General features: G+C 68.3%; 52 protein-coding genes and 2 pseudogenes (1 of these 54 cut by a window edge). 20 read left to right on the plus strand and 34 right to left on the minus strand.

Features of this window, described 5'->3' with window-relative positions:
- Positions 1-51: 51 nt before the first annotated feature.
- From P2T65_RS08295 to P2T65_RS08320, 6 genes are all read right to left on the minus strand, one after another.
- A complete protein-coding gene (locus tag P2T65_RS08295) occupies positions 52-711 on the minus strand; it encodes an OsmC family protein (RefSeq protein WP_276199574.1) in 660 nt (219 codons plus the stop codon).
- Between the two features lie 192 nt (positions 712-903).
- Positions 904-2,400 (minus strand): cysteine synthase A, encoded by a 1,497-nt coding sequence (gene cysK / locus P2T65_RS08300; RefSeq protein WP_276199575.1) that lies wholly within the window; start codon positions 2,398-2,400, stop codon positions 904-906.
- Positions 2,401-2,441: 41 nt separating this feature from the next.
- Complete coding sequence (locus P2T65_RS08305; RefSeq protein WP_063186382.1) at positions 2,442-3,710, minus strand: MFS transporter; 1,269 nt, start codon at positions 3,708-3,710, stop codon at positions 2,442-2,444.
- 306 nt (positions 3,711-4,016) lie between these two features.
- Positions 4,017-4,730: a class I SAM-dependent methyltransferase gene (locus P2T65_RS08310; RefSeq protein ID WP_276199636.1), complete on the minus strand. Its 714-nt coding sequence runs from the start codon at positions 4,728-4,730 to the stop codon at positions 4,017-4,019.
- A gap of 35 nt (positions 4,731-4,765) precedes the next feature.
- A complete protein-coding gene (locus P2T65_RS08315; RefSeq protein ID WP_055458492.1) occupies positions 4,766-5,362 on the minus strand; it encodes an HD domain-containing protein in 597 nt (198 codons plus the stop codon).
- Positions 5,363-5,522: 160 nt separating this feature from the next.
- Positions 5,523-6,071 carry a hypothetical protein gene (locus P2T65_RS08320; RefSeq protein WP_245280474.1) on the minus strand — a complete coding sequence of 183 codons (549 nt, stop codon included), beginning with the start codon at positions 6,069-6,071 and terminating at the stop codon, positions 5,523-5,525.
- 431 nt (positions 6,072-6,502) lie between these two features.
- Here P2T65_RS08320 and P2T65_RS08325 point away from each other — a divergent pair, with 431 nt between their 5' ends.
- The 7 genes from P2T65_RS08325 to P2T65_RS08355 all read left to right on the plus strand — a co-directional run bounded on the left by P2T65_RS08325 (position 6,503) and on the right by P2T65_RS08355 (position 13,791).
- Complete coding sequence (locus P2T65_RS08325; protein WP_063186387.1) at positions 6,503-7,738, plus strand: ABC transporter substrate-binding protein; 1,236 nt, start codon at positions 6,503-6,505, stop codon at positions 7,736-7,738.
- Between the two features lie 114 nt (positions 7,739-7,852).
- Positions 7,853-8,785, plus strand: a complete 933-nt coding sequence (locus P2T65_RS08330) for a sugar ABC transporter permease (protein ID WP_055458264.1) — start codon at positions 7,853-7,855, stop codon at positions 8,783-8,785.
- The gene (locus P2T65_RS08335; protein WP_063186389.1) at positions 8,785-9,669 is read left to right on the plus strand and encodes a carbohydrate ABC transporter permease; all 885 of its coding nucleotides are present in this window, start codon (positions 8,785-8,787) and stop codon (positions 9,667-9,669) included. Before P2T65_RS08330 ends, P2T65_RS08335 begins: the two co-directional genes overlap by 1 nt.
- A 3-nt stretch (positions 9,670-9,672) precedes the next feature.
- Positions 9,673-10,752, plus strand: coding sequence for an ABC transporter ATP-binding protein (locus tag P2T65_RS08340; protein WP_063186391.1), 1,080 nt, complete (start codon positions 9,673-9,675; stop codon positions 10,750-10,752).
- 60 nt (positions 10,753-10,812) lie between these two features.
- Positions 10,813-11,580 carry a sugar phosphate isomerase/epimerase gene (locus tag P2T65_RS08345; protein WP_071923792.1) on the plus strand — a complete coding sequence of 256 codons (768 nt, stop codon included), beginning with the start codon at positions 10,813-10,815 and terminating at the stop codon, positions 11,578-11,580.
- Between the two features lie 5 nt (positions 11,581-11,585).
- Positions 11,586-12,761, plus strand: coding sequence for a Gfo/Idh/MocA family oxidoreductase (locus tag P2T65_RS08350; RefSeq protein ID WP_063186525.1), 1,176 nt, complete (start codon positions 11,586-11,588; stop codon positions 12,759-12,761).
- Positions 12,762-12,792: 31 nt separating this feature from the next.
- Positions 12,793-13,791, plus strand: coding sequence for a Gfo/Idh/MocA family oxidoreductase (locus P2T65_RS08355; RefSeq protein ID WP_063186395.1), 999 nt, complete (start codon positions 12,793-12,795; stop codon positions 13,789-13,791).
- A 12-nt stretch (positions 13,792-13,803) separates the two neighbouring features.
- Here the strand turns inward: P2T65_RS08355 and P2T65_RS08360 are convergent, their stop codons facing one another.
- Positions 13,804-14,724 (minus strand): alpha/beta fold hydrolase, encoded by a 921-nt coding sequence (locus P2T65_RS08360; protein WP_063186397.1) that lies wholly within the window; start codon positions 14,722-14,724, stop codon positions 13,804-13,806.
- 60 nt (positions 14,725-14,784) lie between these two features.
- On the opposite strand from P2T65_RS08360, the gene P2T65_RS08365 reads away from it, so the two are divergent.
- Positions 14,785-15,453, plus strand: a complete 669-nt coding sequence (locus P2T65_RS08365; RefSeq protein WP_063186399.1) for a TetR/AcrR family transcriptional regulator — start codon at positions 14,785-14,787, stop codon at positions 15,451-15,453.
- Positions 15,454-15,637: 184 nt separating this feature from the next.
- Positions 15,638-16,090: a pyridoxamine 5'-phosphate oxidase family protein gene (locus P2T65_RS08370; RefSeq protein ID WP_019404355.1), complete on the plus strand. Its 453-nt coding sequence runs from the start codon at positions 15,638-15,640 to the stop codon at positions 16,088-16,090.
- A 23-nt stretch (positions 16,091-16,113) separates the two neighbouring features.
- Here P2T65_RS08370 and P2T65_RS08375 read toward each other — a convergent pair whose 3' ends face one another.
- The 11 genes from P2T65_RS08375 to P2T65_RS08425 form a co-directional block, all read right to left on the minus strand.
- A complete protein-coding gene (locus P2T65_RS08375) occupies positions 16,114-16,410 on the minus strand; it encodes a hypothetical protein (protein ID WP_055458256.1) in 297 nt (98 codons plus the stop codon).
- A 128-nt stretch (positions 16,411-16,538) separates the two neighbouring features.
- On the minus strand, positions 16,539-17,321 hold the full coding sequence (gene soxA, locus P2T65_RS08380; RefSeq protein WP_276199576.1) for a sulfur oxidation c-type cytochrome SoxA: 783 nt from the start codon (positions 17,319-17,321) through the stop codon (positions 16,539-16,541).
- Positions 17,318-17,638: a thiosulfate oxidation carrier complex protein SoxZ gene (gene soxZ / locus P2T65_RS08385; RefSeq protein ID WP_063186403.1), complete on the minus strand. Its 321-nt coding sequence runs from the start codon at positions 17,636-17,638 to the stop codon at positions 17,318-17,320. Before soxZ ends, soxA begins: the two co-directional genes overlap by 4 nt.
- Positions 17,635-18,108 (minus strand): SoxY-related AACIE arm protein, encoded by a 474-nt coding sequence (locus P2T65_RS08390; protein ID WP_276199577.1) that lies wholly within the window; start codon positions 18,106-18,108, stop codon positions 17,635-17,637. The genes soxZ and P2T65_RS08390 overlap by 4 nt, the downstream gene beginning before the upstream one ends.
- A gap of 3 nt (positions 18,109-18,111) precedes the next feature.
- The gene (gene soxX, locus P2T65_RS08395) at positions 18,112-18,552 is read right to left on the minus strand and encodes a sulfur oxidation c-type cytochrome SoxX (protein WP_276199578.1); all 441 of its coding nucleotides are present in this window, start codon (positions 18,550-18,552) and stop codon (positions 18,112-18,114) included.
- Complete coding sequence (locus P2T65_RS08400) at positions 18,549-19,790, minus strand: NAD(P)/FAD-dependent oxidoreductase (protein WP_276199579.1); 1,242 nt, start codon at positions 19,788-19,790, stop codon at positions 18,549-18,551. The genes soxX and P2T65_RS08400 overlap by 4 nt, the downstream gene beginning before the upstream one ends.
- Before the next feature lie 22 nt (positions 19,791-19,812).
- A complete protein-coding gene (locus P2T65_RS08405) occupies positions 19,813-20,103 on the minus strand; it encodes a c-type cytochrome (RefSeq protein ID WP_055458491.1) in 291 nt (96 codons plus the stop codon).
- Between the two features lie 39 nt (positions 20,104-20,142).
- Positions 20,143-22,308: a molybdopterin cofactor-binding domain-containing protein gene (locus P2T65_RS08410; RefSeq protein ID WP_276199580.1), complete on the minus strand. Its 2,166-nt coding sequence runs from the start codon at positions 22,306-22,308 to the stop codon at positions 20,143-20,145.
- An 11-nt stretch (positions 22,309-22,319) separates the two neighbouring features.
- Positions 22,320-22,787 carry a (2Fe-2S)-binding protein gene (locus P2T65_RS08415; protein ID WP_055458249.1) on the minus strand — a complete coding sequence of 156 codons (468 nt, stop codon included), beginning with the start codon at positions 22,785-22,787 and terminating at the stop codon, positions 22,320-22,322.
- A gap of 80 nt (positions 22,788-22,867) precedes the next feature.
- On the minus strand, positions 22,868-23,032 hold the full coding sequence (locus tag P2T65_RS08420) for a hypothetical protein (protein ID WP_019404345.1): 165 nt from the start codon (positions 23,030-23,032) through the stop codon (positions 22,868-22,870).
- Positions 23,033-23,172: 140 nt separating this feature from the next.
- A complete protein-coding gene (locus P2T65_RS08425) occupies positions 23,173-23,556 on the minus strand; it encodes a c-type cytochrome (RefSeq protein ID WP_055458248.1) in 384 nt (127 codons plus the stop codon).
- Positions 23,557-23,888: 332 nt separating this feature from the next.
- Here P2T65_RS08425 and P2T65_RS08430 point away from each other — a divergent pair, with 332 nt between their 5' ends.
- Together P2T65_RS08430 and P2T65_RS08435 are read left to right on the plus strand one after the other, a co-directional pair.
- A complete protein-coding gene (locus P2T65_RS08430) occupies positions 23,889-24,611 on the plus strand; it encodes a response regulator (RefSeq protein ID WP_055458247.1) in 723 nt (240 codons plus the stop codon).
- Entirely contained in the window at positions 24,608-26,029 is a 1,422-nt protein-coding gene (locus P2T65_RS08435; RefSeq protein WP_055458246.1) for an ATP-binding protein, read from the plus strand. The genes P2T65_RS08430 and P2T65_RS08435 overlap by 4 nt, the downstream gene beginning before the upstream one ends.
- An 11-nt stretch (positions 26,030-26,040) precedes the next feature.
- Here the strand turns inward: P2T65_RS08435 and P2T65_RS08440 are convergent, their stop codons facing one another.
- Together P2T65_RS08440 and P2T65_RS08445 are read right to left on the minus strand one after the other, a co-directional pair.
- Entirely contained in the window at positions 26,041-26,535 is a 495-nt protein-coding gene (locus P2T65_RS08440) for an isoprenylcysteine carboxylmethyltransferase family protein (protein ID WP_063186413.1), read from the minus strand.
- A complete protein-coding gene (locus P2T65_RS08445) occupies positions 26,532-27,578 on the minus strand; it encodes a 3-oxoacyl-[acyl-carrier-protein] synthase III C-terminal domain-containing protein (RefSeq protein WP_063186414.1) in 1,047 nt (348 codons plus the stop codon). Before P2T65_RS08445 ends, P2T65_RS08440 begins: the two co-directional genes overlap by 4 nt.
- Before the next feature lie 339 nt (positions 27,579-27,917).
- On the opposite strand from P2T65_RS08445, the pseudogene P2T65_RS08450 reads away from it, so the two are divergent.
- Positions 27,918-28,136: pseudogene (locus P2T65_RS08450) on the plus strand (hypothetical protein); the annotation flags it as partial.
- A gap of 151 nt (positions 28,137-28,287) precedes the next feature.
- Entirely contained in the window at positions 28,288-28,626 is a 339-nt protein-coding gene (locus tag P2T65_RS08455) for a hypothetical protein (RefSeq protein WP_055458242.1), read from the plus strand.
- On the opposite strand, the gene P2T65_RS08460 is transcribed toward P2T65_RS08455, so the two are convergent.
- From P2T65_RS08460 to P2T65_RS08500, 9 genes are all read right to left on the minus strand, one after another.
- Positions 28,620-30,428 (minus strand): calcium-binding protein, encoded by a 1,809-nt coding sequence (locus P2T65_RS08460; protein WP_276199581.1) that lies wholly within the window; start codon positions 30,426-30,428, stop codon positions 28,620-28,622. The genes P2T65_RS08455 and P2T65_RS08460 overlap by 7 nt on opposite strands.
- Positions 30,429-30,838: 410 nt before the next feature.
- Complete coding sequence (locus tag P2T65_RS08465; RefSeq protein ID WP_055458240.1) at positions 30,839-31,135, minus strand: copper-binding protein; 297 nt, start codon at positions 31,133-31,135, stop codon at positions 30,839-30,841.
- A gap of 26 nt (positions 31,136-31,161) precedes the next feature.
- The gene (locus tag P2T65_RS08470; RefSeq protein ID WP_071923804.1) at positions 31,162-31,632 is read right to left on the minus strand and encodes a cupredoxin family protein; all 471 of its coding nucleotides are present in this window, start codon (positions 31,630-31,632) and stop codon (positions 31,162-31,164) included.
- A 26-nt stretch (positions 31,633-31,658) separates the two neighbouring features.
- Positions 31,659-33,044, minus strand: coding sequence for a multicopper oxidase domain-containing protein (locus tag P2T65_RS08475; protein WP_276199582.1), 1,386 nt, complete (start codon positions 33,042-33,044; stop codon positions 31,659-31,661).
- A gap of 14 nt (positions 33,045-33,058) precedes the next feature.
- Positions 33,059-34,510 carry a TolC family protein gene (locus tag P2T65_RS08480; protein WP_276199583.1) on the minus strand — a complete coding sequence of 484 codons (1,452 nt, stop codon included), beginning with the start codon at positions 34,508-34,510 and terminating at the stop codon, positions 33,059-33,061.
- The gene (locus P2T65_RS08485; protein WP_082831555.1) at positions 34,507-34,725 is read right to left on the minus strand and encodes a hypothetical protein; all 219 of its coding nucleotides are present in this window, start codon (positions 34,723-34,725) and stop codon (positions 34,507-34,509) included. The genes P2T65_RS08480 and P2T65_RS08485 overlap by 4 nt, the downstream gene beginning before the upstream one ends.
- A 160-nt stretch (positions 34,726-34,885) precedes the next feature.
- On the minus strand, positions 34,886-35,350 hold the full coding sequence (locus tag P2T65_RS08490; protein ID WP_276199584.1) for a hypothetical protein: 465 nt from the start codon (positions 35,348-35,350) through the stop codon (positions 34,886-34,888).
- Positions 35,351-35,466: 116 nt separating this feature from the next.
- Entirely contained in the window at positions 35,467-35,751 is a 285-nt protein-coding gene (locus tag P2T65_RS08495) for a heavy-metal-associated domain-containing protein (protein WP_245280472.1), read from the minus strand.
- Positions 35,752-36,150: 399 nt separating this feature from the next.
- The gene (locus P2T65_RS08500; RefSeq protein ID WP_276199637.1) at positions 36,151-39,900 is read right to left on the minus strand and encodes a vitamin B12-dependent ribonucleotide reductase; all 3,750 of its coding nucleotides are present in this window, start codon (positions 39,898-39,900) and stop codon (positions 36,151-36,153) included.
- An 830-nt stretch (positions 39,901-40,730) separates the two neighbouring features.
- Here P2T65_RS08500 and P2T65_RS08505 point away from each other — a divergent pair.
- Together P2T65_RS08505 and P2T65_RS08510 are read left to right on the plus strand one after the other, a co-directional pair.
- Positions 40,731-41,141 (plus strand): NADH:ubiquinone oxidoreductase subunit NDUFA12, encoded by a 411-nt coding sequence (locus P2T65_RS08505; RefSeq protein ID WP_055458234.1) that lies wholly within the window; start codon positions 40,731-40,733, stop codon positions 41,139-41,141.
- Between the two features lie 305 nt (positions 41,142-41,446).
- Positions 41,447-41,839: pseudogene (locus tag P2T65_RS08510) on the plus strand (DUF2155 domain-containing protein); the annotation flags it as partial.
- 135 nt (positions 41,840-41,974) lie between these two features.
- Here P2T65_RS08510 and aat read toward each other — a convergent pair.
- Genes aat through P2T65_RS08525 form a run of 3 tightly spaced genes read right to left on the minus strand, consistent with a single transcriptional unit; the run spans position 41,975 to position 46,424 of the window.
- Complete coding sequence (gene aat / locus P2T65_RS08515) at positions 41,975-42,640, minus strand: leucyl/phenylalanyl-tRNA--protein transferase (protein WP_071923807.1); 666 nt, start codon at positions 42,638-42,640, stop codon at positions 41,975-41,977.
- 14 nt (positions 42,641-42,654) lie between these two features.
- Positions 42,655-44,808, minus strand: a complete 2,154-nt coding sequence (gene mdoH, locus P2T65_RS08520; protein WP_096335335.1) for a glucans biosynthesis glucosyltransferase MdoH — start codon at positions 44,806-44,808, stop codon at positions 42,655-42,657.
- 23 nt (positions 44,809-44,831) lie between these two features.
- Positions 44,832-46,424, minus strand: coding sequence for a glucan biosynthesis protein (locus tag P2T65_RS08525; RefSeq protein WP_063186432.1), 1,593 nt, complete (start codon positions 46,422-46,424; stop codon positions 44,832-44,834).
- A gap of 239 nt (positions 46,425-46,663) precedes the next feature.
- Between P2T65_RS08525 and glmU the strand changes: the two genes are divergently transcribed.
- Positions 46,664-48,043, plus strand: a complete 1,380-nt coding sequence (gene glmU / locus P2T65_RS08530) for a bifunctional UDP-N-acetylglucosamine diphosphorylase/glucosamine-1-phosphate N-acetyltransferase GlmU (protein ID WP_055458230.1) — start codon at positions 46,664-46,666, stop codon at positions 48,041-48,043.
- Positions 48,044-48,181: 138 nt separating this feature from the next.
- Positions 48,182-50,008 carry a glutamine--fructose-6-phosphate transaminase (isomerizing) gene (gene glmS, locus P2T65_RS08535; protein WP_276199585.1) on the plus strand — a complete coding sequence of 609 codons (1,827 nt, stop codon included), beginning with the start codon at positions 48,182-48,184 and terminating at the stop codon, positions 50,006-50,008.
- A gap of 25 nt (positions 50,009-50,033) precedes the next feature.
- Here the strand turns inward: glmS and P2T65_RS08540 are convergent, their stop codons facing one another.
- On the minus strand, positions 50,034-50,480 hold the full coding sequence (locus tag P2T65_RS08540; protein ID WP_245282567.1) for a YbaN family protein: 447 nt from the start codon (positions 50,478-50,480) through the stop codon (positions 50,034-50,036).
- A gap of 153 nt (positions 50,481-50,633) precedes the next feature.
- Between P2T65_RS08540 and P2T65_RS08545 the strand changes: the two genes are divergently transcribed.
- Complete coding sequence (locus tag P2T65_RS08545; protein WP_063186436.1) at positions 50,634-51,413, plus strand: DUF502 domain-containing protein; 780 nt, start codon at positions 50,634-50,636, stop codon at positions 51,411-51,413.
- Between the two features lie 2 nt (positions 51,414-51,415).
- Here the strand turns inward: P2T65_RS08545 and recG are convergent, their stop codons facing one another.
- Positions 51,416-53,521, minus strand: a complete 2,106-nt coding sequence (recG, locus tag P2T65_RS08550; protein ID WP_276199586.1) for an ATP-dependent DNA helicase RecG — start codon at positions 53,519-53,521, stop codon at positions 51,416-51,418.
- A gap of 162 nt (positions 53,522-53,683) precedes the next feature.
- Between recG and P2T65_RS08555 the strand changes: the two genes are divergently transcribed.
- Both P2T65_RS08555 and mfd read left to right on the plus strand, forming a co-directional pair.
- On the plus strand, positions 53,684-53,944 hold the full coding sequence (locus P2T65_RS08555) for a succinate dehydrogenase assembly factor 2 (protein WP_055458486.1): 261 nt from the start codon (positions 53,684-53,686) through the stop codon (positions 53,942-53,944).
- Positions 53,945-54,012: 68 nt separating this feature from the next.
- Positions 54,013-56,145: the 5' portion of a transcription-repair coupling factor gene (gene mfd / locus P2T65_RS08560; protein ID WP_276199587.1), read on the plus strand. It continues 1,389 nt past the right edge of the window; the window shows 2,133 of its 3,522 coding nt (coding positions 1-2,133); it begins with the start codon at positions 54,013-54,015; the stop codon falls past the right edge of the window.

Here is a 56,145-nt window from a genome sequence, read left to right on the forward strand (position 1 = left end):
GCCCCATGGCAATAGCGCCGGCGAGGGGGGAGGGTGCTTGTCGCGAATGCGTCAGGCGCTGATGCCGACGGTGACCGGCACGCCGTTGGTCAGCACGTCGAACACGGCCGAGCGGGCACGCGCCTGCGCCACGATCTCCTCGAGCTTTTCCTTCGGCGCGTCACCGGCGACGGTGAGCTGCGCGCGGATGCCCTCGTAGCCGTTGCGGACCTCCTTCGATAGGCCGAGGATGCCGCGCAGGTCGATGTCGCCCTCGACGGTCGCTTCCACCTTGTGCAGCGTGACGCCGCGGGCGGCTGCGATATTGGCGATGCCCGAGGTGAGGCAGGCGGCAAGCGCGCTCAGGAGGTACTCGACCGGTGTCGGGCCCTGGTCCGCCCCGCACAGGACGGCCGGATGGTCGCCATGGGCCTCGTGGGCGGTGGCGTGGGACTGCTCGGCGCCGGCGCCGAAGAAGTCCTTCATCGTGCTGACGCTGTGCGTGCCCGATACCCAGCGGCTGCGGGCGCGGAAGCGGAACCGCGCCAGTTCCGCCTGCCCGGCCACGGCATTGATGGTGGCGAACAGCGTCGGCGTGTCGACGCCGTTGCGCGGCGGCGGCGGCTCCTTCCGGGCCGGCTTGTCCATCGTCATGGCGGTGGTGTGCGTCGTGGTGTGCATGTCGCGCTCCGGGGTGGGGAGGAACTGGCGGCCGGGTCTCGCCGCGGCCATCGTCATGTCTCGGCCATCGCCGTGTGACGCGCCGTGTGAACAAGGGTGGAAAATGCGACGTCACGCCGGCCTCGGGAGGCGGAAACGTTGGAATCCAGGTCGCGGCGCGCAAAGCGTGAAAAAGGGGAGCGGCGAAGGCCGCTCCCCTTTTCCTGGTTCGCCGGAGGGGACGCTAAGCCCCCGGGCGCCGCCTCAGGCCTTTGCGCGCGCCCATAGCGGCAGGAGGCTGTCGGGATCGGGACAGGCACCGGGATCGTGGCCGATGCCCGCCGCTGCAAGGCGCGCGCTGAGCGAGCCGTCCTTCCAGGCGGCGAGCGTATCCGTGCAGCCGCCCACGTGCCGGCCGCCGACGAAGACCTGCGGGATGGTCGGCGAGCCGATGCGCGCCCGGAGCGCCTTGCGGATCTCCCCGTCCATGGCGTTTCTCTGCCGTTCGGGCGCATCGATGTCGATGGACCGGTAGGCGATGCCGGCGCGGTCGAACAGCTTCCGGATGCTCCAGCAGAACTCGCACCAAATCAGGGCGAACATGACGACCGGATGGTCGGGATCGCCGATGGCCTCGTCGACGAAGGCATGGGCCGCCGGGTCGATGCTGACCTCGCCGGGAGTCGCCGGAGAGGCCGCGAAGGACGGTGGCCGGTCGAAGCGGTAGCCGGGCGTCGAATGGGAGATCTCCTCCTCCTCCGGCGACATGTCCTCCGCGATGTGGTCGAACAGGATGGTGCTCAGATAGCGCTCGCCCGTGTCGGGCAGCATGCACAGGACGTTCCGGCCCGGCCCGGCCCGGCGCGCCACCTCGATGGCGCCGGCGAGCGTCGCCCCGCCGGAGATGCCGGCGAGGATGCCTTCGTCCGCGGCGAGCCGGCGGGCGGCTGCGAGGGCACTGTCACCGGAGACGGGCACGATCTCGTCGACGAGGCCCTCGGCCATCGCCTTGCCGACGATTTGCGGGATGAAATCCGGGCTCCAGCCCTGCATCGGATGGGGGCGGAAGCGCGTGTGCGCCCGGGTCGGCATGCCGCGTTCGTCGAAGTTCTGTGTGATGCCGCTCGACAGGAGCGTGGAATTGTCCGGCTCGCAGACGACGATGCGCGTCTGTGGCCGCTCGCGCCGGAGCACGCTCGCCACGCCCGCGAGCGTGCCGCCGGTTCCCGTGCCCGTGACCCAGTAGTCGAGCGGACGGTCGCGGAAGGCCTCGAGGATCTCGCGCGCCGTCGTGCGGGCATGGATGGCGGCATTGACCGGCGTCTCGAACTGCCGGCACAGGAACCAGCCGTGCGTCTCGGCCAGCTCGATCGCCTTGGCGAGCATGCCGCTGCCGCGCTCGACGGCTGGCGTCAGCACCACCCGCGCGCCGAAGAAGCGCATCAGCTTGCGCCGCTCGAGGCTCGCGTTCTCCGGCATCACGATGACGAGCGGGTAGCCCTTGCGGGCACAGACCATGGCGAGGCCGATGCCCGTGTTGCCGCTTGTCGCTTCCACCACCGTCTGGCCCGGCTGCAGCGCGCCGGTCCGCTCGGCCTCGGCGATGACCGCCGAGGCCAGCCGGTCCTTGACCGAGCCGCCCGGATTGAGCGCCTCGAGCTTGGCGAAGAGCGCGCCGCCGCCCTCGTGAATGCGGGTGAGGCGAACGACGGGCGTGTTGCCGATCGTGTCGAGGATGCTCTCGTAAGGCGCTGATGTCATTGCCATCATCCTTGTCTGGGGAGTCGATGTCGAAGGGGGGCTCAACGGCTCGGCGACGGGGCCGGCGCGAGGCCGCTCGGGGCGGCCTTGCCGCGTGTCGTCGCGCCCGCGGCCAGCATGGCGATGGTGGCGAGATTGGCGACGCCGGCCGCGAAGGCGATGAGGAAGGCGGGCGTGTAGCTGGCGAAGCCGTCGTAGACGAGTCCGCCGAGATAGCCGCCGACCCCCATCCCGGCCCAGGCCACCATCATCACCGTGCCGAGGGCCTGGCCGAAGCGTCCAGCCGGTACCAATTCGCGCACGCACAGGATGAGGCAGGTCATGTTGCCGGCGAAGCCGAAGCCGAACACCGCCGAGAGCGCGAGAAGGCTGATCTGGTTGTCGAGGAGGGGATAGATCGCGACGCATGCCGTCTGCATGAACGAGGCCGTCGCATAGGCGGGCAGGTTGCCGATCCGATCGGCGAGGAGGCCGAAGGCGACGCGCCCGACGGTGCCGAACAGCATCGCCACGAGCAGGCTCGTCGATCCGAGATCGGACGAGCCGCAAACCGCGGTGACGAAGCTGGCGAGGTGCACGAGCGGAAAGCCCATGCAGGCGCAGCACAGGAAGGCCGCGGCCGCAAGCAGCAGGACGGGCGAGGGGCGGCCATCGCCGCTTGATCCCGTTCCGGCAGCCGGTGCCGGCGGAGCCATGGCGACCGGCGGGCGGCGGACGGACGGCATGAGGAGGCCAAGCGCCACCAGGGTCGCTGCGGCGAGGATCGCATAGGCCGGCCGCCAGCCGACGCTGTCGATGAGCAGGTTGGCCGTGTAGGGCATCACGCCCTGGCCGAGCGCGCCGCCCGCGGTGACGATGCCCATGGCGAGGCCGCGGCGACGCTCGAACCAAAGGGCAGTGACCGACAGCACCGGTGCATAGAGGCAGGCGAAGCCGAGCCCGCCGAGCACGAGGCTCGCGGCATGGAGATGCCAGAGCGACTGAGCGAAGGCGAAGGCGCCGAGCGCGGCGACCATCGCGGCCGAGCCGAAGGCGAGGAGAATGCGGGCGTCGAGCCGGTCGGACAGGCGCCCCCAGAAGAGCCCGCCCAGCGCCATGCCGACCGTGGACAGCGTATAGGCGAGGCTGAGGTCCGCCCGCGACCAGCCGAACTCGGCCTCGAGCGGCCGGATGAAGACCGACGGCAGCGCGAGGGCACCGAAGCCGAAGGCCATGGCTGTCGTTGCACCGGCCGCGGCGAGGAGTGCGCGCAGCGGCACCGGGGCGGCGCTGCCGCTGGTGGTGCCGGGCACGGATTGCTGCATCTGCATGAGGTCCTGCTCCCGAGGAGTGGTCCCCCTTCAATCGGGGCTCCACATGGGAGCCGGCGTTTGAGCGAACGTGGAAAGGCGTCCTGCGACCGTGGGAATGCGGGGCGTTAAGGCGCTTTCGGGGGCGCCACAGCTCGCTTCGCACGCGCGGGTAACGGCGAGCGCCGAGGAGGAGCGCTGGCGGCCTTGTTCACGGCCAACAGCTGCGGCGCCTGCAATTCGATCGTCGGGCCCGCCTCACCAGCACGCATTGGACTTGCCACCGTTGCCGGTTCGCGCGGTTGGTGGCGAAACGAGTCGCCTCCGTCAGGCCGTCGGCTTTTCCCATTCCATGATATGGAAATAGGGCACCCGCCTGTAGCGATCGGCCGTCTCCGTCGGGCCGCCGTGTGGTGCCGGTTCAGCGAAATGTTTCAGGGTCAACCCGTTCTCAATCAACAGGCCCATATAGGTGCTGAGGGGGCGATGCCAGTTGCGGATGCGGATGCCGCGCCAGCTGACCCAGATGGCGCGCTCTTCCAGATAATTGTCGATCGCATAGCGGAGTTGTCCGCTCGCATCAGGTTGCCAGCTGTCCGGCAGGCCGGCCGTACTGAAGCTGTTGAGATTGGCGATCAGCAGCGTCCCTCCGGGCCGAAGCACCCGCGCCATTTCAGCGATGGCGGCCGCGGCGTCGGGGATGTCGATCAGTGTCAGATAGCTCACCACGAGGTCGAAAGCGGCGTCTGGAAACGCGAGTTGCTCCGCCCGCCCCGACCTGTAATCCCCGCCCGGGTCACGGCGCCGCGCCTCTTCGAGGAGCGCCCGCGTCGGGTCGATGCCAACCGCGCGGATGCCAAGCTCCGCCAGCATGCGGCAGAAGCGGCCTTCGCCGCAGCCGACATCAAGCGCGCGTGCGAAGCCTCGCCCGCGAACACGCTCCAGCATGGGCCCGTCGAGCACGAATACCCGGCCGAAGTCGCCACGCTCGCCAAGGCTGGCGGCCCACGCCTCGGCTGATTCCGGCCATCCTTCGGTCATCGGCACTCCCTCTTGCATGTCGCCCGTCAGCTCGATCAGCGTGCGATGTCGCCGGACACGCGCATGCGCGCTCGGGTCGCCGCATCCACCAGAGCGCGTATCTCCGCCAGAAGCGGGTGGCGGGCGGTATGCTGCACGCCATAGTCCAGATTGAAGGCGTAGTCGAAGCCGGGCGGATTGCGGCCGACGTTGTGCTGGAGCATCGTTTCCAGCTTGTCGAAGCCCTTGGCCAGTATGGCTTCCGGCGTCGCGGCAGCATTGTATTCATCCCACAGGGCGAGGATGTCGCGATTAAGGTCCGCGGGCAGGGGCGCGCAGAGCTGCATCAGGTCCGCTCGCTCCCGGCTGGCCCTGCCGTCGTCGGCGCGCTGGGCGATCGCCGGGATGTCGCCCGCGATCGCCTCGCCGAGATCGTGCACGATGCACAGCTTGAGCAGGCGATGCAGATCGCAGCCGGCCAGTTCCTTCTCGAACATGATCACCAGCAGGCACAGGCGCCAGCTGTGCTCGGCGGTGCTTTCGGCACGGCCGTTCGACGTCCGGCCGCTGCGCAGCGTGTCCTTCAGCCGCTCGGCCGCCTGGATGAAGTCTATAATGCCGGTGAGCCTTTCGCTGTCGATCACGGGTTGCATGCCGCTGTCCTTCGCGCCGTCGTTCTGCACCGGCACCGGGCGGTTTCGGTCTCACGGGGTGCCGAATCTCTCGATAGCCGATCGTTCCGACGCATTCTCGACACCGTCGGGGTCGTGTGGAATCCCCGGGAGCGTTCCTGCGATAGGTTGCGCCTGCAGGTCAACCGGTTCGCCGCCGTGCGTCCTGGCTAGAAAGACCCTGCACCCTCCACTCGCTGAGCGGCAGGATGTCGGGCGCTCCCCCCATCGGGGCGTACCAGGAATCGACCGCCCAGTCGGTGCCGCCCGTATCGCGGATGACGGCGGTGGAATGAAAATACCGGCCGTCGATGAGGAAGCCGCGCGAGGCAACGGATCGGACCGTGTGATGGCGCAGGAGATCGTGCTCCGCGAGATAGAGGAGGAGGGCGCGCGTGTTGGTCGATTCGTCGATGCAGTCCATCTGACCCGGCTCGCCCGAGGCGCCGAAGCGCGAGCGCGGCTCATCGCGGATGCCGATCACGTCGAAGGCGCGGCGCTCGAAATGGCGCACGGCGTCCGAAATCGCGGCGCGCTCGGCGGCCGGGGATCGACGTCCCCTCGCGAGGATGGCAGCGAAGCGCCGGGTATCGGCGGCATCGAGGACAAGGCTGGCCCTGAACCAGCAGCCATAGCCATGGCAGACGTGGATCACGTTTTGCGCAACGGCCGGGCGGCTGGCGCTGTCCATGGCAGACAGCGCGCAAAGGAGCAGGAGGAGCGATCGCAGGCGACCGCGCCTTGTGCTGATGCCCGGCAGTGAGACGATCATTCCGAGCCTTTCGAACGCAGAGGCCGTGATCGGGAGCAAACCTGCCGGCGCCCCCGCCGCGGAGAACTATAGCGCTCGTTGCACCTTGCACCAGCATCTGCCGCCGGCATGGCCGCCCTGGACACCAGCCGCCCAACCCGCGCACGGGTTTCATCCGGGCCAACAAACGCCTGTGCGAGCCGGCGGTTTTCGCCACGAGCCCCGATGAGCGTCGCCGGGACCGAGGACAGGGCCGGGCGAGCCGACCCGGAGCATCGATTCACGCTTGACACCAGCCGGCTTCCGTCCCAACCTGCTGAAAAAATGTAATCGATTACAAACATCGATCGCAACGCTTCTGGGAGGAAGCCATGGGTTCGTTCTCACGCCTTTCAGCGTGCACGTTTGCTTTCACTCTGCTCTGCAGCACGCCCGTCCTCGCACAGGAGAAGGCGGAGGTGATGCACTGGTGGACTTCGGCCGGTGAATCCGCCGCGGTCAAGGTCTTCGCCGACGCCTATACGAAGGCCGGCGGCACTTGGGTGGACAACGCCATCGCCGGCGGCGTCAACGCCCGCGCGGCAACGGTCAACCGCATGGTGGGCGGCAATCCGCCGACCATGGCGCAGTTCAACACTGGCAAGCAGTTCGACGAACTCATCGAGAACGGCCTCCTCGTCGACGTCGAGGCAATCGCCCAGGCCGGCAAATGGCGCGAGCTGATGCCGAAGCCGATCATCGAGGCGACCGTCCGCGACGGCAAGTTCTACGCCGTGCCCGTCAACATCCACGGCCAGAACTGGATGTTCTACAACACCAAGATCTTCGCGGACGCCGGGCTCGAACCGCCGAAGACCTTTCCCGAACTCATCGAGACGGGCGAGAAGCTGAAGGCCAAGGGCGTCATTCCCATTGCGCTCGGCGGCCAGCCCACTTGGGAGCGCAACCTGTTCAGCGCGCTCCTCGTCGGCCATGGCGGTGCGGACCTCTTCCGCAAGATCTACGGTGCCCGCGACGTCGAGGCCGCCAAGAGCGACAAGTTCAAGGAAGTGGCCGAGCTCTACGGCAAGATGCGCGGCCTTGTCGATCCCGGCAGCCCGGGGCGCAACTGGAACGATGCCGCCTCACTCGTCATCACCGGCAAGGCGGCCATGCACTTCAACGGCGACTGGGCGAAGGGCGAGTTCATCGCCGCCGGCCAGACGGCCGGCAAGGAATATGGCTGCACCATCGTCGGCGAGGGCAAACTCGTCATCGGTGGCGACGTCTTCGTCTTCCCGGTGACCAAGGACGCCGGTGCCCAGGCGGCCCAACAGAAACTGGCGGCGGTACTGCTCGACCCTGAGACCCAGCTCGCCTTCAACAAGAAGAAGGGCTCCATCCCCGTGCGTCTCGATGTCGACGTGTCGAGCATGGACGCCTGCGCCCAGAAGTCCCACGCCGTGCTCAAGGATCCCGCCAACCAGGTCGAAGCGACGGAGATCATCAGCACGCCGAACTTCACCGGCGCCATGCAGGACGCCATCACCCAGTACTGGAACACGTCCTCCATGTCGGCGGACGCCTTCGTCGAGAAGGTCGTCACGGCGATGCGCAGCGCGAGCTGACCGGCGGCGCCGGTCCGGCCATTGCCCGGATCGGCCTCGCGCCTGTTCCAACCTCTGCCAACGCAAGCCGCCGCGCGCTCCTGCGGGAGGCGGGCGGAACCGGGAGGAGGTCCCATGGCTACCGTCACCGTCCGTGCCGCTGCCACCGGCGCTGCGGCGCCAGCGGCACGCCCGCGCATCGGACGAGGCCTTCCCGCCGCGCTCGCCCTCGTGCCGACGGCGCTCATCGTGCTCGTCGTCTATGTCGGCTGCATGCTGTGGACCGTGCGGCTGTCCTTCACGAGCTCGACGCTGCTGCCGAAGTTCGACTTCGTGGGCCTTGCGCAATACGAGAGGCTGATCCTCAACGACCGTTTCGTCGTCTCGGCGCAGAACACCGTCATCTTCGGCGTCCTGTTCATCGCCGGCTGCCTCGTGCTCGGCTTTCTGCTCGCGGTCTTCATCGACCAACGGGTGAAGGGCGAGGGTGCTTTCCGCACCGTCTTCCTCTTTCCCTATTCAATGTCCTTCGTGGTGACGGGCGTGGCCTGGCAGTGGTTCCTCAACCCGGGCCTCGGGCTCGAGAAGCTCGTCCGCGACATGGGCTTCTCCGATTTCACCTTCGACTGGCTCGTCAACCAGGAGATGGCGATCTACACCCTCGTCATCGCCGGCATCTGGCACGGGGCGGGGCTCACCATGGCGATCCTCCTCGCCGGCCTGCGCGGCGTCGACGAGGACCTGTGGAAGGCCGCGCGCGTCGATGGCGTGCCGCCCTGGCGCTACTACCTCTCCATCGTCCTGCCCCTGCTGCGGCCGATGGTAGTGACCGCCACAGTGCTCCTCGCCATCAGCGTGGTGAAGCTCTACGACCTCGTCGTCGCCATGACCGGGGGCGGGCCCGGCATCGCCACCGAAGTGCCGGCCAAGTTCGTCATGGACCACCTCTTCGAGCGCAACAACATCGCGCTCGGCACCGCCGCCGCGACGCTGATGCTGGTGACCGTCGTCATCATCATCGCGCCGTGGATCTACGCCCGCTACGTCCGCAGCAAGGGGAGGCGCTGATGAGCGCGTCGCTGCCCAGCGGCCCGCGGCCGCGCCGCCTCACGCCCGGCCGCATCGGCCTCTATGCCTTCCTCCTCACGGCGGCGGTCTTCTTCCTCCTGCCGCTGTGGATCATGCTCATCACCTCCTTGAAGCCGATGGAGGAGATCCGGCTCGGCAACATCCTCGCGCTGCCCATGGCGCCGACGCTCGAAGCGTGGGGCAAGGCCTGGTCGTCCGCTTGCACGGGGCTCGACTGCAACGGCATCAGCGTCGGTTTCTGGAACTCGGTGCGCATCCTCGTGCCGTCGGTGATCCTGTCCATCGCGCTTGGCGCGGTGAACGGCTACGCCCTGTCGTTCTGGCGGGTGAAAGGGGCCAACGTCCTCTTCGGCGTGCTGCTCGTCGGCGCCTTCATCCCCTATCAGGTGTTTCTCTATCCGCTGGTGCGCATCTTCTCGCAGATGGGCATCTACAATTCGCTCACCTGCATCGTGCTGGTGCATGTCATCTTCGGCCTGCCGACGATGACGCTGCTCTTCCGCAACTACTATGCGGGCATCCCGATCGAACTGTTCAAGGCGGCGCGCATCGACGGCGGCGGTTTCTGGACCATTTTTCTCCGCGTCATGCTGCCGATGTCGGTGCCGATGCTCGTCGTCGCTACCATCCTGCAGGTCACCGGCATCTGGAACGACTTCATCTTCGGGCTCACCTTCGCCGGCCGCGAGAACCTGCCGATGACGGTGCAGCTCAACAACATCGTCCACTCCACCCAGGGCGAGCGCGCCTACAACGTCGACATGGCCGCCACCATGCTCGCGGCGCTGGTGCCTCTCGTCGTCTACTTCGTCTCCGGGCGCTGGTTCGTCCGCGGCATCGCCGCCGGCGCAGTGAAAGGATGATCCATGTCGGCTGTCTCCATCCGTGACGTCTCCGTCGCCTTCGAGGCGGTGCGCGTCTTCGACGGGCTTTCGCTCGACATCGAGGAGGGCGAGTTCGTCGTCCTCCTTGGCCCCTCCGGCTGCGGCAAGTCCACGCTGCTCAATGCCGTCGCCGGTCTCATCGACGTCGCCGACGGCCAGATCTTCATCGGCGGCCGCAATGTGACCTGGGAGGAGCCGAAGGACCGCGGCATCGCCATGGTCTTCCAGTCCTACGCGCTCTACCCGCGCATGAGCGTGCGCGAGAATATGTCCTTCGGCCTCCGAATGGCGAAGACGCCGAAGGCGGAGATCGGGCGCCGGGTGGCGCAGGCGGCGGAACTCCTGCAAATCGGCCACCTGCTCGACCGGCGGCCGGACCAGCTTTCGGGCGGTCAACGCCAGCGCGTCGCCATCGGCCGGGCGCTCGTGCGCGATGCCGCCGTCTTCCTCTTCGACGAGCCCCTGTCGAACCTCGACGCCATGCTGCGCAACGAGTTGCGCGTCGAGATCAAGCGTCTGCACGCACGCCTCGGCAAGGCGACGATGATCTACGTCACCCATGACCAGATCGAGGCGATGACGCTCGCTGACCGCATCGTCGTCATGCGCGACCAGAAGGTGCAGCAGATCGGCTCGCCCGCCGAGATCTACGGCCGGCCGGCCAATCTCTTCGTCGCCGGCTTCATTGGCGCGCCGCAGATGAATTTCCTCAACGGCCGGCTCGAGGCCGAGGGCGGCGGGCTGTCCTTCGTCGCCGACACCTTGCGCCTGCCGCTCGCCGGCTATGCCTTCAACGGCGCGCCGCCCGTCGGCGAGGAGGTCGTGCTCGGCGTGCGGCCGGAGCATCTGGCGCTCGCCGAGGCGGGCCTCTGGCAGGGCTTCGGCGTCGACATTGTCGAGCCGATGGGCGCCGACACGGTGCTGTGGTGCTCCGATGGCACCCATACCCTGCAGGTGCGCACGACCGGGACGAGCCGGATCACGCGCGGCGAGCGCGTCGGCCTGGGCCTCGATCCCGAGCAGGTTTCCCTCTTCGCCGCCGATACCGGCGAGCGCCTGTGAACCCTCCCTCGGCCGGCAAGGGCGTTCCGCGCCGGCCTTTCCGCCACGCATGAGGCTCTCATGTCCGTCACCGATTGCTTGTCGATCCAGCTCTACACCCTGCGCTCGCTCGAAGACCTCGACCGTATCCTCGATGTGGCGGCCGAGGCCGGCTACCGCCGGGTGGAGACCGTCGGCTCCCAGCTCGACGACGCCGCGCGCGTCAAGGCCAAGCTCGACGCGCGTGGGCTCGCCGCCTCGTCGAGCCATGTCAGCCTCGCGGCCCTGCGCGAGCGGCCGGAGGCCGTCGTCGAGGCCTGCCGCACCCTCGGCATCACCGATCTCTACATGCCGGCGGTGCCGCCGGAAGACCGGGACATGGCAGCCGACGGCTGGCGTGCCGTAGGCCGCGAGCTCGGGCAGATGGCCGAGCGCTTCGCGAAGGAGGGCATCCGCCTCGGTTATCACAACCACCATTGGGAGCTGCAGCCGAAGGCGGGGCCGACGACGGCCCTCGAACTTCTCTTCGAGGGCGCCGGCGCGAGCCCGCTGACGTGGGAGGTGGACGTCGCCTGGCTGGTGCGCGGCCATGTCGACCCGAAGCCCTGGATCGAGCGCTACCGCAACCGGATCACCGCCGCCCATGTCAAGGATATCGCGCCGGCCGGACAGAACGAGGATCAGGACGGCTGGGCCGATGTCGGCGCAGGCGTTCTCGACTGGCGCGACCTGTGGCGCGTCTGCCGGGCGGCGGGCGCAAGATGGATGGTGGTGGAGCACGACAAGCCGGCCGATCCCGCCCGCACGGCCCGGGCGAGCCTCGCCTTCCTCAACGGCATCGAAGGGTGATCGCCATGGCCAGTCTCAACGTCGGCATCGTCGGCTGCGGCGTCATCTCCGGCATCTATCTGAAGAACATCCTCGCCTATCGCGGCCTCACCCTGCGCGCCTGCGCCGACATGCGGCCGGAGGTGGCGCAGGCGAAGGCCGCCTCTGCCGGCATCGAGGCGATGAGCGTGGACCAACTCCTCGCCAGCGAGGATATCGACCTCGTCGTCAACCTCACCGTTCCCGCCGCGCATTTCGGCGTCTCGCTCGCGGCGCTCCAGGCCGGCAAGCACGTCTTCTCGGAGAAACCGCTCGCGGTCGATTTCGAGCAGGGGCGCAAGCTCGTCGACGAAGCCGAGGCCCGCGGGCTTTTACTCGGCTGCGCGCCGGACACTTTTCTCGGCGCGGGCGGGCGGCTCGCCCGCAAGCTGGTGGATGAAGGCGCGGTGGGACGGATCCTGTCCGGCACCGCCTTCCTGATGTCGCACGGCATGGAGCACTGGCATCCGGATCCGGAGTTCTTCTTCAAGCCGGGCGGCGGGCCGATCCTCGACATGGCGCCCTATTACCTGTCCGCGCTCATCAATCTCGTGGGGCCTGTGGCCCGGGTCTTCGCCATGGCGAGCATCGGCTTTCCCGAGCGGGTCGTGACGGCTGAATCGCCGCGCAAGGGCGAGCGCATCACCGTCGAGACGCCGACGAGCGTCATGGCGCTGATCGAATTCGTCTCCGGCGCCCAGGTGACCTTCACCATGAGCTGGGATGTGTGGAAGCACGGCCATCCCGCCATCGAGCTCTACGGCACCGAAGGCTCCATGCGCGTGCCGGACCCGAACTTCTTCGGGGGCGTGGTCGAGACCACCGAGCGTGGCGGTGAGTGGCGGAGCCACGATGCCGGCGCCCTGGCGCTCGGGGCACCCAACTGGCGTGCGCCCAACTGGCCGCCGGAGATGCCTGACCGCGCCAACTATCGGGCACTCGGCCTTGCCGATCTCGCCAGCGCCGCGCTCGCCGGCACACCCCACCGCTCGACGGGACGGCTCGCACTGCACGTGCTCGAGGTGATGCACCGCATCCTCGAATCCGCCGCGACCGGGCAGGCGATCGCCATCGCCACGGCGCTGGACCGTCCGCCGGTCCTCGAGGAAGATGCCGCCGGCGCGCTGTGGAAGGGGCTGCCGGAGACGGCGAGCGCAGCCTGACGCGCGGGTGGCCAGTAAGGGAGATGGGTCTGTGGAGCCTGTTCGCTGGGGCATCCTGAGCACGGCCAGGATCGGCCGGGAGAAGGTCGTGCCCGCCATGATGAAGAGCCCGTCATGCAAGGTGGTCGCGGTCGCTTCGCGCGATCTCGAGGCGGCCCGCGCCATGGCCTCGGCGCTCGGCATCGAGCGAGCCTACGGCTCCTACGAGGAGCTTCTGGCCGATCCGGAGATCGAGGCCGTCTACAACCCGCTGCCCAACCATCTGCACGTGCCGCTGACGCTCGCCGCGGCGGCGGCGGGCAAGCATGTGCTGTGCGAGAAGCCCATCGCGCTCGACGCCGCGGAGGCACGGCAGCTCGAGGCGGTGGCGGACAAGGTCCTCGTCGCCGAGGCCTTCATGATCCGCCATCACCCGCAGTGGCTCGCCGTGCACGACATGGTCCGCGCCGGCGAGATCGGCGAGCTACGCCTCGTCAACGTGCTCTTTTCCTATTTCAATGCCGACCCGGCCAATATCCGCAACATGCCGGAGATCGGCGGCGGCGCGCTCTACGACATCGGTTGCTATGCCGTTGTCAGCGGGCGCTTCCTGTTCGAGGCGGAGCCGCAGCGCGTCGTCAGCCTTCTCGAGCGCGACCCGACCTTCTGCACCGACCGTCTGTCGAGCGGCCTCGCCGATTTCGGCGGCGGACGCCAGCTCGTCTTCTCGGTCTCGACCCAGCTCGTGCCCTTCCAGCGCGTCGAGGTGCTCGGCACTAAGGGGCGCATCGAGATCCGCATTCCTTTCAATGCACCGCAGGGGGAGGGCACGCGCATCCTCGTCGACAGCGGCGCTGCGCATGACGATGCAGCGGCGCGTTTCGTGGCGATCGCGCCGTGCGACCAGTACACACTGCAGGGCGAAGCCTTCTCCCGGGCCGTGCGGGGCGTCGCGCCGCTCGCGGCCGGCATCGAGGATGCCGTCACCAACATGCGCATCCTCGATGCGCTCTACCGGTCGGCGAAAAGCGGGGCCTGGGAAGGCGTCTGACGCAGCGCCGGTTCAGACCGCAATGACACGTCCGGGCCAGGGATTGCGGCCTTCGCGCAGCCACAGGAGCGTGTCGAGCCACAAGCCCGAGGCGTGGCTGTCGTGGAACAGGCCGAAATGGCCGATGGCCTCGCGGCCGTAATCGGCGGGGGCGAGACGCACGGCGGTTCGTGCGGCGCCGGCATAATAGCCGAGCGCGCGGCGAATCGCCGGCACGGTGCCGAATTCGTCGTCCGCCATGGTGACGGCGAGGATCGGCGCCGTCACCGCCGCCATGCGGGCGAGGACGTCGGGCCGCTCGGACCGCGGATGGCTCAGCTCGAAACGCGGGCGGCGGAAGCTCCACTCGGTGGCAACGCCGGCCGGCAGGTCCTCCAGCCAGCCGAGGCGGCGGCCGGGGAAATAGCCGCAGGCGGCCGTCAGGGCCGGCATGGCGATATGCCATTTGAGGAACAGGGCGAGGCGCCGCTCCGGCGCATAATCGCCGCACCAGGCATATTGGGCGCCGACGGTCAGCATCCGGTCGATGAGCGGGGCGCTGCGCGCAAGGCCGGGCACGAAGCCGCCGATGCTGTGGCCGACCACCATCAGCGGTCCCGTCCGCCGGCGGGCGTGCATCAGGCGGATGGCGGCATCCATATCGCGCTCGCCCCAGTCGCGCCAGCGGTAGCCGCAGCCCTTCAGCTTCTGGGGCCGCGATGCGCCGATGCCGCGGTAGTCGTAGGTCAGCACCTCGAAGCCCTGCCCGGCGAGGAAGCGGGCATAGCGGTGGTAATAGCGCGCGAGGACACCCGTGGCCGGATTGATGATGACGCTTCCGGCGCTGTCCGCGCGCGCCGGCCAGAGGCGCGCGCCGAGCCGCACGCCGTCCGTGCAGACGATCTCGCAGGCCTCGCCGTCCTCGACAGAAGGAAAATGGGCTCGCTCGTTCATGCCGGGAGGATAGGGGGCGGGGCGCGTTGTGTATATTCACTGGCCGGTATACATTGGGCTATGGGCGAAAGGTCGGTGACGACGCGCGAGCGCATCATCAAGGCGGCGGTGAAGCTCTTCCACGGCGAAGGGATCCGCGCCGTCAGCGTCGATGCCGTCGCAGCGAAGGCCGGCGTCACCAAGCGCACGCTCTACTATCACTTCCGCAGCAAGGACGATCTGATCGCGGCCTATCTGGAGACCCGCGACCAGCCCAATCTCGTCGTGTTCAGGCAATGGTTCGACGAGGCCAAGGGCGATGTGGCCGACCGAGTGGAGGCGATCTTCCAGAACCTCGCCCGCTCGGCGCGCCACCCGAAGTGGAAGGGCTGCGGCTTCCTGCGCACGTCGGTGGAGCTCATCAACATGCCGGGCCACCCGGCCATCGTCGCCGGCCGGGCGCACAAGAAGCGGGTGGAGGACTGGCTGTGCGGCGTGTTCGTGGAGGCCGGCATCGAGGGACCGGATGCCCGGCAGCTCGCGCGGCAGGTCATCCTGCTCATCGACGGGGCCTTCTCCGTCGTGCTGCTCCACCGCGATCCCGGCTATATGGAGGCAGCCGGCGCGGCGGCGGCCAGCCTGGTTCGGGCAAGGCTCGCCACCGGCCGCGAGAAGGACAGGCCGAATGGCGCCCCGACGGCTACAGGAGACCAGGATAGCGAAGGCGACGCCCGCGACGAAGATGCTTGAAGAGGTGGGCTTCGCCTTCACGCCGCACAGCTACGCCCACGATCCCTATGCCGAGTGCCCGCGTGGCGCGGGTGATCAGCTGATGCCGCGAGCCGCGCATTCCGGTTGATGCCGGTCAAGGCGAGAGGCGGCGCGGCCGTTACGCTCGTTCGTCGCCGGTGCCCTTCAGCGCGGGAGGCGATCGATGGACGAAGCGATCAGGAAGACGATACTGGCCTTGCTCGACGAGCATCGCATCATGACGGTCGCCACGCTCAGGCCGGACGGCTGGCCCCAGGCGACGACGGTCGGCTATGTGAACGACGGCCTCACGCTCTATTTCCTCTGCGGACCCGACAGCCAGAAGGCGGCGAACCTCGCCGCCGACGACCGCGTGTCGCTGACGATCGACCACGACACGTCGGACCTGATGGCGATCTCGGGTCTCTCCATGGCGGCCCATGCCCATCCCGTGACGGATCGGGCCGAAGCCGAGAAGGTTCTCGGCCTCCTGCCGCTGAAATATCCCGAGCAGGGGCCATTGCCGTTTCCCATGCCGACGCCCGACGACGTGCGCATCTTCCGGCTGACGCCGACAGTCATCTCGGTGCTCGACTATTCCAGGGGCTTCGGGCACACGGACCTCGTCACCTGCTGACGGGGCCGGCGGGCGCAGTCTCCTCAGATCGTGAGCGGGGACCGGCCCTCGCACGACCATGACAGGAGTTCCTGCTTGTTCGGCGCCGGCCGCCAGCTCTCGTCGGTCTTGGCGGGGCCGAAGAAGCTCGCCGGCTCCGCGTGGGCCGGGCTCCAGTCGCTCTTGGGGCCCGCGAAGAGACCAACGACGAAGAGGACGGCGACGCTGAGGAGAACGAGCGTGTTGAGCACGGTGTCGACGGGGTTGGCGGCGAGATGGTCGCTGATCTCGGACCAGCTCGCGAACGCCTCGTCGTCGTGAAAGGGCAGGCGGCTGCTCATGACGGCTCCTCGGTGATGAAGCGGCCGCATTGTCGGCGCCTGCCGTCGCAGAACTTTGCCCGTCAGGGGCCGATTTTGTCACAGGACGTGTCGGCTCCCGGGCTTGCGACATCTCGACAAACATTTCCTCAGGGGCGCACGCCCGGCGTCTCCAGGGGCAGGCCCGCCGCGCGCTCCATGAGATAGAGCTCGAGCTCGACGATCTCCGGCGCGCCGAAGGCGAAGGCTTCCGCGCGCACGCCGATCATGCAGTTGCGCAGGCGCCGCTGCAGGGAGCCGACGGCCTGCCATTCCAGCCGGTAGAGAGGGTAGGCCGTCGGGTGGCCCTGGGGCATGACGCTGCCGCCGAGCCGCTCGCCCGAGCGCGCGTCGTGGCAGGAGGCGCAGGAGAGGTCGAGCTGGCCGATGCGCCGTTCGTAGAGCCGGCGGCCGTTGTCGCGGAACGGGGCCAGCCGCTCGTCCTGCGGCGGGCTGATCGGCATGCCGCGCGACTGGTGGGCGACATAGGCCGTCAGCGCGATGAGTTCCGGGCTCTCGTGCGGCAGGGGCGATGCCTCCTGCCGCGCCCGGCGGCACTCGCCGATGCGGCCGGCAAGATCGATGGGGCGTTCGCTTCTTTCGTTGAACGCAGGGTAGCGGGCGGCGACGCCGCGCATGCTCGTCGCCGCCTCGCCGTGGCAGCCGGCGCAGCTGCGCCCGTTCGCGCCTTCCGGGCGGTTCCACAGCTGCTCCCCGTCGAGGACGGCGAACATGCCGGGATTGCTCATGTCGTCCGCCTGCATGGCGCGGTTCTCGGGGCTCATGAAGTCGGTGCCCGAGCGCTTGTCGGCCACGTCGGCGGCAGGGGCCGAGGAGCCGGCAAGGCAGGCGGCAAGGAGGCCGGCGAGGAGACGCGGCGCGCGCCCCGTCATGTCACCGTGATCTCCGTCTCGGCCGTGCGCGTCTCGCCGTCGTCGCCGGTCCAGGCGAAGGCGATGGTGCCGCTGTCGGTCGCAACCGCGGTGAAGGCGAGATAGGGATTGGCCGCGATCGCGGGGAAGAGGTCGGCGGAGAAGATCTCCTCGCCGTTCCAGGTGCAGACGAAGCGGTTGATGATATCGCGCGGGATCGTCTTGCCCATGGTGCCCGTGCGGAAGCCGGTCTCCATCGGGTGGGCGAGCATGGCGCGGATCTCGACGATCTCGCCGCGGCGCGCCGTCTTCGGCGCATTGATGAGGGCGCGGGTCATAGGAGGTCCTCGACGCAGGCGGCCAGCGTCACGATCACGTCGGCCCGATGCGACCAGAAGCTGCCGTCGCTCATCTCGGCGATGGCCGCCACGGTCTGGGAGGTGGCGAGGCGGATGCGCGTGGCGACTTCGGCTCGCCCCGTCCGTGGGCCGATGTGGAACACCGCGACATCCGCCTGCGGGTTCTTCTCGTTGAACAGGGCGATGCGCCGCACGTGGTCGGTCTCGCTCATCGGGCTCTCGACCTTGACCGAGAGGCCGACCGAATTGCCGTTCTCGACGAGCGGCGGCACCGCGAGCTGCACCCGGCCGGTCTTCACGTCGGCGCCGCCGGTGAAGGTGCGGATGGCCTCCTCCAGCGTCGGGCGGGCGCGGGCAGCGCGCGGCGCGACGAGCGTCAGGGCCAGCACGGCACTGCCGGCGACGAGATCGCGCCGGCGGAGGCCGCTGGTGGTCGCTTTGTCCCGCATGGCTCACTCCTTCAGCGTGACGAGGAAGGCGACGACGTCCTCGATCTCCTCGGCCGTCAGGATCGGCCGGTCGCGGAACGAGGCGGCGACCCGCGTGAGTCCGTCGGTGCGATAATAGGCCGGCATGATGCTGTCGGGGACGAGCCGTTTCATGTCGACGATGCGCAGACGGATCTGCCCTTCGTTCAGGCGGCTGCCGGCGCCGGCGAGCGTCGGCGCCAGGGTTCCGTGCAGGTGCGGCTCGGGCAGGGGTGCGGCATGGCAGAGCACGCACAGGCTCCTGTGCCGGTCCATGACGAGGCGCCGGCCGTTCTCCGCATCGCCGGGGCGGCCGGTGAGGGAGCGGGTGATGGCGTCCCCCTCCACCACGTAGGGCCGCTGCGGCTCGGCCGCCGCAGAGGGGGCGAGCATCGCAAGCACGCAGAGGCCGTTCCACCACCTCATCCGAAGACTTCGCCCGTGATGGTGTCGAACCAGGCTTCCGCATAGGCCGCCTCGCTGGCGCGGACATCGGCGGAGGCATCGAGCGGGCTCACGCCGCCGGCGCCCGCGACTTCGGCGAGAAGGCCCTCGCGCGGCTCGTAGACGCCGGCGATGGAGATGCCGTAGTCGGGCGCGGCGAGGCTGTAGCAGGTGTTGATGAGCTTCGGCGCAGCCGGCTGCCCGCCCGCAAGCAGGGTGGCAACGGCAGCGGCGCAGGCCTTGGCCTGGGCATTGGCCGAGAAGGCGGATTTCGGCATGGCGCCGGCGATGGCCGCATCGCCGATGACGTGGATGCCGGGCCGGAGCCGGGATTCGAAGGTGACGGAATCGATCGGGCACCAGCCGGTGCGGTCGGCGACGCCGGCGGCCGCGGCGATGGCGCCGGCGCGTTGCGGCGGGATGACGTTGGCGACGGCAGCCTGATGGCTGCCGAACTCGGTCGTCAGCGTCTTCGTTGCGGCGTCGACCTCCGTCACCCGACCGCCGAAGGACAGCGAGACCCATTCGATCAGGCCCGGATAGAGCTGCTCCCAGGCCTCCTCGAAGAGGCGCTGCTTCGAGAAAGTGTCCTTGGCGTCGAGGATGAGGAGCTTGGAGCGCGGCTTGTGCGCCTTGAGGTAATGGGCGACGAGGCTCGCCCGCTCGTAGGGGCCGGGCGGACAGCGGAACGGATTGGCCGGCGCCGCGATGACGACGAGGCCGCCGTCGTCCATGGCTTCGAGCTGCCGGCGCAGCAGCGCCGTCTGCTCGCCGGCCTGCCAGGCATGCGGCATCACCTCCGCGCCCAAGGCGCCATAGCCGGGAATCGCATCGAGCATCAGGTCAATGCCGGGCGCGAGGATGAGGCGGTCGAAAGCGAGGTCGGAACCGTCGTCGAGCCGCAGCCGGCGGGCTTCGGCATCGATCGCGGTTGCGCTCGCGGCAACGACGTCGATGCCGTCGCGCTGCAGTCCGTCATAGCCGAAATACTGGGCATCGAGATCGCGCAGGCCGGCGAGAACGGCATTGCTGAATGGACAGGCGGTGTAGCGGGCCTTGGGTTCGACGAGCGTGACGCGGATATCCGCGCCCTGTCGTTTCAGCGCACGGGCCGCGCTCGCCCCCGCGAAGCCGCCGCCGACGACGGCCACATGGGGCGGGGCCTGGGCGAGAACGCGCGGGGCCGCGAGCGCGGCAGCGCCGGTGGCGAGCCCGGCCACAACGGTCCTGCGGCTGAGCGTGCTAAGGCCCGGCCGCGATCCACTCGGCGATGGCGCGCGCTTCCTCATCCGAAAAGCCCTTCGCAATGCGATCCATGACGGTGGCCGGCCGCTCGCCGTTGCGGAAGGCCGCCATGGCGTCCGCGATCTCGGCGGCGGGCCGGCCGGCAAGGCCCGGGACCGGGCCGTTGCCCGCGGGCGCGTGGCAGCCCGAACAGGCGGTGGCGCCGGCCGGTGCCGGCAGCGGCGCCCTCTGGGCCGCGTGGGGGCTTGCGGCCCAGAGGGCGGCGAGGAGGGCAAGCCCTCCACGCATCAGGCGGCGATGGCGCGTGGTGGCCACGGACGCCACCGCTCACACGAGCGAGTGGTTCTTCAGCGGCAACTGGCGGATGCGCTTGCCTGTGGCCGCGAAGATGGCGTTGAGCACGGCCGGCGCGGCCACCGCGATGGTCGGCTCGCCGACGCCGCCCCAGAAACCGCCGGAGGGCATGACGATGGTCTCCACCGCCGGCATGTCTGCCATGCGCATCACCTCGTAGGTGTCGAAGTTCTCCTGCTCGATGCGTCCGCCGTTCACGGTACATTCGCCATAGAGGCAGGCCGAGAGGCCGTAGACGAAGGAGCCTTCGACCTGCCGTTCGATCTGGGCCGGATTGACGGCGTGGCCGGGATCGGTCGCCGCGACGATGCGATGGATCCTGAGCCGGCCGTCCGTGACCGAGACCTCCGCCGCCGCCGCCACATAGCTGCCGAAGCCCATGATCTGGGCAAGGCCGCGGTGGCGACCCTCGGGCGCCGGCTCATCCCAGCCGATGCGCTCGGCCACCGCATTGAGCACGGCGAGATGCTTCGGATGGTTCGCCATCAGCTTGCGGCGGAAGGCGAGGGGGTCCTGCCCCGCCGCATGGGCGAGTTCGTCGAGGAAGCATTCGAGGTAGATGGCGTTCTGGTTCAGGTTGACGCCCCGCCAGAAGCCGGGTGGCACCGGCGGGTTGCGCATGGCGTGGTCGATGAGCAGGTTCGGGATGGTGTAGCCGAGATGCCCTTCCGGGCTGTCGACCGTGAGCCCCTGGAAGATGAGCGGATCCATACCGTCCTGCATGCGCTGGGGCATGACGGCCGCCAGGATCGATTGGCCCGAGATGCGCATGTGCAGCGCTGTCAGATTGCCATCGGCATCGAGCGCGCCGGTGAGCCTGCCCTGCGTGACGGGGTGGTAGCGCCCCTGCAGCATGTCCTCCTCGCGCGACCAGATGAGCTTCACCGGCGTGCCGGGGAACTCCTTGGCGATGTGGACGACCTGCGTGACGTAGTCCTGCATGCCGCGCCGGCCGAAGCCGCCGCCGAGATGAATCTTGTAAACCTCGCACTGATTGACCGGTAGGCCGGAGGCCTCGGCGGCGGCCGCGAGGCTCGCCTCGCCGTTCTGCGTCGGCACCCACACCTCGCATTTCTCGGGGGTGTAGAGAGCCGTGGCGTTCATCGGCTCCATGGTGGCGTGGTTCTGGTAGGGGAAGCCATAGACGGCCGAGACCATTCGCGCCGCGCCGGCAAGCGCCTCGCGCGCATTGCCGCGCTGGTGGCCGATAAAGGCCTCGTCCGCATCGAGCCCCTCTTCGAGCATGGCGGCGATGGTGGCGCTGGTGACGCCCGTGTTCGGGCCCTCGTCCCAGACGATCGGCAGGGCGTCGAGCGCCGTCTTGGCGCGCCACCAGGTGTCGGCGACGACGGCGAGCGCGGTCTCGCCAACCTGCACCACCTTGCGCACGCCGGGCATGTCGGCGACGGCCGGCGCGTCGAAGCTCTGGACTTTGCCACCGAAGACCGGGCAGGCCTTGATGGCGGCGTTCAGCATGCCGTCGAGCTGGAGATCGGTGCCGTAGATCTGCTTGCCGGTCAGCTTGTCGGCCGTGTCGAGCCGCGGCAGCGGCTGGCCGGCGATGGTCCAGTCCTTCGGGTCCTTCAGCGTCACCTCGGCGGGAGGCGTCATGCGGCCGGCCGCGTCCGCCACCTTGCCGTAGGTGGTCGAGCGGCCGCTCGCGGCATGGGTGATGGTGCCCTTGTCGGTCGTGCATTCGCCGGCCGGCACGCCCCAGTCGGCGGCTGCGGCGGCGATCAGCATCTGCCGGGCGGCGGCGCCGCCCTGGCGCACGTAGTCGTGCGATTCCCGGATGCCCCGGCTGCCGCCGGTCGAGAAGTTGCCCCAGACGCGGCTGCGGGCGAGGTTCTCGCCGGGCGTCGGATATTCGGTGGTCACCCGCGCCCAGTCGCAATCGAGCTCCTCGGCGACGAGCTGGGCGAGGCCGGTGAGGGTGCCCTGGCCCATCTCTGAGCGGGCGATGCGGATCACCACGGTCTCGTCCGGCTTCACCACCACCCAGGCGTTGATCTCGGGCGCGGCGTCGGCGGCGAGCGCTTTGCCGGGTAGGGGCAGGTGGAAGCCGAGGGAAAGGCCCCCGAGGGCGGCCGCAGAGCCGACGAGGAAATTGCGGCGCGATACGCTCTGAACGATCGTCATGGTTCGCCTCCTCAGCCGTTGCTCGTGGCGCTGCCGTCGGCCGCGGCCTTGATGGCGGCCCGCACGCGGTTGTAGGTGCCACAGCGGCAGATGTTGGTGATCTCGGCGTCGATGTCGGCGTCGGTCGGGCTCGGGTTCTGGGCGATGAGCGAGGCGGCGGCCATGATCATGCCCGCCTGGCAGTAGCCGCACTGCGGCACGTCGAGGGCGAGCCAGGCCTTCTGCACGGGGTGCGAGCCGTCGGGAGACAGGCCCTCGATGGTGACGATCTGCTGCTCGGGCTCGATCGCGCTCACCGGCATGACGCAGGAGCGGGTGGCGACGCCGTCGATATGGACCGTGCAGGCGCCGCACTGGGCAACGCCGCAGCCGTATTTGGTGCCGGTCAGCCCGGCCTGTTCCCTCAACACCCAGAGCAGGGGCGTATCGGGCTCGACGTCGATGTCACGCTGAGTGCCGTTGATGGTCAGGCGGGCCATGGAGGAACTCCTTCGGGCGAAAGGGCGGAGGGCGCCGGCACGCGCCGGTGGGCGACAAGCGCGTGCCGGCCGAGCCGCGATCAGCTCTTCTTGTCGGCCGTGGAGGCCGCGGCGGACTGGGCCGGCGCCTCCTTGTCCACGCCGGCGGACGCCTGCCAGGCGCAGCCCTGCCCCTGGGCAAGGGCTCCGGTGGCGAAGGCGGCGAGCCCGAGGGCGGCCACAGCCGCTGCGATGTGCTTCATCATGGGTTCCTCCAGGGTTGACGAGAGAAGCCTAGGGCGCAGCTGTCGCAGAACGTTGTCTCTGCCGACGGCTTTTGTCGCGGCCTGTCACGGAATGGGCTCCTCGACACATTCCGTTACATTCAGCGGCCGCGTTCGCGGGTTCACTTCGCCGCCGGCAGGTCGCGCAGATAGGCGATGACGGCGGCGCGCTCGCTGTCGTTGCGCAGGGCGACCGTCATCGTGGTGCCGGGCACGCGCCCGCGCGGGTCCGCGAGATAGCTGTCGAGCGTGGCCTCGTCCCAGACGATGTCCGCCGCCTTGAGCGCCTGCGAATAGCGGGCGCCGTCGATGCTGCCCGCATCGCGGCCGAGGACGCCGGCGAGGTGCGGGCCGATGCGGTTCTGCCCGGGGTCGGTGCTGTGGCAGGAGGCGCAGCGCGTGCGGAACAGCCGCTCGCCGTCGGGGGCGGCCTGTTGCGCCGCGGCGGGAAGCGGCACGAGGAAAAAGGGAGTAAGGGTGGCGATGGCGATCCTTCGCGCGATCATCCGTTTCCTCTCGCGATTCATGCAGGTGCGCCCGGATACCGGGCTTGGGAGACGCGGCCGCGAGGGAAAGACTGGATGGCGGCCGCCGATCGATGGCCGCAGGATGGGCAGGGCTTGTCGCAGAACTTTGCCGCGGGCCCGCCCCTTTTGTCGCGAAATGTATCGCTGGCCACGGGTCGCAGGAGCTGCCCGGCACGCACAGCGGAGTGCCGGCTGATTGCTGCCGGCGCCTGGCCCGGATCCGCTGCCGGGCGCCTGCGGGTACATTCTGTTACACTTTTTTCGAGCGCGGCAGCAGCCGGCTAACGTATCTAGGGGGCGTGGAGCGCTCCATGGAACCGACACCGCACATCGCCGTCGTCGACGACCATCGCGACATCCGTGATCTCGTCGGCAAGTACCTCGCCCAGCACGGCTATCGCATCAGCGTGGCCGAGAACGCGACTGCGCTGCGCCGGCTGCTCGAACGCGGCGCGCCGGATCTTGTCGTGCTCGACATCATGATGCCGGGCGAGGACGGGCTCAGCGTCTGCCGGCATCTACGCAGCACCACCGACCTGCCGATCATCCTCCTCACGGCCATGGCAGAGGAGACGGACCGCATCATCGGCCTCGAGATCGGCGCCGACGACTATCTGACGAAGCCGTTCAACCCGCGCGAGCTGCTCGCCCGCATCAAGGCGGTGCTGCGGCGCGTCAACAGCCTGCCGCCGCAGCGGCGCGACCGGTTGCAGGCGCGCACGCTCCGTTTCGACCGGTGGGTCCTCAACGTCGGCCGGCGAGAGATCGTGGGCGAGGATGGCGTCGCGGTCGCCCTGAGCACGGCCGAGTTCCGCCTGCTCAAGGCTTTTCTCGATCATGTCGGCATGGTCTTGAGCCGTGACCAGCTGCTCGACCTCACCGTGGGACGCGCCGCGGAGAGCTTCGACCGCAGCATCGACAACCAGGTCAGCCGCCTGCGCAAGAAGATCGAGGCCGATCCGAAGAACCCTATGCTGATCAAGACCCATTGGGGGGGCGGCTACAGTTTCGCTGCCGAAGTGGAGGAGGCATGAGCCGCTTGTGGGCGCGCAGCCTCGCTGCCCAGATCATCGTCCTGATGCTGCTGGCGCTCGCCTTGTCGCAGGGGATCGGCTTCCTGATCTCCTGGGACGAGCGCAGCCAGGCGCTGAAGGCCGCGGCCAAGAGCGAGTTCCTGAGCCGTGCCGCCTCGCTCGCCCGCGTGCTCGAGGCAACGCCCGCTTCGCTCAAGGACGATATCCTGAGCGCCAGCGCCACGGCCTATACGCGCTTCTGGATCTCGGGCGACGAGCCGGCGGACACGCTCGCTTGGCAGCGCGACGCGCAGGTGCGGCTCGCCACGCCCTTGCCGACACTGATGCGCCGCCCGAAGGCGCTGCCGGCGCCGCAAGGCGTCGAGGAGGCGAGGGCGGGCAACATCGCCGCCATCGCCGCAGACGCGCCGGGCCCCTGGGTCAACCTGCCGGCCCATGCGTGGCCACTGTCGCGGCCGGCGAAGTTTCTCTATTTCGACGACGGCAATGGCATGGGGCTTGCCGTGGGGCTCGATACCGGCACCTGGCTCAACGCGGCCTACGCCAAGGCCATGCCGGGCTCGATCTGGACCTCGCAATCGATGGTCTCGCTCGCCATCACCGCCGGCGTGCTGTCGATCATCGCGATGTTCGTCGCGCGCGGCATCGCCCGGCCGATGCGCCGGCTCGCCGTTGCGGCGGAGGCCCTCGGGCGCGGGGAATCCGTGCCGCCGCTGCCGGAATCCGGGCCGGACGACATCCGCCAGACGGCGGTTGCCTTCAACCGCATGCAGGAGCGCCTGCAGCGCTTCGTCGAGGATCGCACGCGCATGCTCGCGGCCATCGGCCACGACCTGCGCACGCCTCTCACGTCGCTCAGGCTGCGCGCCGAATTCGTCTCCGACACCGAGGTGCAGGAGAAGATGCTGAACACGATCGGCGAGATGCAGACCATGACGGAGGCGACGCTCGCCTTCGCCCGCGAGGAGGCGACCGTCGAGGCGACGCGCACGGTCGATCTCTCGGCGCTGGTGGAAAGCCTGTGCGACGACCTCGCCGAGCTTGGCCAGGACGTCACCTTCGTCGACGGCGCGCGGATCCGCTATCGCTGCCGGCCCGACGCCCTCCGCCGCGCCATCCGCAACCTCGTCGAGAATGCCGTCCGCTACGGCGAGCGCGCGCGTGTCCACCTCGACCGCTCGGCCGAGAACATCGATATCGTCATCGAGGACGACGGGCCGGGCATCCCGCGCGAGGATGTCGAGCGCGTCTTCGCCCCCTTCTTCCGCATGGAGCGCTCGCGCAACCGCGAGACGGGCGGGGTCGGCCTCGGCCTGTCGATCGCCCGCGCCATCGCCCGCCATCATGGCGGTGACGTCGTGCTCACCAACCGCCAGCGCGGTCTCAGGGCGGTCATCAGCCTGCCGCGGGTCGGCTGAGGCAGCCGCCGTCAGGCGACCGAGCGCAGGGCGGCGTTCTCGGCCCGGATGCGGATGGCGAGAACGGCGGCGTTGAGCAGCGAGAAAACGAGCGCATACCAGCCGAGGCCAAAGACGAGCGGAAGTACGGCAATCTCGGCCGCGACCACCGCGTAGTTCGGATGCGCCATGAAGCGGAAGGGCCCGGAGCGGACGAGCGGCTTCCCGGGGGGCAGGACGATGATGCGCGTCGTCCATCGCTCCCCGAGCGTCGCGATGATCCAGAGGCGCAGCCCCTGCAGGACAAGGAAGAGGGCAAGCAAGGGCAGTGCGACCGGGGCGTCGCGGGCGAGGAACCAGAGCCCCGCGAGCCAGGCGGCATGCAGCAGCACGATGAGCGGATAATGGCCGGCCGCGTGCTCCCGGCCGCCGCGGGCGAGGAGGCGGCGCGTGTTGCGCCGGGCGAGCCACAGCTCTGCGAGCCGCTGCGCGGTGACGAGGGCGAGGATGATGATCGCCGGCGTCATGCGGCGCGCAGCGCGACGCAGCTTGCCGAAAAGCCCGGTCCCATGGAGGTGAGGGCGGCGCGCGACGGCAGGCCACGGGCGAGGATGCGCTCCAGCACGAAGAAGACGGTGGGGGCGGACATGTTGCCGTAGCCGGCGAGGACGTCGCGCTCCGCATCGAGGCTGCCGGGCGCGAGCCCGAGGGAGGCTTCCAGCGCCGTGACCACCTTGGCGCCGCCCGGATGGCAGATGAAACGGTCGATGTCCGCAAGTGCCAGGCCGCCGCGCGCCAGGACGGCACCGATGGCGGCGGCGGCATTCTCCTCGGCGAAGGGCGGGATCGAGCGGTCGAAGATGACCCCGAGGCCCTCCGTCTCGACCTTCCAGCCCATGATGTCGAGCGTGTCCGGCCAGGTGTGCTGGCCCGAGGCCTCGATGACAGCCAGGCCGTCCCGGTCCGCGGCGAGGACGCAGGCAGCCGCCCCGTCGCCGAAGAGGGCGGTGGCGACGATGTTTTCCTTCGTCAGCTTGTCGAGCCGGAAGGCGAGGCTGCAGAGCTCGACGGTCACCATGAGCACGATCTCGCCGGGGCGGGAGCCGGCAAGGCGTGCCGCCACCGACAGGCCCGAGGTGCCGCCGGCGCAGCCGAGACCGAAAAGTGGCACCCGTTCGATATCCGGCCGCAGCCCGAGCCGCCCGGCGACACGGGCCTCGAGCGTGGGCGTGGCGATGCCCGTCGAGGAGACGGTGACCACGGTACCGACATCCTGTGGCGTGATTCCGGCCCTCGCGAGCGCGGTCGCCGCGGCTTCCACGAAAAGGTCGCAGGCCATGTCGAGATAGGCCGCATTACGCTCGGCCCAGCCGCGCGGTTCGAGGAACCACTGGAGGGGCCGCGTGACGTGGCGCTTGGTGATGCCCGCCGTGTGGAAGACTGCGGCGAGCGGCGCAAAGTCGGGCATCTGCGGGGCGAAGACCTCGCAGGCGGCGCGCGCGATCTCCTCCTGGGAGAGGGTGTAGGGCGGGACGGCGGTGGCGGTCGACAACAGGCTGACATTGGCCATGGCGGACTCCGGTCACCCGTTGCCGAGCGTTGATCGCGGCGAGGCTCGGCGCCTATTCGGCCGGATGTCCCTGGGGAGCTTCCCGGGAAACTTACTGGGACAGCGCCGTGCGAGCCGGTGACGCCGACGGCCATCGCGAGGCAACCCGCGCGAATATAGACGTTCACGCCTGTCGGGACGAGGACGGCGAGATGGCCGGGGCCGCGCGCCCAGACGATGCATCCGACGTGCACGGCGCACCTCGGCAAGCTCCACCAGCCCGCAGCGCGGGCGAGGACCCCGATAACGCCACCGCCGACGAGCAGCCAATAGACCCTCGCGCCCAGAAGGGATCCTGGGTACATGGCCGACTACCTGATGCCGGTGAACCTCGACATCCCGCACCTGGAAGCGCATTTCGTCGACGAGGTCGACCCGCACGTCAATCCGCCCGGGGTCAAGGGGATCGGGGAGATCGCCCTCGTCGGCATGGCCCCGGCCATCGCCAATGCCATCTTCCACGCGACGGCATCCGTGCGCAACCTGCCGGTCCGCATCGAGGACGTTTTGGCCTCCTAGCGTGACAGGGGCCGGCATGCGCCGACCATGTCGGCTCCTTCAGGCGGCGGCGCTCCGGTTCCGCTCGGTAAAGAAAATGGCGCGCATTTGACTTGTTCTGCCGCCGGCAAAACGGCCTCCTAGGGTCAGCGGGCAAGCGGGAGGCGTGGCAATGCTGTTGACGATCAATATGCTGGACGGGGCCTTCAAGGGGGACATGCGACAGAAGATCGTCATCAAGGACCTCATCGCCCAGGTGATTGCGGCCCAGGCGCTGAGCGTGGCGGCCTACAGGCGCATCGAAGTGACGGTCGACAACGCACGCCAGCTGGTCGCGCTCGTGGCTGAAGAGCGGGTGTTCGAGACGCCGGAGATCGGCGAGGTCACCATCGGCCGACGGGCAGAGCAGATCCTGATGAACCTCGTCAGCCGGCCCCTGCCGACGAAGGTGCCGGTTCCGCCGGCGCGAGGACGCGGTGCCCCGACCGGCGGACCCGCCGGGAATCAATAGCCGAACAGGAAATCTCCGGCATCGAGGTCGGACAGCTCGATGCCGGCGATGAAGATGCCGCCATCGCCGAAGTCGATCGCCACGCCGCCGTCGACCTCGCGCGAGGCGGCGAGGACCTCGTCGACATTCGTGAGAGGTCCACCGAGGAAGCGGATCCGGTCGCTGCCGTCCTCGAAATCCTCGATGCGGTCGTAGCCGGTCTCGTTGCCGACGTAGTTGAACACGTCCGCCCCGGTGCCGCCCCACAGCTGGTCGTCGCCGTCGCCGCCGTAAAAATGGTCGTTGCCGGCTTCACCATACAGCCGGTCATTGCCCGCTTCGCCGTCGAGGCGATCGCCCCCGGCGCCGCCATAGGCGACGTCATCGCCGTCGCCGAGGAGGAAATAGTCGCCCGTCAGCGTGACGCCGGCCAGGTTGCCGAGGCCGCTGTCGCCGTCGAGCCCGTAGACGGTATCGTTGCCGGATCCGGTCATGACGACGAGGTGCTCGAAACCGATCGCCGTCGCTCCGCCGGGGATGATGCCGGAGGCAACGTCGACGAGGAGGTCGTCGGTCGCATCGCGTTCGTCGATCATGAGCCGGTCGAAGCCCGTGCCGCCATCGAGGAAGTCGGCGCCGCCGCCGCCGCTGATGAAGTCGTTGCCCTCATGGCCGCGGATCACGTCGGCGCCCGGGGTGCCGATGAAGGAATCGCGGCCGGTCGAGCCTTCGATGGTCAGCTGCTCGAAACCGACCGCAGCTCCCGACTTGCCGACGCCGAGACTCGACAGGTAGATCTCGCCCGTATCGGCATTATGGGTGGCGCTGAAGCCGACGAACTCCCAATTGCCACCTGGGCCCGGCGCGAGTTGGGTCTGCGCGGCGCGGAAGTCGAGGACGAGGTGGTCGATGCCCTCGCCGCCGTCGGCGCGGCCTACACCGTTCAGCACCACGAGGTCGTCGCTGGTGCCGGCATTGATGTGATCGTAGCCCCAGCCGGTCCCGCCGATGATGACGTCGTTTCCGGCTCCACCGGACAGGCGGTTGGCGCCGGAATTGCCGGCAATGTAGTCGTCGTGCTCGGTGCCGTAGACGTTCTCGATGGAGATCAGCACGTCGCCCTGGGCATAGCCGCCGATCTGCGGGCCGCTGCGCGTCAGGTCGACGTTCACGCCCTTGGGCGAGCCGGTGTATTCCACCGTGTCGGAACCGCCGCGCCCGTCGATCATGTCGGCTCCGGCGCCGCCATTGATGACGTTGTCCCGGTTGTTGCCGGTCAGCCGGTCGTCATGGCTGGAGCCCGTCAGGTCCTCGATATTGTAAAGCATGTCGCCTTGGGCATCGCCGCCGATCTGCGGTCCCGGGCGGTCGAGGTTGACGTCGACGGCCTCGGGCGAGAAGGCGTAGCTCGCCCTGTCGCGCATGCCGTCGCCGCCATCGATGATGTCCGCCCCCGCGCCGCCGCGCAACGTGTTGTTCCCGGAATCGCCGATCAGAACATCATCGAAGCGCGAGCCGGTGACGTTCTCGATGCCGACAAGAACGTCGCCTGCGGCGTCGCCGGCGCTCTCCTGTGGTCCGGAGAGGCGCAGGTCGACCGAGACGCCGGCGAGGGAGGAGAGATAAACCGCCGTGTCGCGGCCGGCGCCGCCGTCAAGCAGGTCGACGCCGGGACCGCCCCACAGGCGGTCGTTGCCATCCCCGCCGAAAAGGCTGTCGTCGCCGGCATAGCCGACGAGATCGTCATTGCCTCCAAGACCTTCGAGAACATCGGCAAACCTGGTTCCGTAAAGCCTGTCATCATCATCGGTTCCCACGGGCATGGCAGCCTCCTGTGCGGTGTGGCAGCGCAGGATTTCCGAAGGTTACATGGAAGGCAATACAAATATATGCTGTCGCTTTCGTTCGAAAATAACTCTACTTTACAACGGAATGATTGGTATGACCAATTCAAACATTTCCTGCGCATCTGTGTGCCGTTTGCTCCTTAAGATGCACCCATGGCCTATGGCCTGAGCACTAACGAGGGGTTCCGGATTCGATTGCGGCCATGCCAGCCCCGCCTCGGTCGGGAACGCGCGACCATCAGCGTTCGCCGGCCGGATTGAAACTGCGCAAGGCGTCGCGCCGCCCGCGACTCGGGATCACTCGAAAGACACCACTCGCCCGGCATCCGCTCGACGACGTCTTCGCCGCGGAAAGGGGCGCGCCGGTAGCGCCCCTGATGGCGCGGTCACTTCGCCTGTTCGATCTTCGTGACGGTGATGCGGCCATTGATGCGGTCGGCCTCGAACCGGACCTTGTCGCCGACCTTGACGGTCTTGAGCATGGCGGGGTCGGCCACCACGAAGACCATGGTCATGGCATCCATGTCGAGGTTCTTGATCGGGCCGTGCTTGAGGGTGACCTTGTTCTGCGCCGGGTCGATCTTCGTCACCTGACCGTCGACAGGGGCGGCCTGCGCCAGCGCGAGGACAGGGGCGAGGGACAGGGACAGAAACGGGATTATGGCGATCGCGAATTTGCGCATCCTTGTCATCCTTCCTTCGGTTCTCGTCACTTGACGATGATCTTGCCGGTCATGCCGGCTTCGCGGTGGCCGGGAATGAGGCAGGAGAAGTCGAATTCGCCCGCCTTGGTGAACTTCCACACCATCTCGCCGGTCTTCCTGGGGGCGAGACGCCGGGCATTGGGATCCTCGTGCTCCATGTCAGGGTTCTTGCGCATCTCCTCGGCATGCTTGAGGTTTTCCGCGAGCGTCGCGACGACGATCTCGTGGTCGATCGCGCCGTTGTTGCGCAGCACGAACTTCACCTGCTCGCCCTTGCGCACCTCGATGGTGCGGGGCACGAACTCCATGCGGCCGTCAGCTTCGCGCATTGTCACCTGCACGATACGGGCGGGCTTCTTCGGATCGCCCGGCTGGCCGTAGGCGCGCTCGTCGCCATGGGAATGGCCGGCGTCGGCGAGCGCCGCGGCCGGTATGCAAAGGGCCGCAAGGGCGGCAAGGATCGTCTGGATCTTCATGTCTGCTCCGGGGTCGATGATCGGGGTCAGTGGTTGCCGTGGGAGGATGCGCCGCCGGGCTTCACGGCCCGGAATTCGGCAGCGCCTTCTGTCGGTGCGGGTGTGGCGCGCTCGGCACCGGGCGGCGCGCCCGTCCATTCGTAGGCGACGGTGCCGGGCGGGTGCTCGAACCAGCCCGGGTCCTTGTAGTCATCGCGCGCCAGCCCCTCGCGCACCTTCACCACCGAGAACATGCCGCCCATCTCGACGGCGCCGAACTGGGCGAAGCCCGTCATCATCGGCAGCGTGTTGTCGGGCAGCGGCATCTCCATCTCGCCCATGTCCGCCATGCCGGCCGTGCCCATGGGCATGTAGTCGGGCACGAGCTTCCTGATCTTCTTCGCCACCTCCCTCTTGTCGACGCCGATGAAGGTCCTGAGGTCGTGGCCCATGGCATTCATGGTGTGGTGCGACTTGTGGCAGTGGATGGCCCAGTCGCCCTCCTTGTCGGCGACGAAATCGAAGGCGCGCATCTGGCCCACCGCGCAGTCGATGGTCACCTCCGGCCAGGCGGCTTCCTCCGGCACCCAGCCGCCGTCCGTGCACGAGACCTTGAAGTCGTAGCCGTGCATGTGGATCGGGTGGTTGGTCATGGTGAGATTGCCGAAGCGGATGCGCACCTTGTCGCCCTTGGCCGCCACGATGTGGTCGATGCCGGGGAAGACGCGGCTGTTCCAGGTCCAGAGATTGAAGTCGGTCATCTCCGCCACCTTCGGCACATAGGCGCCCGGCTCGATGTCGTAGGCGGACATGAGGAAGACGAAGTCGCGGTCAACGCGGCGGAAGGCGGGATCCCGCGGGTGGACGACGAAGAAGCCCATCAGGCCCATGGCCATCTGCACCATCTCGTCGGCATGCGGGTGGTACATGAAGGTGCCGCTCTTCGTCAGCACGAACTCGTAGACGAAGGTCTTGCCCGGCTTGATGTGCGACTGCGTCAGCCCGCCGACGCCGTCCATGCCGTTGGGCAGGATCTGTCCGTGCCAGTGGATCGTGGTGTGCTCGGGCAGCCTGTTGGTGACGAAGATGCGCACCTTATCGCCTTCCACCGCCTCGATAGTCGGCCCGGGCGACTGGCCGTTGTACCCCCACAGATGCGCCACCATGCCCGGCGCGAGCTCGCGCACGACGGGCTCGGCGACGAGATGGAACTCCTTCCACTCGCCGTTCATGCGCCAGGGCAGCGTCCAGCCGTTGAGCGTGACGACCGGCTGGTAGTCCGGGCCGGTCGTCGGCACGAGCGGCGGCTGCGTCACCGCCTCCTTCATGGTGGGAGCCTCGGGGATGGAGGCGGCCGCGGCGCGGCCAGAGACGGCACCGGCGCTGACGAGCGCGGCCGAGGCACCGAGGAACGATCGACGGGAAACCGTCATGAGCTTTGCCTTTCTCAGTGTCCGCCGGCCTCGGCGGCCGCAAGCGCGACGGGGCCTTCTCCGGCTCCGCCGGAGGCGCCGCCGCCAATGATGGCGGTGTCGAAATCGACCGATGCGAGGAAGAAGTCGCGCCTGGCGCCGATCGCCGCGACGTTGCTGGCGATGCTCTCGCGCACGGTCGTCAAGAGCTCGAAGACGTCGATGAGCATGCCGTTGTATTGCAGCAGCGCCTCCTCGCTGACCGTCTTGCGCAGGGGCAGGATGCGGCTCTGATACTGGCGGGCGATGTCGTGGCGGCCGCGATAGGCGAGATAGGCCTCGCGCGCCTCGGACCGCACGTTGACGGCCTTCTCCAGCAGGCGGTTGACCGTCTGCATGTAGGTCTCGCGCGCCTGCCGCACCTTCACCTCGCCGAGGTCGAAGATGGGGATCTCGATCTCGAGCTCGAAGCCCTTCGGGTAGGCCTTCTCCTTGTGCCCGTCCTCGATGACGCGCTCGTAGTTCCGCCGCAGGCTGCCATCGAGCATGGAAACGAAGCGCGTCGCCTCGCTCAGCCCGAGGCCCTTCGCCATGGCCTCGAGCTCGAGGCGGGCCGCGATGAGGTCGACGCGCCGGCGCACCGCCTCCTCCTCGACCTGTCTCGCCGTCCTCAGCCGCGGCAGGGGCGGCAGTTGCCCCGGCAGCCTGTAGTTGATGTCCGCGCCCCAGAGGCCGAGTTGGCGCGTCAGAGCTTCGCGCTGGGTCGCCGCCGCGAGGCGCGCCTCGGCCAGCTGGTTTGATATCTCCGCGTAGAAGGCGCCGGCCCGGGCCTGGTCGAGCTTGTTGGCGGCACCCGTCTCGCCGAGCTTGCGGGTGAGGTCGGCGGCGGCGTCGGCCGAGGTGCGGGCCTCGTCGAGGAAAGCGACCGTCTGCCGCGCCGCGACAGTGCGATAATAGGCCCGCCGCGTCTCTGCCGCCATGCGGAAGGTCGCCTCGATGGCCCGCTGCCGGGCTGCCTCGAACTGGGTCTTCGCGATGTCGCTGCGCGCCGGCAGCGTGAGAAGCGCGAGGATATTGGCGACGAGGCGCCGTTCGATCTCGAGTTCGCCGCCCGTCGACAGGCGCTCGATGCCGATGACGGGGTTCGGCGGCAGGCTCGCCTGAACGAAGGCCGCTTCCGAGATGCCGAGGGTATTGTACGCCGCCTGCAGGCCACGGTTGTTGAGAAGCGCGACCTGCACGGCGCCATCTGCCGTCAGCGGCCGGGCGAGCAGTGCCTTGACGCGTTGCTGCGCCGCTGCGGCATCGGCTGCGGAGGCAATCTTGATCGTGTCCTTGCCGAGGTCGGCGGAGACCCGCGCCGCGACAGGCCCCATGCCGCCGTCTGGCGTGAAGACGCAGCCACCAAGGGCGAAGGCGAGCACACCGGCCGTCACGAGGGGCCTCACCCGTCTGCACGGAGGGGAGTGGAAAGTAACCGCCGTCATTCACTCCTCCCGCGAGGGGCGACACTCTCGTTGCTCGCGGACCACAGTCGGGGCGCGACGGGCTGGTAGTCGATCGTACCGGCCGTCACCGGCACGTAGCGCAGCGGCGGCACCAGCGCGCCGGGATCGGCCGGATCGGCACCCGCCGTGATGGGAGGGGGGCCGGAACATGCGGACAGGAGGACGGCGCAAGCCGTCGCAAAAAAGGCTTTCATGATTGGACCTCGGACAGGCCGACGAGGGCGCGGGTGGCGCGGGTGGCGCGGGCGCGCCACGAACCACTCGCTCAACGACAGCACGTGACACGGCTACCGGCGAAAGAGGTCGGCCAGGATCCGGGGAATGTGGTGGACCGCTTGTGGTCCGGTGCCGGAATCAGGCCGACGCTTGCGCGCTGCCCGATCGCGGCGGCCGCTCGAGGCGTGCCGCGAGGGCTTCCTTGATGCCGACGCGAAAGAAGGCCGGCTCGATGGCGCCGACGATCCTGTGCGGAGACGACGTGCAAACGGCCGACGGTATGGCGAGATGACAGGCGAAGGCGCAGCAGTTCATGCCAGCGCCCTGGTTCCTCTCGGATTTGCACGAGCCATCGTTCGTGGCGGGGCAGGCCTGGCCGGCGGCCGGGCCGTGATCGCTGTCGGCATCCTGGCCATGGCCGTGATGAACGTGCGCATGCCGCGGCGTCTCCGCCACAGCGCCTCCTGCTGCAGGCATTTGTCCGGGCGTATTGGCATAGCCCCAGCCGACGCTCGTCGCCGAGAAGGCGAGGGCGGCGATGAGGATCACCAATCTGCGAAATGCTTGCAGCATCGGATGAACGATAAGTGCGATCTTGGTCATGGCAAGGCTGGACACTTCGTCCGACCGGAATTCTGGCGGCGGTGACGCGGTCGCCACAGCATATCAGGATTGAGGCGGCGGAGACGTGCGAGGCTCGCGACCGGGCAAGGACTGCCTCAGACCGTGGACGGGGTGTAGCCCGCCTTGATCACGAGCGCCTTGATCGCCGCGATGTCTGTTCCGCCTCGCACGGAAACGAGCTTGGAGGCCGGATCTACCGCAACCTGCGTCCCCGGCAGGCCCGTCTCGATCGCCTTGCTGATGGCAGCGGCACAGTGGCCGCACGTCATATCCTCCACCCGCAGGCTCAGGACCTCACGGCCGGGCTGCGGAACGACGTTTGTCTGCGACTGATGGGCATTGCACCCGCACATGGACTCGCTCTCCGTTTCAGGGACCATGCGCCATCTCTGCGCCTTCCCACCATGGGAAGGTCAAGAGCGCCTTTACCGGCCCGGCCGCAACTCTGGGTTAACGGTCATCCTCGTCGCCGTCGCCCGCGTCGCTGCCGCCCAACCAGCCGCCCATCGTCATATGGGCCATGCGGCGACGGCCGTTTCTCCACTATGGATGAATGAAAACCAGAACGCTCTCTCAAGCCGGAGGAAAATAGGGTCTCAGGTCGGTTCCACTGCCGACAGTTGCAGCCCCGACGCATGTGACCGCGGCGGACTGTTGCGTCAATGCGGCAATCTGAATGACAAATTTACAGCGTGGGGGGCGCTCATCGCGCCCCCCGACAGATCCGGAACTTTGGGTCCGAAAACGGAACCCCGAGGGTTCCACCAACCACCCACCGCTCACGAGCAACCCGTCGTGCCGCCGCACGTGTCGCATTTCATGCAAGTGCCGTTGCGGACGAGCGTGAAGTTACCGCATTCGGGGCAGGCTTCGCCCTCGTAGCCCTTCATGCGAGCTTCGGCGCGACGGTCAGCGAGGGAGCGCCCGGTGCCCGTCGCAGGCTGGGAGGGGGCGGCGAAGCCGAGCTCGGCCATCTGCGCCTCGCCCACGGTTTCCTCGTCCTCCTCGAAGGCGGGTTCGCCCTTCAGGGCCGTCGCGCCGGAGGCGAGAGCGACAACCGTGGAGCCACGGCCGGCAGTGGGAGCGGGGCGACTGTCGCCGCCACCGGCGATCGACAGGAAGTTCGTCGCCCGGCCGCGCACGAAGCCGCGCGAGACCACCTGCGGCGCCGTTGCCTGCGGGGCAGGGGCCTTGCCCTGGGCGACGCCGCCGCCGAGCACGTCGTGGCCGATCTCGCCCGGATCGATGTGGGCGAGGTCGTGGCGGCCGAGATAGGAAATGGCGAGCTCGCGGAAGACATAGTCGAGGATCGACGTCGCATTCTTGATCGACTGGTTGCCCTGCACGAAGCCGGCCGGCTCGAAGCGCGTGAAGGTGAACGCCTCGACATATTCCTCGAGCGGCACGCCGTACTGCAGGCCGAGCGACACGGCGATGGCGAAGTTGTTCATCATCGCCCGGAAGGCGGCGCCCTCCTTGTGCATGTCGATGAAGATCTCTCCGAGGCGACCGTCGGCATATTCGCCGGTGTGCAGATAGACCTTGTGGCCGCCGACGATGGCCTTCTGGGTATAGCCGGTGCGCCGGTCGGGCATCTTCTCGCGCTCGCGCACGCGCTCGACGCGCTCGATCACCTTCTCGACGATCCTTTCGGCCACCTGAGCCGCTCGCGCCACCGGAGCCTGGGCGACGAGCGTCTCGACCGCATCGTCCTCGTCCTCGTCCTCATCGGCGATGAGGGCAGCATTGAGGGGCTGTGACAGCTTGGAGCCGTCGCGGTAGAGGGCGTTGGCCTTCAGCGCCAGGCGCCAGGAGAGGAGATAGGCGCTCTTGCAGTCCTCGACCGTGGCATCGTTGGGCATGTTGATGGTCTTGGAGATGGCGCCCGAGATGAACGGCTGCGCCGCCGCCATCATGCGGATGTGGCTCTCTACCGAGAGGTAGCGCTTGCCGATGCGCCCGCACGGATTGGCGCAGTCGAAGACCGGATAGTGCTCCGCCTTCAGGTGCGGCGCGCCTTCGAGCGTCATCGCCCCGCAGACGTGGATGTTGGCGGCCTCGATCTCGGCCCTGGAGAAGCCGAGGAACGGCAGAAGCTCGAAAGCCGGATCGCTCAGCTTCTCGGCCGGCACCTTGAGTGTGTCGCGCAGGAAGTCCTCGCCGAGCGTCCACTTGTTGAAGACGAACTTGATGTCGAAGGCCGACTTCATGCCCGCCTCGACGGCAGCGATCTTCTCTTCCGTGAAGCCCTTGGCACGCAGGGAGCCGTGATTTATGGCGGGCGCCTGGGCAATGGAGCCGTGGCCGACCGCATAGGCCTCGATCTCGGCGATCTCGGCCTCGGAATAGCCGAGAACGCGCAGGGCGTCGGGAACGGCGCGGTTGATGATCTTGAAATAGCCGCCGCCTGCGAGCTTTTTGAACTTCACGAGAGCGAAGTCGGGCTCGATGCCGGTGGTGTCGCAATCCATGACGAGGCCGATGGTGCCGGTCGGAGCGATCACGGTCGCCTGCGCGTTGCGGTAGCCGTGCTGCTCGCCAAGCTCGAGCGCCTTGTCCCAGGCGTGCTTGGCGCGGGTCACGAATTCCTCGCCCTGGGCGAGCCTCCCACATGAGGCGTGGTCGAGCGGCACCGGCGGCGTCGCCAGCTTCTCGTAGCCCTCGCTCTTGCCGTACGCCGCGCGGCGATGGTTGCGGATGACGCGCAGCATGTGCTGGGCGTTCTTCTTGTAGCCCGGAAAGGGCCCGAGCTCGCCCGCCATCTCGGCCGAGGTGGCGTAGGAGACGCCCGTCATGATGGCTGTCAGGGCGCCGCCGAGGGCGCGGCCCTCGTCGGAGTCATAGGACAGGCCCATGGTCATCAGGAGCCCGCCGATATTGGCATAGCCGAGGCCGAGCGTGCGGAACTCGTAGGACAGCTCCGCGATCTCCTTCGACGGGAACTGCGCCATCAGTACCGAGATCTCGAGCACGACGGTCCACAGCCGGCAGGCGTGCTCGTAGGAGCCGATGTCGAAGCGGCGCGAGGCACGGTCGTAGAACTGCAAGAGGTTCGCCGAGGCGAGGTTGCAGGCCGTGTCGTCGAGGAACATGTATTCCGAGCAGGGGTTCGAGGCGCGGATCGGTCCCGAAGCCGGACATGTGTGCCAGTCGTTGATGGTGGTGTGGAACTGGATGCCCGGATCGGCCGAGGCCCAGGCGGCATAGCCGATCTTCTCCCAGAGATCCCGGGCCTTCAGCGTCTTCGTGACGCGTCCGGTGAGGCGCGCTTTAAGCTGCCAGTCGCCGTCGGCCTCGACGGCAGTGAGAAATGCGTCGTCGACGCGGACAGAATTGTTGGAGTTCTGGCCGGCGACAGTCGCATAGGCCTCCGAATCCCAGTCGGTATCGTAGGTGTCGAAGGCGATGTCCGAATAGCCCTGGCGGGCGAACTGGATGACGCGCTTGATGTAGTTGTCGGGCACCATGGCGCGGCGGGCGAGCTTGATCTCGCGCTTGAGCGCCGGGTTCTTCTCCGGATCGAAGCATGCGTCACCCTCGGCCTCGCAGTTCACGCAGGCCTTCATCACGGCTTTCATATGCTTCTTGACGATCTTGGAGCCGGTGACGAGGCTCGCGACCTTCTGCTCCTCCTTCACCTTCCAGTCGATATAGGCCTCGATGTCGGGATGGTCGACGTCGACTACCACCATCTTGGCGGCGCGGCGCGTGGTGCCGCCCGACTTGATGGCGCCGGCCGCCCGGTCGCCGATCTTGAGGAAGGACATGAGGCCGGAGGACTTGCCGCCACCCGAGAGCTTCTCGCCCTCGCCGCGCAGGGCCGAGAAGTTGGAGCCGGTGCCGGAGCCGTATTTGAACAGGCGCGCCTCGCGAACCCACAGGTCCATTATGCCGCCCTCGTTGACGAGGTCGTCGGCGACGGACTGGATGAAGCAGGCGTGCGGCTGCGGGTGCTCGTAGGCCGACTTCGACTTCACCAGGCGGCCCGTGGTGTGGTCGACATAGTAGTGGCCCTGGCCCGGGCCGTCGATGCCATAGGCCCAGTGCAGGCCGGTGTTGAACCACTGCGGCGAGTTGGGCGCGACCATCTGGTTGGCGAGCATGTAGCGCAACTCGTCGAGGAAGGCGGAGGCGTCCTCTTCGCTCGAGAAATAGCCGCCCTTCCAGCCCCAGTAGGTCCAGCAGCCGGCAAGCCGGTCGAACACCTGAGTGGACGAGGTCTCCGAGCCGTAGCGCTCGTTCTCGGGCAGGGCGGCGAGGGCCTCATCGTCTGGCACGGACCGCCAGAGGAAGGAGGGAACGTCGTTCTCCTCGACCTTCTTCAGGCGCGCGGGCACGCCGGCCTTGCGGAAATATTTCTGCGCCAGCACGTCCGTCGCCACCTGACTCCAGGACGCGGGCACGCTGATGCCCTCGAGGCGAAAGACGACCGAGCCGTCGGGATTGCGGATCTCACTGGTCGCGAGCCGGAACTCGATGGTGGAATAAGGAGAATGGCCCGCCTTCGTGTATCGCCGCTCGATCCGCATTGTCGTCATCCCCATGAGCCGGGCGAAATCCGCCCTCGAAGCCGCCAACCGACGGCTCCCACCCGCAGCTCTGTTGTTGCCTCTAAACCTCGGGCAGGTTCGACCCGCCTCGATCGTGAACCGCCGCCGGCGACCGCATGTCCCGCGAGGGAAAAGACCGCTCCAGGGACGACCCGTGCGCGCCGCCCGGCTGCCTTCACCACCCCATGAGCGGTATTTGTTCCGGCCGGGTTTCGGCCGGTGCGACGCCGCCGCGACGTAACGCCTAAGCTAGTGCCAGAAAGCCTTATTCGTCAAGAATTAGTGCGAACAGGCCATCGCGCCCCCTATATCTTGTGACGAGGATGTGAACAACGGGGACGATGTGGTGCGTTCTGCGTAAGTATCGAAAACTGTGGCAGGATTTACCCCGCGTTGAAGTGATGCTTGAACGAGACGCGGGTGCCGCAGCCACGCGCCGGGCGGCGATCAGCGCATGGCGGGGGCGGGCGACATGCATCTCAAGGGCGTTTATCGACGCAGCTTCCCGACCGGAAGTTGCGGCATGGCGGGAGCCTCAGTGGTGCTGAAAACAATGCCGGCCAACGAACGAATCGCGGTTGTGGGGTGAGGGGGAATGGCGCCGCCTCGCGCCGGCCGGTGTGAATGACTGCGAAGCTGGCCGGAGCAATGCCCTCTTGACGGACGGCCGGCACCAACGGCGGCGATTCTCCGCCGTCTCCTGCGGCAAGGCGTAGCTGGACATTGCGCGGCGAGACGGTCATATTCCGCGCGATTTCGCGGCGGCGCAGCCCGCGATCGCAGCCCATGCAACGAGACCGGGGTCAGCCTTGAAGACCTTCCTGCTTCAGTTCTTCACCTGGTGGAGCGGCCAGACGCTTGGCACGCGGTTCCATACCTGGCGCAATGGCGAATTCGTCGGCGAGGACGAGTTCGGGAACAAGTATTACCGGACCCGCGGCGGCAGGAAGGATCCGGCGCTCGGCATCGAACGGCGCTGGGTCATCTACAACGGCGAAGCAGAAGCCTCAATGACCCCGCCCGGCTGGAATGGGTGGTTGCACCATACGGTGGACGTGCCGCCGACGCAGGAAGACTACAAGCCGCGCGACTGGCAGAAACCGCACAAGCCGAACTTCACCGGCACCCCGAAGGCTTACCGTCCCGCCGGCTCGACACTCGCGAGCGGCCGCCGGCCGCCGGCCACGGGCGACTATCAGGCGTGGTCGCCGGGCAGCTGAAGCGGCGGCGCATCCACAAGCTCGATGCTCTCATCCAGGGCCGCCATCGCGGCCCTGTTTCGTTTTTCCGGAAGCTTTTCTGGCGACGCCAGAGCACGGGGCGGCGCAGCGGGGCGCCGTCAGCGATCAGGAGCGCGAAACCGTCTGCCAGGTCGCGGCCATGCTTCGGACCAAACATCGCGGCTGCCGTCATTTTCTGTGCGCACGCCCTTTTTCCACCATCTCCGCCATGTTAACCGGGACACGGTGCCGAGAGGCAGTGGCGCCGGCGGGCACGCCGGTCTTCCGCGAACGAGGCTTGGTTGATGCGCTTGGCTGTGCCCCTCCTGTCCGCCCTGGTGCTGAGTACGCTGGCCGTCCCGCACGCCAGCGCGGACAAGATCAGCAACCCGACGGCTGTCTTCTCCGGCCTCGACAAGATCACGGGGCGCATCGTCTCGTTCGAGGTCGCCGTCGAGGAAACGGTGCAGTTCGGCGCCCTGCAGCTGACACCGCGCGTCTGCTACACGCGCCCCGACACCGAGACACCCAACACGACCGCTTTCATTGAGGTGGACGAGGTGACGGTAAACAACGAATACCGTCGCATTTTCACCGGCTGGGTGTTCGCGGCCTCGCCCGGCCTGCACGGCATCGAGCATCCGGTCTACGATGTCTGGCTGACGGGCTGCACCGGCGGCACCGAGATCATTCCCGATCCGCCCGCCCAGCCCGCGGCCGATGCCCCGGCGCCGGCGCGCGGCGGCTGAACCGCGCATGTGGTCCTGCCGCTCGACCCCATACCGGGGCTGCGACTGCCGCCCCCCGTGGACGCGGCCGCCGCTGAAAAGCGGCTATCGGATTGCTGAGACGATGCAGCGGCCGAACTGATGGGCGTTGAGCGGAAGCCTGTCCCAGTCGGCTGCCGTGGTTATGCTCTTCTGCAACATCTGCAAGTACTTCTTCTTCGGCACCTCGGTCGCGCCGAACTGGCGCAGATGTTCGGTGACGAATTGTGTGTCGAGCAGCGTGAAGCCGCCGCTGCGCAGGCGCGCGACCAGATGGACGAGGGCGATCTTCGAGGCGTCGCGCGTGCGGTGGAACATGCTCTCGCCGAAGAACGCGCCGCCAAGCGCCACGCCGTAGAGTCCGCCAACCAGATTCCCGTCGTCCCACACCTCCACGGTGTGACAATGGCCGAGATCGAAGAGCTCGCCGTAGAGCGACCTGATGCGGCGGTTGATCCACGTGCGCTCGCGGCCCGGCGCCGCCGAGGCGCAGCCCGCGATGACGGCTTCGAAATCTCCGTCGATGCGGATCTCGTACCGGTCCGCAGCGACGCTTCGGGCAAGGCGGCGCGGCAGATGGAAATCGTCGAGCGGCAGGATGCCGCGCTCGCGCGGCTCGACCCAGAACAGGCCCGGCTCGTCGGCGCTCTCGGCCATCGGGAATAGGCCGCAGGCGTAGGCCTTGAGCAGAAGCCCCGCCGTGATCTCGCCACTGCGCCCACCTTCGCTCATCGGTTGGGTGTCCGTTATTCCGCCGCCTCGTCGTAGGCCTGACGATCGGCCGGCGCCTCGCCCGGCAATCCGGCGAGCAGAGCCACCAACGCGCGGTCGTGCAACAGCACCATACGTTCCTTCGGCCGCAGCCAGGCTACAGCATCGTCGATGGACCGGGCGTCGACAAGCTTGGCCTGTGCCAGAGCGCGCTCCGCATCGATCGCACCGCGCCGGCGTGGTTCCGCGGGCGGCAGCATCGCCTCGTGCGCCGCCCGCAAGGCCGGGTCGGCATGAATGGCGCGCAGACCATCGGCCTCGTCGAAACCGTTCGCGGCGAGTTCCCTGGTGAGTTCGGCGGCGCGCAGCGCGATCGGCGGCGGCACCGCTTCCTCCGGTGTCAGCAGGAGGCCCCAGCGTTTGAGGGCGAGCCCCGCCGCCAGCGTGCCGCTGAGCCAGGAAAGAAGGATGGCGAGCACGAGACCGAGGATGGTCGGCGACATCCAGGCGAACAGCGAGGTCGAGATGAGGAAGGCCGAGACGCCCGTGACGATGCCGAGGAGCACATGCATGCGATGGCGGCGCACGATGTCGCGGAAGGGGACCGACCCGTCGTCCCGCCGCTGCGGCTGCCAGCCGGTGTCGCGCCCCGCGAGGATCTGGAACACCGCCCCGGACTGGATAAGCATCATCATCGGCGCCAGCATGGCCGACAGCAAGATCTCGATCAGGGCGGAAAGAACGAGCCGCAGGCCACCACCACTCGGGCGCCGGATGGAGCCCCTGAGCAGGGCGAGGGTGAGGCCGAAAACCTTCGGTGCCAGCAGCACGCCCATGGTCAGCGCGAAGAGCGCGAGCGCCCGCTCCGCGTCGAAACGTGGCCAGATCGGCGACAGGGCAAACTCGCTGGTGAAATATTCGGGCTTCACGTAGCGGGTCTGCAGCACGAGGACGAGGCCGACCACGAGTTGCATGAGCCAGAAGGGCGAGGCGAGATAGGACATGATGCCGGTCGCGAAATGCTGCCGGCTGGCGAGCTTCAGTCCCCGCGCGCCGATGACGCGCATGTGCTGAAGATTGCCCTGGCACCAGCGGCGGTCGCGCGCGGCCACATCGATGAGCGAGGGTGGGCTCTCCTCGTAGCTGCCCTCCAGCTCCGGCAGCATGTAGACGGACCAGCCGGCGCGGCGGATGAGCGCCGCTTCGACGAAGTCATGGCTGAGAATGTGGCCACCGAACGGCGGCTTGCCCGGCAGGTCCGGCAAGCCGCAATGGGCCGCGAAGGCGGCGGTGCGGATGATTGCGTTGTGGCCCCAGTAGTTGCCGTCGCGCCCCATCCAGACCGCGAGGCCCTTGGCGATGACCGGACCGTAGATGCGCGCCGCGAACTGCTGCAGGCGCGCAAACAGCGTATTGCGGTTGATGACAAGTGGCAGGCTCTGGATGATGCCGGCATCCGGATCGGCTTCCATCGCCGCGGCAAGGCGCACGATGCAGTCGCCGGTCATCAGGCTGTCGGCGTCGAGCACCAGCATGTGATCGTAGCTGCCACCCCAGCGCGTCACGAAATCGGCGATATTGCCCGCCTTGCGGTGCGTATTCTTCGGCCGGTGGCGATAATAGAGGCGGGCATCGGGCCCGAGACGCTGGCGCAGGGCGAGGAAGGCCCGTTCCTCCGCGATCCAGACATCGGGATCGGTGGTGTCGGAAAGCAGAAAATAGTCGAAATGGGAACCAAGCCCGGTTTCCTCGATCGACTCGCGGATGGCCGCGACCGCGGCGAAGACCCGAGCGGTCGATTCGTTGTAGATCGGCATCACGACAGCGGTGCGCCGCGTGAGCGTCGTCGGTGCCTGCGAGGGACGCCGGCTCCACAGCAGGGCGATGAAACCGACGACGGCGGAACTGAAGGCCAGCGCGATCCACGAGAAATTAACGGAGAAGAGTGCGACCAGCACCCACTGCAGTACAGTGGTGCGGCTGACAGACACGACCTGAACCATCTCCCACACGCCATAGGCGGTGAGGGCGGCACCGCCGCCGAAGACGGCGAGCCGGGCGAGCCAGGGAACGGCAAAGCGCCGGATTGGCCGGCGCCGCTCCTTGCTCGGCTCGAAGCGCCGCAGCGATTGGGTCGGCATGGCGAGCGGCGCCTCGGGCGGCATCGCATCGGGAAGGATCGTCGTCATCGGGCGCGGATCAGCGTGGTCCGTCATGGCGTCCAACGATATAGCCACGTCTCGCTCGCGGCTTTGCCAGCCGCTTCCAGCAGCAGGCGCAGCTCGGAAGCCGTCTCGTTTCCTGGATCAAGCTCGAAAGTCACGCGCAGTGTGCGCCTTTCCGGATAAGACCACAATCTGAGATCGAGAATCTGGCCGGGCGTAGCCGAAAGAGACGGCTTGATCTCGACAATGGCGGCAGGGTCGGCGAGGCGCTCGCCGACGAAGTCGATGGCGAAGCGCCGCCTGTTGCCGGAACCGCCACGGCCTGCGCGGGTATTGGCGACGGTGGCGAGCGGCGGGCGCTCCGGCGGCGTCCAGCACCAGAAGAGCCGATAGGAGATGCTCGCTTCCTCGCCGGCCTTGTAGGGCTCGGCCGGGCGCCAGTAGGCGATGACGTTGTCGTTGCGGTCCGAATCCGTCGGCACCTCGATGAGCTGCACGCTCCCCTTGCCCCATTCCCCGAAGGGTTCGAGCCACAGGCTCGGCCTCAGCTCGAAGCGACGCAGGTCGTCCTGGAAGGCCGAGAAGTCGCGATCGCGCTGCAACAGGCCGAAGCCGCGCGGGTTCTCGTCAATGAAGGCGGAGATCTGCAGCGTCTCGGGGTTGGACAGCGGGCGCCATATCCATTCGCCTTGGCCGTTCAGGATCTGCAGGCCCTTGACCTCGTAGGCGGCCACGCGCACGTCGTCAGCCGCGCCGTCGTTCGGCCCGAAGACATAGGTCGCGTTCATGGCGCCGATGCCGACGTGGTCGAGGTTCGTGCGGGGGAAGAGCGCCACTTCGACGTCGGTGATCGTCATGTCGCCGGGGCGCAGCGTGAAGCGCACTGCGCCGGCCGCACTCGGCGCATCGAGGAGCGCATGCACCGCGAGGCTGTCGGACCCGGGCGCGGGTCGCTCGATCCAGAAGGCGCGAAACAGCGGAAATTCCTCGCCGCGCGAGTCCGCCGGCTGCAATGCGAGTGTGCGCGCGGTAATGCCGTAGTTCTGGCCGGAGGCGATGGCGCGGAAGAAGGTCGCGCCCTGGAAGACGGCGACCTCGCGCTTGGGCTCGCGCCCGGAGCCGAAGAACACCTTAAAGCCAGAAAAATCCAGACTGCCGACATCGGCCGGCAGCTGCTGGGCGGCGCCGAACACGAAGCGGCTCGGATCATAGGCCACGCGGCGGATGGTGCCGTCCTCGACGACATAGATGGTCACCGCATTCGTGTAGATGAAGCCGCGATGCAGCGGCTCGATCGAGAAGCTGCGCCCTTCGCCGGCCCACACGCGCGCCGTCTCCCGCAGGCGGATGGCCGAATAGTCCTCGAAGGACAGGTTGGCCAGGGTGTCAGGAAGGGTCGTCGGTGGGGCGACGTAGGCCTTGCGCGCAATGGCGCTTGCCACCTCCGCCACGCGGGCGGGATTGAACGGCTGCCCCTCCGCCAGGACCGCCTCTATGGCCACCTGCGGAAAGGGCTTTTCCTGCGCGAGAACAGGCTTCGCCGGCAGGCCGAGCGCGGCCCCGCCGGCGAGACCAAGGCCGAGGCGCAATGCCTCCCGGCGATCAGGATGGCGGGAGGACGCGATGGAGCCGGAGGACATAGACGATTCGTTCGGCACTTTGGCAGACAACTCGACCTATTGGTGCGTTCGGGATACTGGTGTGAGCACCGGCGGCTTCTATCATGCTTTCGACGGCAGCGGCGAAATTTCGTTGAATCGCGAACAGCTTCCACGCCGAGCGCAGACACCTTTGACACTGGCAACGATTTGCGGTCGTAAAGAGGCCGAAATTGGGAAGCTGTCCGCTTCCACGCAGCGGATGAGATCCGGGAGATGGCATGGTGAAGGCATCGGATCCGGCGGCGGCACGTCGCTGCCTCGTCATCGTACTGGCCGCAGGAGAGGGTACGCGCATGAAATCGCGCACGCCCAAGGTTCTCCATGCGCTCGCCGGGCGCAGCCTCCTTGCCCACGTGCTCCACGCCGTCTCGGCGGCCGGGGCGGACGCGGTGTCCGTGGTCGTTGGCCCGGACCGCGACGACGTCGCCGCCGAGGCGCGCCGCGTGCGGGCCGATGCGACGATCCATGTCCAGGCACAGCGCCTGGGCACGGCCCATGCCGTGCTCGCAGCGCGCGACGAGATCGCGCAGGGCTATGACGACGTCCTCGTGGCCTTCGCCGACACGCCCCTCGTGACCGCAGAGACCTTCGGCCGCCTGCGGGCGGAGCTTGCCCGCGGCGCCGCCGTCGCCGTGCTCGGCTTCGAGGCCGCCGATCCCAACGGCTACGGGCGTCTTATCATCGAAGGCGAAGACCTCCTCGCCATCCGCGAACACAAGGACGCGAACGACGAGGAGCGGCGCGTCGGCCTGTGCAACGCGGGCCTGATGGCCCTTGACGGCGGCGAGGCGCTCGCGCTGCTCGACGCGATCGGCCAGGACAATGCCCAGCGGGAGTTCTACCTGACCGACGCGGTGGCGGTGGCGCGGGCGCGTGGCCTCAAGGCCCATGTCGTCGTTGCCGATGAAGCGGAAGTCCAGGGCATCAACGACCGCACCCAGCTTGCGCAGGCAGAGGCGACGCTGCAGGTGAGGCTGCGGCTTGCGGCGATGCGCGAGGGGGCGACGCTGCAGGCGCCGGAGACGGTCTTCCTCAGCGCCGACACACGCCTCGGCCGGGACGTGGTGGTGGAGCCGCATGTCGTCTTCGGGCCCGGCGCGATGGTGGAGGACGGGGCCGTCATCCACGCTTTCTCGCATCTCGAAGGGGCGCGGGTCCGCGCCGGCGCATCCGTCGGTCCCTATGCCCGCCTGCGTCCGGGCACCGATATCGGCGAGGGCGCGCGGGTCGGCAATTTCGTCGAGGTCAAGAACGCGACGCTCGGGGCCGGCGCCAAGGCCAATCATCTGAGCTATCTCGGCGATGCGACGATCGGCGCCAGGGCGAACATCGGCGCCGGCACCATCACCTGCAACTACGACGGCTTCCGCAAGCACCGCACGGAGGTCGGCGCCGGCGCCTTCGTCGGCTCCAATTCCTCCCTCGTCGCGCCGGTCACCATCGGAGATGGCGCCTTTGTCGGCTCCGGCTCGGTGGTGACCATGGACGTGCCGGCCGATGCGCTCGCTGTCGGCCGCGCGCGGCAGGTCACCAAGGACGGCTGGGCACAGAAATTCCGCGAAACGTTTAGTGGCGCTTCTACCAAAAAGACCGAATGAGGCGCATGCTCATCTGCGCCCTTACGTCACAAACGGATATCGAACGTGATTTGAACCTGCGCGTCGCGATCGGATACCACGTCGATCCGCCGTGATCGGCGATACGACTGTGCTGGCCTTTCGGGGAGTAGACCATCCATGTGCGGCATCGTGGGAATACTCGGGCGGCAGCCGGCCGCCCCGCTCGTGGTGGATGCGCTGAAGCGCCTCGAATACCGCGGCTACGACTCTGCCGGCGTCGCCACACTTGAGAACGGGCGGCTGGAGCGCCGCCGGGCCGAGGGCAAGTTGCGCAACCTCGAGGACAAGCTGGCGCGCTCGCCGCTGTCCGGTCCCGTCGGCATCGGCCACACCCGCTGGGCGACACATGGCCGCCCCAACGAAACCAACGCGCATCCGCATGCGACGGATCGTCTCGCCGTGGTCCACAACGGCATCATCGAGAATTTCCGCGCGCTCAAGGAGGAGCTGCAGGCCGGGGGCGTGGTCTTCGAGACCGAGACGGACACCGAGGTCGTCGCCCAGCTGGTGACGCGCGAGATGCGGGCGGGCAAGGCGCCGGCCGATGCCGTCGCCGCCGTCCTGCCGCAGCTGCGCGGCGCCTTCGCGCTCGCCTTCGTCTTCGCCGGCGAGGACGACCTTCTCATCGGTGCGCGCCACGGGGCGCCGCTCGCCATCGGCTATGGCGAAGGCGAGATGTATCTGGGCTCCGATGCGCTGGCACTGGCGCCGCTGACGGACGAGATCTCCTATCTCGACGATGGCGACTGGGCGGTGCTGTCGCACGACGGCGCCATCATCCGCGACGCTTCCGGCAAGGTGGTTCAGCGCGAGCGCCAGCGGTTCTCGCCAGGCGCCTTCATCGCGGACAAGGGCAACCACCGCCATTTCATGGCGAAGGAGATCCACGAGCAGCCGGAGGTGGTCGGCCGCACGGTCGCCCATTACGTCGACCTCGCGGCAGGTCGGGTGAAGATGCCGGCTGAACTCGCCGTCGATTTCCGCAAGGTGAACCGCATCGTCATCTCGGCCTGCGGCACGGCCTATTACGCGGGGCTCGTCGCGCGCTACTGGTTCGAGCGGCTGGCGCGCCTGCCGGTGGAGATCGACGTCGCCTCCGAGTTCCGCTACCGCGAGATGCCGCTGTTCGAGACGGATGTCGCGCTGTTCATCTCCCAGTCGGGCGAGACCGCCGACACGCTCGCCTCGCTGCGCTATGCCAAGGCGGGTGGTGCCTCGATCCTGTCCGTCGTCAACGTGCCAACATCGACGATCGCCCGCGAAAGCACGGCCGTGCTGCCGACGCTCGCCGGCCCCGAGATCGGAGTGGCCTCGACCAAGGCCTTCACCTGCCAGCTCGCGGTGCTGCTGGCGCTGGCGATCGCCGCCGGGCGGGCGCGCGGCACCCTGAGCGAGCGGGACGAGGAGGGGCTCGTCTCCGCCCTCATCTCGGTGCCTGGCCTCATGGCCGAGGCGTTGAAGAGCGAGGCGGATATCGAGGGCCTGGCGCGCGAATTGTCCAAGGCGCGCGACGTGCTCTACCTCGGGCGCGGCATGGCCTATCCGCTCGCCCTCGAGGGCGCACTGAAGCTCAAGGAAATCTCCTACATCCATGCGGAGGGCTATGCCGCCGGCGAATTGAAGCACGGCCCCATCGCCCTCATCGACGAGACGGTGCCGGTCATTGTGTTGGCACCCAGCGATGCCGTCTTCGAGAAGACCGTGTCGAACATGCAGGAGGTTGCTGCGCGCGGCGGGCGCATCGTCCTCGTCGGCGAGGCGCATGCGGCACGCGAGGCGGCCGTGGAGACGATGGCGACCGTCGCCATGCCGGCCATGACCCCCATCATCGCGCCGCTGGTCTACGCCATACCGGCCCAGCTGATCGCCTATCACACGGCGCTCTTCATGGGGAAGGACGTGGACCAGCCGCGCAACCTCGCCAAGTCCGTGACCGTCGAATGAGCGCTGCGGGGCTGTTGCCAGCCGCTCATACCTCCGCGACAGGCTCGGGCCGCGTGATGATATAGGCCGCCACGGCAATGAAGCAGGCGGCGGCCGCGATGCGGCCCACCATCGGCGCGGCCGAAGCCAGCACGATGCCGTAGCTGACGACGAGGCTGATACAGGCGATCCACTTCACCCGGCGGGGGATGGAGCCGTTCGCGCGCCAGGCGCGGACGGAGGGGCCAAGGTATCGGTGCTCGAGCAGCCATTGCTCGAAACGCGGTGAGGATCGGGCAAAGCATGCCGCCGCAAGAATGAGGAAGACCGTGCCCGGCAGGAGCGGGATGACGAGGCCGATGGCTCCGATGGGGACGAAGAGGCAGCCGAGCCCGAGATAGATGAAGCGCGCAGCCGGTGAGCGGGCCTCAATCCGCTGCCCCGCGTCGGTCGCCCTGCTGCGGCGATCCTGCTCGGTCCTCCTGCCTTCCACGTGTCGTTCCGATTCGATTTGTCTGAAACGCCTGCGGTGATTGGCCTGCTTGCAAGGAAAATGGCAAAGCCCCATCAATTGTGAAAGGGCTTCGGGGTGGGGATGCGGCCGCATGACACGCCCCGGCAAGCCTCAGGGGACAGGTTGTATCGCATGGATGACAGGCACAAGCAGCCGGAGGATGCCGAAACCGTTCCGACGGCGCATCAGATCGCCCAGGAGGTGGCCGCAGCCTCGGCCGTCCGGCCGCACACGGCCGGTTCCCGGTTGCGCAACTATTTCCTGACCGGCGTCGTCGTCGCCGGTCCGCTCGCCATCACGGCCTATATCGTCACCTGGATCATCGGCCTCATCGACGGCTGGGTGAAGCCGCTCATCCCCGCGGCCTATCTGCCGGACACCTATCTGCCCTTCGCCATCCCGGGCTTCGGTCTCGTCGTGGCCTTCATCGGCCTGACCCTGCTCGGTTTCCTGACGGCCAATCTCGTCGGGCGCTCGCTGCTCAATTTCGGCGAACGCATCCTGGCGCGCATGCCCGTGGTGCGCAGCCTCTACAAGGGCGTGAAGCAGGTCTTCGAGACGGTGTTCTCGGAGCAGGGCACCTCCTTCCGCTCCGTGGTGCTCATCCCCTATCCCTCGCGCGAGGTGTGGTCGATCGCCTTTCTCTCGGCGCCGCCGGCCAAAGCCATCGCCGAGCGCCTGCCGGATGCCGGCGACTATGTCGGCGTCTTCATGCCATGCACGCCCAATCCGACGACGGGGTTCTTCTTCTACCTGCCGCGCAAGGACGTCATCGAGGTTTCCCTGACGGTGGAGGAGGCGGCGAAGCTCATCATGTCCGGCGGCGTCATCCAGCCCGACAGTGCCAAGCCGGCGCCGGCGAAGGCGCTGCCGGCGCGCAAGCGCAAGGGGCTGGAGCCGGTTCAGCCTTAGTCTCAGCCGGCGCGCAGCAGGCGGATGGCCTCGTCGCGCTCGAAGAGATAGAGCAGCAGCCGCAAAGCCTCGCCGCGCGGGCTCCCGAGCCTGGGATCGCACTCGATGACGAGCCGGGCATCCTCGCGGGCGGCGGCGATGAGGTCCGCATCGGTCTCGGTGCGCACCAGGCGGAAGTCGGGAGCGCCGGACTGGCGCGTGCCGAGGATCTCGCCCTCGCCGCGCAGCTTCAGGTCCTCCTCGGCGATGCGGAAGCCGTCTTCCGTCTCGCGCATGATCCGGAGGCGCGCCTCGGCCACCGGCCCGGGCGGCGCCTTGTAGAGGAGAAGGCAGGTGGAGGCGGCCGCCCCGCGGCCGATGCGCCCGCGCAGCTGGTGGAGCTGCGCGAGGCCGAATCGCTCCGCGTGCTCGATGACCATGACGGTGGCCTCGGGCACGTCGACGCCGACCTCGATGACCGTGGTGGCGACGAGGATCTTGATGTCTCCCGCCGCGAAGCGCGCCATGACGGCGTCCTTCTCCCGCCCCGGCATCCTGCCGTGCAGGAGGCCGACGGCCTCGCTCCCGAAGACGGAGACGAGGCTCGCGTAGCGCTCCTCCGCCGCCGCGACGTCGAGCGTTTCCGATTCGGCGACGAGCGGGCAGACCCAATAGACGCGCGCGCCGCCGCGGATCGCCCGGCCGGTCGCGGCCACCACCTCGTCGAGCCGTTCGAGCGGTACGGTACGGGTGTCGATCGGCTTGCGGCCGACCGGCTTCTCCTTGAGGACCGACACGTCCATGTCGCCGAAATAGGTGAGCACCAGGGTGCGCGGGATGGGGGTCGCCGTCATGACAAGCACGTCGACGGCCACGCCCTTGGCGCCGAGGGCAAAGCGCTGGTGCACACCGAAGCGGTGCTGCTCGTCGACCACGGCCAGGCCGAGGTCCTGGAAGGCAACGTCTTCCTGGAACAGCGCATGGGTGCCGACCACGATGTCGAGCCCGCCCTCGGCAAGCGCCGCGAGCGTGCGCCGCCTTTCGGCGCCTTTGTCCCGGCCCGTGAAGAGGCCGAGCCGCAAACCGGCGGCTTCGGCGAGCGGCGCAAGGCGCTCGAAATGCTGGCGGGCGAGGATCTCCGTCGGCGCCATCATCGCCGCCTGCCGGCCGGCCTCGACGGCGCTCGCCATGGCCATCAGGGCAACGGCCGTCTTGCCGGAGCCGACGTCGCCCTGCAAGAGGCGCAGCATGCGCTGCGGCGCGGCGAGATCGCGGCGGATGTCGGCGATCGCCTGTTCCTGCGAGCCGGTGAGGGCGAAGGGCAGAGCCTCGCGCAGGCGGGCGACGAGGCGGCCATCGCCGACGTTCTCTCGCCCCGGTGCACGGCGCAGGCTCTTGCGCAGGAGCGCGAGGGCGAGCTGGGTCGCGAGCAGTTCGTCATAGGCGAGGCGGCGGCGGGCGGCACTGTCCGGCGCGAAGGCGGCCATGTCCTGCGGGGCGTGCAAGCGCTCGAGCGCGGTGCGGAAATCGGGAAAATCGTTGCGCGCCAGCCAGTTCTCATCCTGCCACTCGGGCAGTTCCGGCACGCGGGCGAGAGCGGCGCGGGCGACGCGGTTCACATACCGCGCCGTCAGGCCTTCGGTGAGGCCGTAGGTCGGCTCCACAACCGGCATGTCGGCAAGGCCGGCGGCATCGACGATGCGGTCGGGGTGGACCATCTGGCGCCGCCCGTCCCACAATTCGATCTTGCCAGAGACGAAGCGCTTCTCGCCGACGGGCAGCAGCTTGTCGAGCCGCCGCCGGTCGGCGTTGAAGAAGACGAGGGTGACGTCGCCCGTCTCGTCCTCCACGACGACGCGATAGGGCGCGCGCGAGCGGCCGGGCGGCGAGGGATGGTGCGAGACGACACGGACGGTGAGCGTCACGATCTCGCCGGGCACCGCCTCCGCCACGGTCGGTCGGGCGCGCCGATCGACGGCGCCATGGGGCAGGTGGAAGAGCAGGTCGAGCACGCGGGCGGGCTTGCCCGGCTCGCCCAAGAGCCTGTCGAACAGCAGCCGCATGCGCGGGCCGACGCCGGGCAGCGAGGTCACTTCGGCGAAGAGTGGATCGAGGAGCGAGGGGCGCATCGCTGGGGCTGCTGGAGGTTCGAACGGAAATCGCGGGCGGGCTGACAGACATCCTGTCGGGCGCTATATACCCGCCCGAGCCTGGCGCGACGACTCTCGCGTGTTCGGCCGCGAAGGAGACAAACCGTGAACGACAATCAGCCGGACGACAGCGACCTCGCCATGCGCCGGCGGCGCATCCTCTACCGCGCCTGGCATCGCGGCATGCGCGAGATGGACCTGATCATGGGTCGCTTCGCCGATGCTCACTTGGCGCAGCTGGATGAAGAGGAGATCGCCGAGTTCGAGCGGCTGATCGAACTCGTCGACAAGGACCTCTTCTCCTGGATCAGCGGCAGCGAACCGGTACCGGCCGCCTACGACACGCCGCTCTTCCGCCGCATGCGGAACTTCCACGCAGACGGCGCACCCGCGCGATCATAAGGCTTGAGAACTCGCGGCGTTCCGACTGCTTCGGACAGTCGGCAGAGACATCCATCATCAGGGTTGCCATGCAGCTGAAACGCGCCATCGAGGCCCTGAAGCGGGCCGAAAGCCTCACCGTCGCGAGCGTGCCCGACGGGCTCGACGCCATCGTCGCGGCCGACCTCGCACGCGCCCTCGCCAAAGGCGAGGAAAGGGCGGCGACGCTCGTGCACGTGGCCCGAGACGGTCAGCGCATGGCCGCTATGGAAGCGGCGCTGTCCTTCGTCGCGCCGGAGATCGACGTCCTTTCCTTTCCCGCCTGGGACTGCCAGCCGTATGATCGGGTGTCGCCCAACGCCGCCGTAACCGCGCGACGCATGACGACGCTCGCCCGGCTCGCCCGCACGCGGGCCGGAGAGGACAAGCCGCGCATCCTCCTCACGACCGTCAACGCCATCCTGCAGCGCGTGCCGCCCATCGCCCGCATCGCCACCGAGACGCTCTCGGTCGCGCCCGGCAATGTCATGGACATGGAGGCGCTGGTCAGCTGGCTCGAGGTCAATGGCTTCCTGCGCACCGGCACCGTGCGTGACACGGGCGAATATGCGGTGCGCGGCGGCATCGTCGACCTCTATGCCCCTGGCATGCCGGAGCCGCTGCGCCTCGATTTCTTCGGCGACACGCTCGAATCGATCCGGGCCTTCGATCCCGAGACGCAGCGCACGACGCACCAGCTGCGCGCGCTCGACCTCGTGCCGATGAGCGAACTGCAGCTCACCACCGAGACGATGCGCCGCTTCCGCCAGGGCTATGTGGCGGCCTTCGGCACGGCGACGCGGGACGATACGCTCTACGAAGCGGTGAGCGAGGGGCGCCGCCATCCCGGTGTCGAACACTGGCTGCCGCTGTTCCACGACCATCTCGACACGCTGTTCACCTATCTGCCGGGCGTGCCCTTCGTCTTCGACGCGCTCGCCGACGACGCGGCGGGCGAGCGTCTCGCGCAGATCGCCGATTACTACGATGCCCGCAAGGCGGCCCTCGACCAGCCGGTCGTCGGTGGTGCGCCCTACAAGCCGCTGCCGCCGGACGCGCTCTACCTTGGTGTAAGCGAATGGGCACAACGAATTGAAAACGAATCGATTGTCCGCCTGACACCCTTCGCCCAGCCGGAGACGAGCGGACGGCTCGTGGTCGATGTCGGTGGCCGGCAGGGACGCAGCTTCGCCGCCGAACGGGCGGACGAGACGGTGAACGTCTTCGACGTCGCCGTGCGCCACGTGCGCGAGTTGCAGAAGGCGGGCAAGCACGTGGTGCTCGCCGCCTGGTCGGAAGGCTCGCGCGAGCGTCTCGGCCATGTGCTCGCCGACCATGGGCTGACGCAGGCGAAGCCGATAACGCGCCTCGCCCATGTCTCGGCGCTCGCCCGTAACGAGGCCGCCCTCGTCGTGTGGGGGCTGGAGCACGGCTTTGAGACCGATGACCTCGCCGTCGTCGGCGAGCAGGACATCCTCGGCGACCGCCTCGTGCGCGCCAAGCGCAAGGCCAAGCGTGCGCAGGATTTCATCGCCGAAGTCTCCAGCCTCACGGCCGGCGATCTCGTGGTGCACGTCAACCACGGCATCGGCCGTTTCGTCGGGCTGAAGACCATCGACGCCGCCGGAGCGCCGCACGACTGCCTCGAGCTGCACTATGCCGGCGGCGACAAGCTGTTCCTGCCGGTAGAGAACATCGAGCTCCTGTCGCGCTACGGCTCGGAGGACACGGAGGCGGTGCTCGACAAGCTCGGCGGTGTCGCCTGGCAGGCGCGCAAGGCCAAGCTCAAGCAGCGCATCCGCGAGATGGCCGGGGCGCTGATCAAGATCGCGGCCGCGCGGGCGCTCAAGGAGGCGCCGCGCATCCAGCCGCCGGAAGGGCTCTACGACGAATTCTCGGCGCGCTTTCCCTACGACGAGACGGAAGACCAGCAAAACGCCATTGACGCGGTGCTCGACGACCTCGCCGCCGGGCGGCCCATGGACCGGCTCATCTGCGGCGATGTCGGCTTCGGCAAGACGGAGGTGGCGCTGCGCGCGGCCTTCGCGGTCGCTCTGTCGGGCCGGCAGGTGGCTGTGGTCGTGCCGACGACGCTGCTGGCGCGCCAGCACTACAAGGCCTTCGTCGAGCGTTTCCAGGGCCTGCCGGTCCGCATCGCCCAGGCGTCGCGCTTCGTCGCCGCG

The sequence above is a fragment of the Chelatococcus sp. XZ-Ab1 genome (assembly GCF_029309855.1).
Classification (GTDB): Bacteria; Pseudomonadota; Alphaproteobacteria; order Rhizobiales; family Beijerinckiaceae; genus Chelatococcus_A; species Chelatococcus_A sambhunathii.

Coding starts and splice junctions, on each gene's coding strand:
- P2T65_RS08295 (WP_276199574.1), bottom strand. CDS start 711: ATGGCCGCGGCGAGACCCGGCCGCCAGTTCCTCCCCACCCCGGAGCGC.
- cysK (WP_276199575.1), bottom strand. CDS start 2,400: ATGACATCAGCGCCTTACGAGAGCATCCTCGACACGATCGGCAACACG.
- P2T65_RS08305 (WP_063186382.1), bottom strand. CDS start 3,710: ATGCAGATGCAGCAATCCGTGCCCGGCACCACCAGCGGCAGCGCCGCC.
- P2T65_RS08310 (WP_276199636.1), bottom strand. CDS start 4,730: ATGACCGAAGGATGGCCGGAATCAGCCGAGGCGTGGGCCGCCAGCCTT.
- P2T65_RS08315 (WP_055458492.1), bottom strand. CDS start 5,362: ATGCAACCCGTGATCGACAGCGAAAGGCTCACCGGCATTATAGACTTC.
- P2T65_RS08320 (WP_245280474.1), bottom strand. CDS start 6,071: ATGGACAGCGCCAGCCGCCCGGCCGTTGCGCAAAACGTGATCCACGTC.
- P2T65_RS08325 (WP_063186387.1), top strand. CDS start 6,503: ATGGGTTCGTTCTCACGCCTTTCAGCGTGCACGTTTGCTTTCACTCTG.
- P2T65_RS08330 (WP_055458264.1), top strand. CDS start 7,853: ATGGCTACCGTCACCGTCCGTGCCGCTGCCACCGGCGCTGCGGCGCCA.
- P2T65_RS08335 (WP_063186389.1), top strand. CDS start 8,785: ATGAGCGCGTCGCTGCCCAGCGGCCCGCGGCCGCGCCGCCTCACGCCC.
- P2T65_RS08340 (WP_063186391.1), top strand. CDS start 9,673: ATGTCGGCTGTCTCCATCCGTGACGTCTCCGTCGCCTTCGAGGCGGTG.
- P2T65_RS08345 (WP_071923792.1), top strand. CDS start 10,813: ATGTCCGTCACCGATTGCTTGTCGATCCAGCTCTACACCCTGCGCTCG.
- P2T65_RS08350 (WP_063186525.1), top strand. CDS start 11,586: ATGGCCAGTCTCAACGTCGGCATCGTCGGCTGCGGCGTCATCTCCGGC.
- P2T65_RS08360 (WP_063186397.1), bottom strand. CDS start 14,724: ATGAACGAGCGAGCCCATTTTCCTTCTGTCGAGGACGGCGAGGCCTGC.
- P2T65_RS08365 (WP_063186399.1), top strand. CDS start 14,785: ATGGGCGAAAGGTCGGTGACGACGCGCGAGCGCATCATCAAGGCGGCG.
- P2T65_RS08370 (WP_019404355.1), top strand. CDS start 15,638: ATGGACGAAGCGATCAGGAAGACGATACTGGCCTTGCTCGACGAGCAT.
- P2T65_RS08375 (WP_055458256.1), bottom strand. CDS start 16,410: ATGAGCAGCCGCCTGCCCTTTCACGACGACGAGGCGTTCGCGAGCTGG.
- soxA (WP_276199576.1), bottom strand. CDS start 17,321: ATGACGGGGCGCGCGCCGCGTCTCCTCGCCGGCCTCCTTGCCGCCTGC.
- soxZ (WP_063186403.1), bottom strand. CDS start 17,638: ATGACCCGCGCCCTCATCAATGCGCCGAAGACGGCGCGCCGCGGCGAG.
- P2T65_RS08390 (WP_276199577.1), bottom strand. CDS start 18,108: ATGCGGGACAAAGCGACCACCAGCGGCCTCCGCCGGCGCGATCTCGTC.
- soxX (WP_276199578.1), bottom strand. CDS start 18,552: ATGAGGTGGTGGAACGGCCTCTGCGTGCTTGCGATGCTCGCCCCCTCT.
- P2T65_RS08405 (WP_055458491.1), bottom strand. CDS start 20,103: ATGCGTGGAGGGCTTGCCCTCCTCGCCGCCCTCTGGGCCGCAAGCCCC.
- P2T65_RS08410 (WP_276199580.1), bottom strand. CDS start 22,308: ATGACGATCGTTCAGAGCGTATCGCGCCGCAATTTCCTCGTCGGCTCT.
- P2T65_RS08415 (WP_055458249.1), bottom strand. CDS start 22,787: ATGGCCCGCCTGACCATCAACGGCACTCAGCGTGACATCGACGTCGAG.
- P2T65_RS08420 (WP_019404345.1), bottom strand. CDS start 23,032: ATGATGAAGCACATCGCAGCGGCTGTGGCCGCCCTCGGGCTCGCCGCC.
- P2T65_RS08425 (WP_055458248.1), bottom strand. CDS start 23,556: ATGATCGCGCGAAGGATCGCCATCGCCACCCTTACTCCCTTTTTCCTC.
- P2T65_RS08430 (WP_055458247.1), top strand. CDS start 23,889: ATGGAACCGACACCGCACATCGCCGTCGTCGACGACCATCGCGACATC.
- P2T65_RS08435 (WP_055458246.1), top strand. CDS start 24,608: ATGAGCCGCTTGTGGGCGCGCAGCCTCGCTGCCCAGATCATCGTCCTG.
- P2T65_RS08440 (WP_063186413.1), bottom strand. CDS start 26,535: ATGACGCCGGCGATCATCATCCTCGCCCTCGTCACCGCGCAGCGGCTC.
- P2T65_RS08445 (WP_063186414.1), bottom strand. CDS start 27,578: ATGGCCAATGTCAGCCTGTTGTCGACCGCCACCGCCGTCCCGCCCTAC.
- P2T65_RS08455 (WP_055458242.1), top strand. CDS start 28,288: ATGCTGTTGACGATCAATATGCTGGACGGGGCCTTCAAGGGGGACATG.
- P2T65_RS08460 (WP_276199581.1), bottom strand. CDS start 30,428: ATGCCCGTGGGAACCGATGATGATGACAGGCTTTACGGAACCAGGTTT.
- P2T65_RS08465 (WP_055458240.1), bottom strand. CDS start 31,135: ATGCGCAAATTCGCGATCGCCATAATCCCGTTTCTGTCCCTGTCCCTC.
- P2T65_RS08470 (WP_071923804.1), bottom strand. CDS start 31,632: ATGAAGATCCAGACGATCCTTGCCGCCCTTGCGGCCCTTTGCATACCG.
- P2T65_RS08475 (WP_276199582.1), bottom strand. CDS start 33,044: ATGACGGTTTCCCGTCGATCGTTCCTCGGTGCCTCGGCCGCGCTCGTC.
- P2T65_RS08480 (WP_276199583.1), bottom strand. CDS start 34,510: ATGACGGCGGTTACTTTCCACTCCCCTCCGTGCAGACGGGTGAGGCCC.
- P2T65_RS08485 (WP_082831555.1), bottom strand. CDS start 34,725: ATGAAAGCCTTTTTTGCGACGGCTTGCGCCGTCCTCCTGTCCGCATGT.
- P2T65_RS08490 (WP_276199584.1), bottom strand. CDS start 35,350: ATGACCAAGATCGCACTTATCGTTCATCCGATGCTGCAAGCATTTCGC.
- P2T65_RS08495 (WP_245280472.1), bottom strand. CDS start 35,751: ATGGTCCCTGAAACGGAGAGCGAGTCCATGTGCGGGTGCAATGCCCAT.
- P2T65_RS08500 (WP_276199637.1), bottom strand. CDS start 39,900: ATGCGGATCGAGCGGCGATACACGAAGGCGGGCCATTCTCCTTATTCC.
- aat (WP_071923807.1), bottom strand. CDS start 42,640: ATGAGCGAAGGTGGGCGCAGTGGCGAGATCACGGCGGGGCTTCTGCTC.
- mdoH (WP_096335335.1), bottom strand. CDS start 44,808: ATGACGACGATCCTTCCCGATGCGATGCCGCCCGAGGCGCCGCTCGCC.
- P2T65_RS08525 (WP_063186432.1), bottom strand. CDS start 46,424: ATGTCCTCCGGCTCCATCGCGTCCTCCCGCCATCCTGATCGCCGGGAG.
- glmU (WP_055458230.1), top strand. CDS start 46,664: ATGGTGAAGGCATCGGATCCGGCGGCGGCACGTCGCTGCCTCGTCATC.
- glmS (WP_276199585.1), top strand. CDS start 48,182: ATGTGCGGCATCGTGGGAATACTCGGGCGGCAGCCGGCCGCCCCGCTC.
- P2T65_RS08545 (WP_063186436.1), top strand. CDS start 50,634: ATGGATGACAGGCACAAGCAGCCGGAGGATGCCGAAACCGTTCCGACG.
- recG (WP_276199586.1), bottom strand. CDS start 53,521: ATGCGCCCCTCGCTCCTCGATCCACTCTTCGCCGAAGTGACCTCGCTG.
- P2T65_RS08555 (WP_055458486.1), top strand. CDS start 53,684: ATGCGCCGGCGGCGCATCCTCTACCGCGCCTGGCATCGCGGCATGCGC.